This is a genomic window from Halopseudomonas xiamenensis (assembly GCF_014219065.1).
In the GTDB taxonomy this organism is placed as follows: domain Bacteria; phylum Pseudomonadota; class Gammaproteobacteria; order Pseudomonadales; family Pseudomonadaceae; genus Halopseudomonas; species Halopseudomonas xiamenensis.
On the sequence record NZ_JACLGO010000019.1, the window covers coordinates 1 to 56,484 of the forward strand.

The following is a 56,484-nucleotide window of genomic DNA, read 5'->3' on the forward strand; positions in this document are numbered from 1 at the left end:
CTTCCTATTGGTTTTTTCGCTAACTACCAATTCTGCCCAATGAGGCATCGGGAGGGGAGGAGTCCCTTTCATTGAGCGCAGCGCGGCAATCCATGGGTGCCAGCGACTCCGAGACTGTGGATTGCCGCGTCGCTTCGCTCCTCGCAATGACGATGAAGGATAAGAGTATTGCCCACAAACGAAAACACCCCGAAAATCCATGATCTTCGGGGTGTTTTCATTTGGACCTGCGTGCTGATCAGTTCAGGGTCAGGATCCACTCGGCCAGTTGGGTGGCCTCTTCATCGGTCACTTGGTTCGGCGGCATGGGGATCGGGCCCCAGACACCGCTGGAGCCGTTCTTGATGTGGCTGGCCAGCAGTTCGACGGCACCCTCTTCACCCGCATGCTTGGCCGCCACTTCCTTCAGCGACGGGCCAACCAGCTTGGCATCCACGGAATGGCAGGCGATGCATGGCTTGCTCTTGAACAGGGCTTCGTCGGCGGATACCGCGTGAGCTGCTGTCAGGGCGGCTGCGGCAACCAAAGGCAACAAATAGAATTTCATGATGTATCCTCGAAAGGCTAAACGGAAAGCAGCTCCTGCTTTTGTGCAATGCTCGTTGCGGCAGGTATGGGTACAAAATGGCCTACTAATGGCCTTATTTCAAGTGACAAATCGCCACACAGGATATGTATGGAGATTCAGTATCGATATTTGTGTGTAGAGTGATACATAAATAGAATACGTCCAGCGTGGCTGCTCCAGATGAATCCGAGCGGCCTCAGACCACCATCCTGTGAGCATTGGAGATTATATGGAAATCGCTTCCTACAAGAATAATTGGAGCTATCCCACCAACGTACGGGTAGGCGCTGGTCGTCTGCGCGAGCTGGCGCAGTGTTGCCAGCAACTGGGCATGCAGGCGCCGCTGTTGATCACTGATCCGGGACTGGCGGCATTGCCGGTGGTCGAGCAGGCGCTGCAGGTATGCCGGGACGGCGGGCTGCAGGTCGGGCTGTTCAGCGCGGTGAAAGGCAACCCCACTGGCAGCAACGTCAGCGATGGTGTCGCTGCGCTGGAGGCCGGCAAGCATGACGGCGTGATCGCCTTCGGCGGCGGCTCGGCCATCGATGCGGCCAAGGCGGTGGCGCTGGTTGCCCGGCAGAGCTGTTCGCTGTGGGAGGCGCGCAACCCGGCCACTGTGGATGCCAGCCTGATGCTGCCGGTAGTGGCCGTGCCCACCACCGCTGGTACCGGTTCCGAGGTGGGTAATGCGTCGGTCATCACCGACGAGGACAATCACACCAAGCGCATCATCTTCCACCCGCGCATGCTGCCGGCCATCGTCATCCTCGACCCCGAGTTGACCGTCGGCCTGCCGCCCAAGCTGACCGCGGCTACCGGCATGGATGCGTTGGCGCACAATCTCGAAGCCTTCCTGGCGCCCACCTTCCACCCGATGGCCGAAGGCATCGCCCTGGAAGGCATGCGCCTGGTCAAGGAATACCTGCCCCGCGCCGTACGCAACGGCCAGGACATGGATGCCCGACTGCAGATGCTGGTGGCCTCCAGCATGGGTGCAACGGCCTTCCAGCGCGGCCTGGGGGCGATTCACGCGCTGTCGCACAGTGTCGGTGCGCTGTATGACTCGCACCATGGGTTGCTCAATGCCATCGTCATGCCCTACGTGATGCAGGCCAACCGGCCGGTGATCGAAGCGGAAATGGCCCGGGCTGCCCGCTACCTGGGGCTGCCGCACAGCGACTTCAACGGCATGCTGGACTGGGTGCTGGACCTGCGCGCCGAACTGGAGCTGCCACACACCCTGGCGGAGATAGGCGTGGATGATACCCAGGCGGTGCTGATCGGCGAAATGTCCGCCAAGGACATCACTGCCCGCACCAACGCCCGTCCGCTGGATGCCGCCGATTACCAGCAACTGTTCCTCAATGCTCTGACCGGCAAGCTCTGAGCCTGGCGCTGCGGTGGTCCATGTGGGTCATCGCAAACCGCACCGGATCCCGACATCACCTGAACCCGTGCTGGGTTTTTGCTATCACTCTGGGCTAAGCTTGTGCGGTAACCCACAGAGAGAGATTTCATGGCGAGTGTGTCCGTGCTGGTCGTCGATGACGCACCCTTTATCCGCGATTTGATCAAGAAAGCCCTGCGCAGCTACTTTCCCGGTCTGCAGATCGAGGAGGCGGTCAATGGCAGCAAGGCGCGGCAACTGCTCAGCCGCACCAGCTTCGACCTGGTGCTGTGCGACTGGGAAATGCCCGAACTCAGTGGTCTGGAGCTGCTGCAATGGTTCCGTACCCAGCCCGGGCAGGAAAAGACCCCGTTCATCATGGTGACCAGCCGCGGGGATCGCGACAATGTGGTGCAGGCGATCCAGGCGGGGGTCAGTGACTATGTCGGCAAGCCGTTCAGCAATGAACAGCTGATTTCCAAGGTCAGCAAGGCCCTGCAGCGCTCCGGCAAGCTGCAGCAGCTGCGCAGCCGCAGCCAGCAGGCCAGCACCGGGCATGCGCTGGAGTCGGTCAATACCTTGCTGGGCGGGCGCAAGACTCCTGCCCCGACCGCCCCGGCAGCAGCCCCGCGTGCGGTACCGGCTCCGGCTCCGGCTCAGGACGAAGGGCGTACCAGCACCTCCCGCTCCAGTGCGCGGGCGCAATTGCGGGTCGCCGGGCAGCAGTTCGCCTGCGTGATCCGCAGCCTCAGCCTGCGCGATGCCCGGCTGGTGGTGCGCCGTAGCGAGCGCATGCCCAGCGTGTTCGAGAGCGCCGTGCTGGATCTGGAGCAGGCGGACGAGCAGGAGGTGGCGCGCATCAACGGCTATGTGCATACCGTGGCGGCGCTGGAGGAGCGGATGGATTGCGAGTGGCTGCTGGTGACGCTGAAGTTCGTCGACCAGGACCCGGCCAAGCTGGAGCGCCTGTCGCTGCTGATCGCCGCCGGGGACAACTGAGCGGCAGCAGCGCCGCCCGCCGTCAGATCAACCGCTCGGCGGGGAACACGCAGCTGAAGGTACTGCCCTGACCCAGGGTGCTGCTGATCTGCAACTCGCCCTGATGGCGCATCAATACGTGCTTGACGATGGCCAGGCCCAGGCCGGTACCGCCGGTGGTGCTGTTGCGGCTGGAGTCGACTCGGTAGAAGCGCTCGGTGAGCCGGTGCAGGTGCTCCTGGGCAATGCCCGGGCCGTTGTCCGACACGCTCAGGCGTGCCCCGCGGTCATCCTGCGACCAGCTGATGTGAATCTTGCCGCCATCCTGGGTGTACTTCACCGCGTTGTACACCAGGTTGGAGATGGCGCTGCGCAGCTCGGTTTCCAGGCCCATGATACGGGCCTGGGTGGTGCATTCCAGGGTGATGTCGTGTTGCCGGTCGCCGGACAGCGCCAGGGCGTCCTTGCGGATGCCGGGCAGCATCAGGTCGATACTCACTGGTTTCTCCTCGGCGCGCGCCTCGGAGGTTTCCAGGCGTGACAGCATCAGCAGATCGTTGAGCAGGCTCTGCATGCGCCGGGCCTGTTGCTGCATCTGGTGCAGCGGGCGCAACCAGCGCGGGTTGCTGCCATCGTCGCTGTCGATCATGGTTTCCAGGTAGCCGACCACCACGGTCAGCGGCGTACGCAGCTCATGGGAGACGTTGGCGACGAAGTCCTTGCGCATCTGCTCCAGGTTATGCAGTCGGGTGACGTCGCGCACCAGCATCAGGCGTTCGCCATTGCCATAGCGGGTGATGTTGTACTGCAGCCAGATGCTCAGATTCAGCGGCGAGGGGATATCCAGCGGTTCGCGATAGTTGCCCAGGTCGAAATACTCGACGAAGCGCGGGTCGCGCAGCAGATTGTGCACATGCTGACCGCTGTCATCCGGCGCGCGCAGGCCGAGCAGGCGCTCGGCGGAGTGGTTCCACCACTCCAGGTGGCCGTCCTTGTCGAGTACCACCACCGCATCGCTGAGGGCGGCGGTGGAGGCCTGGATGCGTTCGATGACCGATTGCAGGCGGGCCCGGGCGCGCTTGTCGCGGCGCTGCATGTGGTAGATGCCATCGAAGATCTCGCCCCACAGGCCGCGGGTTTCCGGTGGCGGATCGCCGGGGCGGGTCTGCAGCCAGTGCTGGAAGCGCTGCATCTGGAACAGCGTCCAGCCAAGATAGCCGCCCAGCCCGACGACCAGTGCCCAGGCCGGCTGACCCAGCGCCAGGCCTGCCAGCAGGCAGGCCAGCAGCAGCCAGAACAGCCTGCCGATGATTACCCGGAACCAGTTTACTTCCACCTGTATTGTCCTAGTCTGTTCGTCAATCCGGGGCGGTCGTGGGAGCTGAGGTTATCGCGCTCAGCCTTTGGTGGAGAAACGGTAGCCGGTACCGCGCACGGTCTGCACCAGACCTTCGTAGTTCGAGCCCAGGGCCTTGCGTAGGCGCCGGATGTGCACATCCACGGTACGCTCCTCGACATAGACGTTGCCACCCCACACCTGGTCCAGCAGCTGACCACGAGTATAGGCGCGCTCCTGGTGGGTCATGAAGAACTGCAGCAGACGGTATTCGGTCGGGCCGATTTCCGCCGGCTTGCCATCGATGGTGACGCGGTGGCTGACCGGGTCCAGGTGCAGGCCGTCGACCTCGATCGGCGCCTCGTCGTCCACCGGTCCGGCACGGCGCAGTACTGCCTTGAGCCGTGCTACCAGCTCGCGGGGGGAAAACGGCTTGGTGATGTAGTCATCGGCACCGACTTCCAGCCCCTGGATCTTGTTGTCCTCTTCGCCCTTGGCGGTGAGCATGATGATCGGGATATCGCTGGTCAGGTCATCGCGCTTGAGACGGCGCGCCAGCTCGATGCCGGTGGTGCCCGGCAACATCCAGTCCAGCAGGATCAGGTCCGGCTTGGCATCGATGATGCTGGCGTGGGCCTGCTGGGTGTTTTCTGCTTCAAGGCAGTGGTATCCGGCCATCTCCAGCGCAACGGCAATCATTTCCCGAATCGGGGCTTCGTCGTCTACGATCAGTATGGTCTTGTCTGCCATGGTGCTCCGTCCAGTTGCAGTGTCTGACATGCAACGATTAGATAACACTTTTATTGCAGTTGTATGACTGCTTCCCCCTAGCCGAAGCGGTAGTCCAGCACCAAGCCGGCAAACACCAGCAACCCGCTCCAGTGATTGGACAGGAAGGCCGCCAGGCAGGCCTGGGGTTCGCGTGCGCGGATCAGCCAATGCTGCCAGGCGAAGCTCAGCAGCATGGCCAGCAGCCCGAGATGGTAGAAGACCCCGAGTTCGAAGCGGCTGCCGACCAGCACCAGGCACAGCAATACCAGCCCTTGCAGCAGGCCGATGATCAGCCGGTCGGCCTCACCGAACAGGATGGCGGTGGATTTGACGCCGATGACCAGGTCGTCGGGGCGGTCGCACATGGCATATTCGGTGTCATAGGCCACGGTCCACAGCAGGTTGGCGATGTACAGCAGCCACAGCGCCGCCGGCAGCTCGCCGGTCTGCGCGGCGAAGGCCATGGGGATGGCCATGGAATAGGCCGCGCCGAGTACCACCTGCGGATAGAAGGTGAAGCGCTTGCAGAAGGGATAGACGGTGGCCAGGACCACGGCGACCAGGGCCAGCTTGAAGGTCAGCAGGTTGGTGAACAGCAGCAGCGAGGCGCTGAGCGCCACCAGGATGACGAACGCCACCAGTGCCTCCCGCGCCGTGACTCTGCCGGTGGCCAGGGGGCGGTTGCGGGTGCGGCTGACATGGCCATCGACCTTGCGGTCGGCGAAGTCGTTGATCACGCAACCGGCCGAGCGCATCAGCAGCACCCCGGCGGCGAACACCGCCAGCAGCAGCGGGCTCGGCCAGCCGCCGGCCGCCAGCCACAGGGCGCAGAGCGTTGGCCAGAGCAGCAGGTAGGTGCCAATGGGACGATCCAGGCGCATCAGCTGGATGAAATCGATGGCGCGTGGATGCAGGCGGGACAGGGGGGTTATCAACAGGCCAGACACGACAGTCTCCGATGCAGGTGGGTGGGTCAGGCGGCCACAGGCCAGCCGGGGAGGAACACTTCGCAGACCAGCAATTGCAGGCGTTCGCTGGCGAACAGCGAGCGCCGCGCCCAGCAACCCTCGGCGCGCTGTTCGGCGGGCATCCAGGCAGCCGGGTAGCGGCTGATCTCGATGGGCTCGCGATGAATGCGCGGGTCACTGAACAGCAGCTCGCCGAGGCTGCGACTGCCAAGATTCTCCAGGTGCACGCCGGCGGCATTGAAGGCCTGCAGGTCGGCGACCGTGCGGGCGAACACCCGCGGGGCACCAGCGCTGTGCAGCAGCACTTCGCGAATCCACACCGGATGCCCACTGGCCAGCCCTAGCGCGGCCGCCTCGTCAGGCCGCGCCGGCTGCTGACTTTCACCCAACACCTGCACCCGAAAGTCGTCGCGCCCGGCGGCGATCAGGCGGCGGGTCAACGAACCCTCGCCGCTCAGCCAGTCGAGCAGTGCGCCGCCAGGGGGATCAGGATGGGTGGTGGGGGAGTGCCAATCGGGAATGCTCATGGGGATTCTTTGCTTGCCTCGGTATCGCGAAATGCAGAGGGTAGCATGATTGGCCGCGCCCCTGTTGTTGGCCGCCACCCGCGCTTTGCGGTAGTCTCGGGCGCTGGGATTTCGGTTCGGCTGCGGGCAACTCAAGGGCGACGGATGAGAAAGTGGCAGTGCATTGTGTGTGGCTTCATCTATGACGAAGCCGAGGGTTGGCCGGATGACGGCATCGCGCCGGGCACCCGTTGGGAAGACGTACCGGAGGACTGGCAATGCCCCGACTGTGGCGTCGGCAAAGAGGACTTCGAAATGATCGCCATGGATTGAGGCGACGACGGATCCGTCGCATTGCTCATGGGTGAGGCAGGCTGGCCAAATGATTGCTCGGTCTGGCAGTTGCCGCCAGTTCCGGTAGCGGTCAGGCCGGCAGTGCTGGTCAGAGGCCAGCCAGACGATGAGACACTCTTGGCTTTTTTCGCCAAATAGGCGATAACCTGCTCTGTCAGCCCCTATTTTGGCTGGCGCTGGCGTTCGAGTCGTGCCATGCTGAGCGGGCTTTGACAGACCCTGAGGCCAGGCAAGGCGGGCTGTCGCGACACATCGTTGCAGATGGCAGCGAAAAACAAAAACAACACATAGTGAGGCTTTATATGCGTAAACCGGAACTCGCAGCGGCAATTGCCGACAAGGCTGACCTGAGCAAGGACCAGGCAAACCGCGCGCTCAACGCGATTCTCGATGAAATCACCCAGGCCCTGAGCCGCAAGGATACCGTTACCCTGGTGGGCTTCGGTACCTTCCTGCAGCGTCATCGTGGTGCCCGGACCGGCAAGAACCCGCAGACTGGTGAGCCGGTCAAGATCAAGGCCAGCAACACCGTCGCCTTCAAGCCCGGCAAGGGGCTGAAAGACTCTGTCAATTGAACCACCCGCCGGGGGCCAACCGGCCCCCGGTTGTCACTTCCCGTCCGTCACTTGAAGCCGAGCTGATACTCGTTCACCAGCTTGCGTAGCGCGTCCCGCGCATCCAGCACCTTGTCCACCGCCTGCTCCGCCGCTTCCCGGCTCAGACCCAATCGTTGCAGCAGTGCATCGGGTATCGCCAACAGCGGCCCGTCCCCCAGTTCCCGTTCACGTAGCAGGGCCAGGCTGAGATACACCAGGTTGGCATACAGGTGGTGTTCGCTCTGATAGTCGGGGTCGTGCTGGTGGCGGATGGCGGTGGAGATTTCCGCCGGCATGTCCCAGTAGCGCATCAGCCAGCTGCCGATCTGGTCGCGATTGACCCCGAGCAGATGCTGGTCCAGCAACCAGGCCGGCACATGCGGATTGGCCTCCATATGCCGGCAGATCAGTTTGAAATAGGGCGGGAAGATATACGCCAGCAGCAGGTAGCCGAAGTTGTGCAGCAGGCCGGCCAGGTAGTTCAGGCCCAGTTCGGGGCGTCGCTCGCGCGGCATGATCTTGGCCAGGCCCTCGATCGCGGCGGCGGTGTAGATCGCCTGTTCCCAGTACGGTGTGGTGCGCTCGGGAGCATCCTTGGGCAGGGTGAAGGTCTTGCCCAGCGACAGGCCGACCGACAGGTTGATCACCAGGTCGAAACCCAGCACGCGGGTGATGGCATCCTCCACCGAGCGGATCTTGCCGGGTGCGGCGTAGAACGAGGAGGCTGCCCAGCTGACCACCTGGGCGGCCAGGCTGGGATCGGTTTCCACCACGTCGGTGAGCTGCTCGACGGTGGCATCGGGATTGACCCGCAGTTTCATTATCCGCTGGGCAGTGCTGGGCAGCGGTGGAATCTCGATGGTTTCCTCCAGGCGCTGGCGCATGCGCAGGGCAGTGAAGTTCTTCACCGCCAGGCTGATGTCCTGCTGATCCTGTTCCGGGTCTTCGGAGTGGCATTCGATACCGGCCAGCGGCACCGCAAAGCTGGCGGCGGTGGCGGAGGCTGCCAGCCGGGCAATGGCGTCGCTGTCCAGCTCCAGGCACCAGCCGGGCAGGCCGCTGGGCATCCACACCCGTGGCTGGGCCAGCAGTTGCTGTTCGATGAAGCAGGGCGCATTCACCAGCATCGGCAGGCCGGGCAGGTAGGTCAACTGATGGCGGGCGAGGATATCCTGCAGCTGCTGGTCGCGCACCGGCTGCAGCTGGCGCTCGGTGAGTTTGGCCAGGGCACCCAGGTCCAGCAGATGGTCAGTGGGAATCAACGTCAGCAGCATGCCGCTGTCATCGCACAACAGGCACACCTGCACCTGCTGGGCGGCGGGGCCGGCCTGATGCTGCGGGCGCAGTTGATAGGCGATGGCCTGACGCTGCAGCTGCTTTTCCAGCAGATCGGGCAGGCTGGCGCTGGCTGATGGCGTGGCTGCTGGGGTGGTCATCAGGTGATTCCTTGTCCGGAGAGTCAGAAATATGGCGTGTGCAGCGATCTTAGCAGTTTTTGCGTGCCGCGCCTGTTCATACCTGGGCGAACTGCTGCCCCTCGGCCAGCCAGCGATCGATGATCGCGCCGACCCGTTCCGGGTGCTGCCGGGCCAGGCTCACGGCAGCCTCCTGTACCTGCGGCAGCAGGTCGGCATCACGCACCAGGTCGGCCACGCGAAACTGCACCAGGCCGGTCTGGCGGGTGCCCAGCACCTCGCCCGGACCGCGCAGCTCCAGGTCCTTTTCGGCGATGACAAAGCCGTCCGCGCTTTCCCGCATGATGCCCAGACGCTCCCGACCGAGCGCCGACAGCGGCGCGTGATACAGCAGCACGCAGTGGCTGGCGGTGCTGCCGCGACCGACCCGTCCGCGCAACTGGTGCAATTGCGCCAGGCCCAGGCGTTCGGGGTTCTCGATGATCATCAGGCTGGCGTTGGGCACATCCACGCCGACCTCGATCACCGTGGTGGCGACCAGCAGGTGCAGATCGCCATCCTTGAACGCCTGCATGATTTCGGCCTTCTCGGTGGCCTTCATGCGCCCGTGGATCAGGCCGATGGACAGTTCCGGCAGGTGCTCGCAGAGGTTCTGCCAGGTGACTTCCGCGGCTTGGGCCTGCAGTTGCTCGGACTCCTCGATCAGGGTACAGACCCAGTACGCCTGGCGCCCCTCGGCGCAGCCGGCGCGCACCCGTTCGATGACCTGGTCGCGACGGCTGTCGGAGACCAGCACGGTATTGATCGGCGTGCGCCCCGGCGGCAGCTCATCGAGAATCGAGGTATCCAGGTCGGCATAGGCGCTCATCGCCAGGGTACGCGGGATTGGCGTGGCGGTCATGATCAACTGGTGCGGCGAGAAGCGCCCGGCGGCGCCCTTGTCGCGCAGTGCCAGGCGCTGCTGCACGCCGAAGCGGTGTTGCTCGTCGATGATCGCCAGGCCCAGGTTGTGAAACTGTACTTCCTCCTGGAACAGCGCATGGGTGCCGACCACCATGGCCGCGTCGCCGGTGGTGATCATTTGCAGCTGGTTGGCGCGGGCCTTGCCCTTGAGCTTGCCGGCCATCCAGGCCACGGAAATGCCCAGCGGCGTGAACCAGCGCTGGAAGTTGTTGAAATGCTGTTCGGCGAGGATCTCGGTGGGTGCCATCAGTGCCACCTGCCAGCCGGCCTCCAGTGCCTGCAGCGCGGCCAGCGCCGCGACCACGGTCTTGCCGGCACCGACGTCACCCTGCACCAGGCGCAGCATTGGCTGTGGCTGCTGCAGGTCGGCGCGGATCTCCCCGGCTACGCGCTGCTGGGCGCCGGTCAGAGCAAAGCCCAGCTGGCCAACGAAGGCCCGAGCCAGTTCGCCGCTGGCCTGCATCACCGGCGCGCGGTGCTGGCGCACCTCGGCGCGCAGGCGCAGCATGGTCAACTGATGGGCCAGCAGTTCCTCGAAGGCCAGCCGGTGCTGGGCCCAGTGCCGACCGTCGTCCAGTGCCTGCAGATCGACATCCGGTGGCGGGCGATGCAGGATGCGGATGGCCTCGCGCAGCGGCGGCAGCTGGTACTGTTCGGTCAGTTCGGGCGCCAGCAGGTCAGGCAGGCTGTTACCCTGCTCCAGCCAGGCCAGGGCTGCTTCGCTGAGGCTGCGCAAGCGCTGTTGTGACAGCCCCTCGGTGGCCGGGTAGATGGGGGTCAGGGTGGTGGCTACCGGCAGCGGCTGTGCGCTGTCGAGGTTCTGCATCTCCGGGTGGTAGATTTCCAGCCCCGAGGCGCCGGGGCGTACTTCGCCGTAGCAGCGCCAGTGGCTGCCGCGCTGCAGGTTGGCCTTGAGCCCGGCGGAGAAGTAGTAGAAGCGCAGGCTGAGGGTGCCGCTACCGTCCTGGATGCGGCACAGCAGGCTGCGGCGTCGCCCCATCACCACATCTGCGCCCAGCACCACGCCTTCGATGACCGCATCCATGCCCGGACGCAGAGCGCCGATCGGCGTCACCCGGGTGCGGTCCTGGTAGCGCAGCGGCAAGTGGAACAGCACATCCTGCACGCTGGTCAGGCCGAGGCGGCCAAGTTTGTCCGCCAGCGCCGGACCGACGCCCTTGAATACCGTCAGCGGAGTGCGTTCAAGCTGCATGTGGTTGACCGCCCTAGCGCTTGTCGGCGGGCGTGCTGACCGAGCACAGGCGGATCGAGTCGCTGAGGATCTCCACCGCCCGCGGCCGCGGGAAACTGGCGCGCCAGGCGATGGCCACGGTGCGGAACGGCACCGGCGACTTGAATTGCTTGGTCAGCAGCAGGTCGGAGCTGTAGTAGCGGTCATCGGCGGCCGACATCGGCAGCACCGTCATGCCCATGCCCGAGGCGACCATGTGGCGGATGGTTTCCAGCGAGCTGGATTCGATGGTGGTGTGCTTGCTCGGCTCGTCGGCGCGGCGCGTGGTCGGGCAGGCTTCCAGTACCTGGTCGCGGAAGCAGTGGCCTTCGCCGAGCAGCAGCAGGCGATCGTCGTCCAGGTCGTCCAGGGTCACGTGGTCGCGCTTGGCCCAGGGATGGTCCGCCGGGATCAGCAGACTGAACGGCTCGTCATACAGCGGCTTGGTCAGGATGTCTGGCTCGTTGAACGGCAGTGCGACTATGATCGCGTCGAGTTCACCGTTGCGCAGCTTGTCACGCAGCACGTGCGTGTAGTTCTCCTCGATGTACAGCGGCATCTCCGGTGCCACCCGGTGCAACTGCGGGATCAGGTGCGGGAACAGGTAGGGGCCGATGGTGTAGATCGCGCCGACCTTGAGCGGTGCCGACAGCTGGTTCTTGCCGGCGCTGGCCAGCTCGCGGATGGCCATGGCTTCTTCCAGCACGCGCTGGGCCTGGGCGACGATCTTCTCGCCGACCGGGGTAACCCGCACGGCACTCTTGGTGCGCTCGAAGAGCATGATGCCCAGCTCTTCCTCGAGCTTCTTCACGCCGACACTCAGCGTCGGCTGGGAAACGTGGCAGCGCTCGGCGGCATGGCCGAAGTGCTGTTCCTGGGCCAGGGTGACGATGTAACGGAGTTCGGTCAGGGTCATGTCGTATACTGCTCGCGAGATTTTCCCCAAGCATAGCGGTGTCCGATAGAGGAAAACAATCAGGATGAAACATCTGGTTATTGCGGGTTGTGGTGATCTGGGTATTGCCCTGGGGCTGCGGATGCTGGAGCAGGGCTGGCGGGTTTCTGGTCTGCGGCGTGATCCGTCGGGCCTGCCAGAGGCGTTCGGGCGCATCGCGGCTGATCTGACCAGTGCGCAGAAGCCGCAGGACTGGCCGGCCAGGGTGGATTATCTAGTGTATTGCCCGGCGGCGGGGCGGCGTGACGCTGAACTGTACCGCGCGCTCTATGTCCAGGGCTTGCAGCATGTGCTGGGCTGGCTCAAGGACAGTCGGCAACAGCCGCGCCACCTGCTGCAGGTCTCCAGCACGGCGGTATACGGCCAGAGCGACGGCGAGTGGGTGACCGAAAACAGCGCGGCGCTGGCCGCCACGCCCACCGCGCCGCTGCTGGTCGAGGCCGAGGATGTGGCGCTGCGCAGCGGCATGCCCGCTTCGGTGGTACGTCTGGCGGGCATCTACGGGCCGGGCCGCACCCGGCTGATCGAACAGGTGCGCAGTGGCCTGCATGTGCCACAGCTGCCCGAGCAATACACCAACCGTATCCACCGTGATGACGCCGCCGGGCTGCTCGAGCACCTGCTGCTGCAGGCCGACCAGGGCGAGCTGCTGGCGCCCTGTTACCTGGGCGTGGACGATGAGCCGGCGCCGCTGCATGAGGTGGCGCAGTGGCTGGCGCAGCAGTTGGGAGTGGAGCTGTTGGCAGAAGGGGCAACGGCTAACCGGGTGGGCAGCAAGCGGTGCAGTAATGAATTGGCTCGGGAGTCGGGCTGGGTGCCGCAGTATCCGAGTTATCGGGAGGGTTACGCGAGCATGCTCGCGTAACCAGCGCCATCCTGGCGGGTAGCACCGTCATTGCGAGCGAAGCGCGGCAATCCAGAGCTCACCCGCAGCACCGAGTCCATGGGTTGCCACGTCGCTGCGCTCCTCGCAATGACGGGCGTGGTCAGCGGTCTCGGCAGCGGCCCGCAATGCGGGCCACGCTCTGAAGACTCAGCCGACGACCAGGATACCGTCCATTTCCACTGGCACGCCCTTGGGCAGTGCGGCGACGCCGATGGCGGCGCGGGCCGGGTAGGGCTGTTCGAAGTAACGGCCCATGATCTCGTTGACCGTGGCGAAGTTGCTCAGGTCGGTCAGGAAGATGTTCAGCTTGACGATATCCTGCAGCTTACCGCCAGCGGCTTCGGCCACCAGTGCCAGGTTGTCGAACACACGGCAGACCTGCGCCTCGAAGCCCTCGACCACTTCCATAGTCTGCGGGTCCAGCGGGATCTGGCCGGACAGGTACACGGTATTACCGACCTTGATCGCCTGGGAGTAGGTGCCGATCGCGGCGGGAGCGTGTTCGCTGGTGATGACTTGCTTGTTCATGAATGTCTCCATTGGTTCAGTTCTTCAGGCGTGTGATTCGCATCACCCCTTGCAGGGCGCGGATACGCTTGATCAGTTGTGACAGGTGCAGACGACCGCGCACCCGCAATACCAGTTGCACCACGCTGACCCGACCATCGCGCTCGTCGACGCTGATCTTGTCGATGCTGGCGTCGGCGACCGTGATGCTGGTGGCCAGTTGGGCGATGATGCCGCGTTGGTGTTCCAATTCGACACGCAATTCCACGGTGAATTCGCCACTGACATTCTTATCCCAGGTCAGTTGCAGAATCTTGTCACTGTTGCCGCGATGCTCGGCGAGGTTGTTGCAGGTCTCCTGGTGGATGACCATGCCCTTGCCGGTGGTGATGAAGCCGACGATGGGGTCGCCCGGAATCGGGTTGCAGCAGCGCGCGAAGCTGACCACCAGGCCTTCGGTGCCACGGATCGCCAGGGGTTTTTCCTCGCTGCTGGGTTGCTGCACCACCGCATCGCTCCTGACCGCTTCCGCCTCGGCCGGCATGTCACTGGCCAGCAGGCGCCGGGCGGTGACGTAGGCCATGCGGTTGCCCAGGCCGATATCGGCCAGCAGGTCTTCCAGGGTGGCCATGCCGCAGTCGCTGAGAATGCGCTGGATGCGCTGCTCGGGAATCTGCTCCAGGCTGGTGTCGAAGCTGACCAGCACCTTGTCCAGCAAGCGCTCGCCCAGGGCGATGGACTCGGAATGACGCTGGTGCTTGAGCAGGTGGCGGATGTTGCTGCGCGCCTTGCCGGTGATCACGAAACTCAGCCAGGCCGGGTTCGGCCGGGCGCCGGGGGCGGTGATGATCTCCACCGTCTGGCCGCTTTCCAGCGGCTCGGACAGCGGCGCCAGGCGTCGGTTGATGCGGCAGGCGATGCAGCTGTTGCCCACGTCGGTATGTACCGCGTAGGCGAAATCCACCGGCGTGGAACCCTTGGGCAGTTCCATGATGCGGCCCTTCGGGGTGAAGATGTAGACCTCATCGGGGAACAGGTCGATCTTGACGTTCTCGATGAACTCCAGTGAGTTGCCGGCGCGCTGCTGCAGTTCGAGCACGCCCTTGAGCCACTGGCGGGTGCGCGCATGGTTGCCGTTGATCACCTCGTCCTTGGACTTGTATACCCAGTGCGCGGCGATCCCGTTGTTGGCCATGTCTTCCATTTCCTCGGTGCGGATCTGGATCTCGATCGGCACCCCGTGCATGCCGAACAGCGTGGTATGCAGGGATTGGTAGCCGTTGGCCTTGGGAATCGCGATGTAGTCCTTGAACCGGCCCGGGAAGGGCTTGTACAGGCTGTGTACCGCGCCGAGCACGCGATAGCAGGTATCGGCCTTGTCGACGATGATGCGGAACGCGTAGACGTCCATGATCTCGTTGAACGCTTTGCGCTTCTCGCGCATCTTCTGGTAGATGCCGTACAGGTGTTTCTCGCGGCCCAGCACCTTGCCCTGCAGGCCCTCGCGTTCGAGGCAGGCCTGCAGCGATTCGAGGATCCTGTTCAGCAGTTCCTTGCGGTTGCCGCGGGCGTCGCGCACGGCCTGGGCGATCATCCGCGAGCGCATCGGGTACATGGCGCTGAAGCCCAGGTCCTCGAACTCGGTGCTCAGGCTGTGCATGCCCAGGCGGTTGGCGATCGGGGCGTAGATTTCCAGGGTTTCGCGGGCGATACGACGACGCTTTTCCGGCTTGAGCGCGCCCAGGGTGCGCATGTTGTGCAGCCGGTCGGCCAGCTTGACCAGGATCACGCGGATATCCCGGGCCATGGCCAGGGCCATCTTCTGGAAGTTCTCGGCCTGGGCCTCGGCCTTGGTTTCGAAGGTCATCTGGGTCAGCTTGCTGACCCCGTCGACCAGGTCCGCCACGGTGTCGCCGAACTGGGTGGCCAGGGCTTCCTTGGGGATGCCGGTATCCTCGATCACGTCGTGCAGCATGGCGGCCATCAGGCTCTGATGGTCCATGTGCATGTCGGCGAGAATGCCCGCTACCGCCAGCGGGTGGGTGACGTAGGGCTCGCCGCTGCGGCGGGTCTGGCCGTCATGCGCCTGCTCCGCGTAGAAGTAGGCGCGCCGCACCAGATTGACCTGGTCGGGTTCGAGATAACTGTCGAGCCGGTCGGCAAATACTTCTATACCGGACATGCAACCCTCCTGCACCCTGCCGGGTGAGCCATCTGAACGAGGTTGCATGACCATCGCAATGGCGTTACTCCGGCAGTTCGGTTTCCAGCGAGTACAGCGGCTCCTGCTGATCACGCAGGGCTTCTTCGGCCATGATTTCGTTGGTAATCAGGCCTTCGGCGATTTCGCGCAGGGCAACGACGGTCGGTTTGTCGTTCTCCCATGCAACCTTGGGTTCCTTGCCGCCAGTGGCGATCTGGCGCGAGCGCTTGGTCGCCAGCATGACCAGCTCAAAGCGGTTGTCTACGTTTTCCAGGCAGTCTTCAACAGTGACGCGGGCCATGGTGTTACTCCGAAACGGCAGATGAAAATGAAATCGGGGAGCGCTTGATCCAACGCGGGACCGCACAGTTTACTGGTTTAGCGGTCAGTCTGACAACAGCGCAGTCAGCAGGGGCTGGTGCAGGACCTGTTGGTGGCCGAGGGTCAGGCGACCGCAGCGCAATATCGATTTCATGTCATCCAGCGCGGTATGGAAGTCGTCGTTGATGACAATATAGTCATATTCCACGTAATGACTCATTTCGTCCACCGCCTGTGCCATGCGCCCGGCGATCACCTCGTCGGCATCCTGGCCGCGATTGCTCAGGCGCTCCTGCAGTGCCTTGCGACTGGGCGGCAGGATGAAGATCGAGCGTGCCTGGGGCAGCGCGCGGCGTACCTGCTGGGCACCCTGCCAGTCGATCTCCAGGATCAGGTCGTGGCCGGCCGCCAGGGTCTGCTCCACGGTGCTCTGGGACGTGCCGTACAGGTTGCCGAAGACTTCCGCATGTTCGAGAAAGTCACCCTCGCCGACCTGCTGCAGGAACTGTTCGCGCTGGGTGAAGTGGTAGTTGACCCCATCCACCTCGCCGGGGCGCATTGGCCGGGTGGTGTGCGAGACCGACACCCGCAGGGTATCGATCTGCTCGATCAGTGCCTTGACCAGGCTGGTCTTGCCCGCACCGGAGGGGGCGGAAACGATGTACAGGGTGCCGGTGGCTTGGGTCATGAAGGGTTCCAGGTAAAGGTCGAACGTGGGCGCAGTATAAAACCAATAGCCGGCGCCGTCATGGCGCCGTGGTCCGGGCCTCGCGCTCGGGCGAGGCATCCTCGAAGTGATTGACCTGGCGCAGGGTACGGAACGCCGCGGCCCAGCCGGCCACCACGCCGAGGGTGCAGAGCGCGCCGATCAGCGCCGCGGGCACCGCACCGAACCAGGCGGCGCTGGTACCGGCGCGGAAATTGCCCAGCTCATTGGACGAGCCGATGAACAGCATGTTCACCGCATTGACCCGACCGCGCATGGCGTCCGGGGTGGAGAACTGGATCAGCGCCGAACGGATGTACACACTGACCATGTCCGCCGCTCCGGCCACCAGCAGCGCGGCGAAGGACAGCCAGAACAGCGTCGACAGCGCGAATACCAGATTGGCCACACCGAACAGGGCCACGGCGATGAACATGGTGCTGCCGACATTGCGGTTGAACGGTCTGGCGCTCAGGTACAGGCCGACGCAGATCTCGCCGATGGCCATGGCGCTGCGCAGGATGCCCAGGCCTTCGGGCCCGACATGCAGGACATCGCTGGCATAGATCGGCAACAGTGCGACCACGCCGCCGAGCAGCACGGCGAACAGGTCCAGGGAAATGGTACCGAGGATGATCGGTCGTGTGCGAATGAAGTGCAGCCCGGCGGTGAAGCGCTTCCAGCCGGAGGTCTCGGTGATCTGCATGGCCTCGGCATACAGCACCGGCACCCGGCTGAGCAGCGCCAGCCCGCCGGCGAAGCACACCAGGCACACGGCATAGGTCAGCTCGCCGCCGCCGATGGCATACAGCACGCCGCCCAGCACCGGGCCGAGGATGGTCGCGGTACGCATGATGGTGCTGTTGGCGGCAATCGCCTGGGCCAACTGGTCGCGCGGCACTATCTGCGGCAACAGGCTCTGCAGCGCCGGGCCGATGAATGCGCGGGAGCAGCCATACAGCACCAGCGCGCCGTAGAACCAGGCCGGGTCATGCTCGCCGCGCGCGGTCAGCCACAGCAGGATGCCGCTGCACAGCGCCGCACCTATCCAGGACAGGCCGAGAATCAGCTTGCGGCTGTAGCGGTCGATCAGATCGCCGGCCGGCATCAGCAGGAACAGCATCGGCAGGAACTGCGCCAGCCCGACCCAGGCCAGCGACAGCGGGTCGCCGGTGATCTCGTAGATCTGCCAGGCCACCACGATGGCCTGGATCTGCATGGCGAACACCGCCAGCAGGCGGGCGATGACAAAGGGCATGAAGCCCGGCTGACGATAGACGTTCAGGCGGCTGGTGGACAGGGACAAGGCGACATCTTCGATGCGGGATGGACAAGCCGGGCATGATAGCAGTCCTGGGGCCGGGCGTCAGCGTGGGGCTGATGGCTGTGATCGCGTAGCGCAGGTGCACTACACTCCCAGGTGCGGATTTCAACCGCAGGTCATTTCAGATGGCGTGCTGGCCGCCGTCACTCAATATTCTGCACCTGCTCCCGCATCTGCTCGATATACACCTTGAGATCCACCGCCGCCTGGGTGCTGCGCACGTCGATGGCCTTGGAGCCGAGGGTGTTGGCTTCGCGGTTGAATTCCTGCATCAGGAAGTCCAGGCGCCGGCCGATGGCGGCCTGGCTGGCGAGGACGTGGCGGGTTTCGCTGATGTGGGTGGTGAGGCGGTCGAGTTCTTCGGCGACGTCGATCTTCTGTGCCAGCATCACCAGTTCCTGTTCCAGACGGGTACTGTCCAGTTCCAGTTTTGCTTCGTTGAAGCGGTCGATGAGTTTCTGCCTGTGGGCGTCCAGCAGGGTCGGCATCATCTCGCGCAGGGTGGCGACCCGTTCGGCCATGTTGTCCAGCCGTTCCTCGATCAGCGCGCGCAGCTCGGCACCTTCCCGGGCGCGGCTTTCCTTGAGCTGCTGCAATGCCTGATTGAACAGTTGGTCGGCCTGTTTGACCAGGTCCGTCTGCTCCTGCTCGGCACCGGTCAGCACGCCGGGCCAGGCCAGCAGTTCCAGTGGGTTGATCGGGGCCGGGTTGGGCAGCTGGCTGTTGAGCTGCCCGGCGGCGGCGATCAGTTGCTCGACCAGTGGTTGGTTCAGGCTCAGGCCCTGGCTGGTATCGGTGCTGGGGTTGAAGCGCAGGGTGCATTCGACCTTGCCCCGGGCCAGCTGTTTGCGCAGGCGTTCACGCAGCGGGCCTTCCAGTTCGCGGAAGGCTTCGGGCAGGCGCAGGGTGGCTTCCAGGTAACGATGGTTGACCGAACGCAGTTCCCACGCCAGGTTGCCCTGGTCGATGCTGAGTTCGCTGCGGGCGAAAGCCGTCATGCTGTAAACCATCGATAAACTCCCGTTCTCTGAATGTGTCTTTTTATCAGGCGGGCATTGTACTCCGTCCACCGATGCGGGGGTACAGTGGCTGTTGTTAGCCATGGTGGGCCCGTATAATCGCGGCTCACACATGCAGTGCAAGGATCTTGAAAATGAAACGACCCAGCGGCCGCGCAGCAGCCCAGATGCGTCAGGTAACCCTGACCCGCCATTACACCCGGCATGCCGAAGGTTCGGTGCTGGTCGAGTTTGGCGATACCAAGGTCATCTGTACCGCCAGTGTCGAGGCCGGGGTACCGCGTTTTCTGCGGGGCAGCGGGCAGGGCTGGATCACCGCCGAATACGGCATGCTGCCCCGCGCCACCGGCGAGCGCATGCAGCGTGAGGCGAGCAAGGGCAAGCAGGGCGGTCGCACCCTGGAGATCCAGCGCCTGATCGGTCGTTCGCTGCGCGCGGCGGTGGATCTGAAAAGCCTGGGTGAGAACACCATCTATATCGATTGCGATGTGATCCAGGCCGACGGTGGTACGCGCACGGCGTCCATCACGGGTGCCTGTGTGGCCCTGGTGGATGCACTGCGGGCGATGAAAAAGCGCGGTGCCATCAAGAAAATGCCGGCCGTGCAGATGATCGCGGCGATCTCGGTCGGCATCTACCAGGGCGTGCCGGTGCTGGATCTGGATTATCCGGAGGATTCTGCCGCCGGCACCGATCTGAACGTGGTGATGACCGATCAGGGTGGCTTCATCGAGGTGCAGGGTACCGCCGAGGCGGCGCCCTTCACGCCCGAGGAGCTGACGGCGATGCTGGAACTGGCGCGCAGCGGTATCACCGACCTGTTCGCGCAGCAATTGGCTGCGCTGGAAGACTGAGTTGCCGTTGTTCGGCTATTCTCAACAGGACCAATAACGCGAGGAGTGCAGGCAATGGTGGATATTGATCAATCCCGCATCGAGGTGACAGAGCCTGATCGTGAAGCGCGGATGTGGGCGATGATCGCGCATCTCGCCGGTTTTCTCGGGTATTTCCTGCCGGTGATCGGCAGCCTCATTGGCCCGCTGATCATCTGGCAATTGAAAAGAGACCTGCATCCCTACGTCGATGAGCAGGGCAAGGAAGCGCTGAACTTCCAGATCACCGTGCTGATCGCGGCGCTGGTCTGCGTACTGCTGATGCTGGTCGCGGTCGGCTTCCTGCTGATCGGGGTGGTCATCGTCGGTGCGGTGGTGCTGATGATCATCGCCGCTATCAAGGCCAACGAGGGTGCGCCCTACCGCTACCCGTTCTGCCTGCGCCTGATCAAGTGACTCCCGGGCTGGCTACCCTCGGGTAGCCAGCCGCCCGGTTCCCCTGTTTGCCCTCCGGTACTGCCGCAATGCAGGGCAGTGTCGTGCCCGTTATCGAATAAAGCCTTCTACGTGGATTGACGTCAGCGTGGGGAGCGGCTACCTTCTCCATAGTAAATGCTAATCATTCTTATTTGAAAAGTGAGTTGCCGGTTGGCGATTCACCCAGGCGAGAGGGGGCACAGCATGTTCGGGTTCGATGATCTGTCAGACGAAACGTCGCTTGGTCTGCGGTTGGCCGCAGTGTGTCGACAGCATGCCGAGCTGGTTGCCCTGGGCTGTGACGGTGAACAGTGGAGCTATGAACAGCTGGCCGGGCGCGCGGCGCATATTGCCCGGCAACTGGCCGAGCGTGGCTTGCGCCCCGGAGACCGGGTGGGACTGTACCTGGAGCGCTCGCCGGAGCTGCTGGCGGCGGTGCTGGCCTGCATCCGTACCGGGCTCTGCTTCGTCCCGCTGGAGCCTGAGCGCTCGCTGTCACGCCTGAACCGGGCCGCGCGGCAGGTGCGGGTGCGCCTGGTGCTGGCAAGCATGCCGTTGCATCGCGCCTTTGCCATGCCGGTCCACGTCCTGCGGCCGGGATGGTGCGCGCCGCAGGGCTGGCCTGAACAGGACGATGAGCTGCCGGCCTGCCTGCTGCTGCAGCGTGACGATGGCACCCAGACCCAGGGCAGGGTGATTGTGCGCCGCGCCCTGGCGTTGTTTCTGCAGCAGACCTGCGAGCGCATCGAGGCCTGCTGCGGCAGCCGCTGGTTGTTCACGGCGGCGCTGGACGAGCCGACCGCCCTGCTCGACATGCTCGGCCCGCTGTGGGTCGGCGGCTACCTGGAGGTCGCCCCGGCGCGCTTGCAGCATGAGCCGCAGGCCCTGGCGGCGCTGCTGCGCCGGCGCCCGGATATCAATACCCTGCAGGGTGATGGGCCGTTCTGGCGCCGGCTGCTCGGTGCCGGCTGGTGTGGCCACCGTGGCATGCTGGCGCTGTGCGGCGACGCGCAGCTGGATGCGGCGCTGGAGGAACAGCGCCGACGTTGCGGTTTCCGTATCGAGTTGACGGACCCGCAGGCCGGCCTGCGCTGCCTGAACCCCGTGACAACCCGCAGTTACTGGTTGGCCTCGGCCACTTCCGCCTGGTCGCTGCCGAGGATCAGTGCTTCTATATCCTCGATGACCTGCTCCGCTGCCAGCGGGCCGAAGGCGGATGTCCATACCGAGCCGTCCACCGCCTGGTAGCGGCCGCTCTTGATCGCGCCGAGCTGCTGGTACATGGGCGTTTTCTCGGCCTGGCGCAGGGCGTCGACCGCCTCGCCAGCTGGGGCCAGGGTGCCGATCACCAGCCAGTCCCCATCCAGCACGTCCAGTGATTCCAGGCTCAGCGGCATGGAGTGGGTCGGGCCGGGTTGCTGCTGTTGCGGCGGGCGCACCAGACCGAGGTCCCCGGCAATGGTGCTGGCGAAGGAGTCACGCAGCATGAAGGCCGGGCCCTTGGGGTTCCAGCGCACGATGCTGATGCTCTCGCCCTGGTGCTCCCTGAGTCGCTCGCGGCCCTGGGCGGCCCGCTCCTCATAGCGCTCCAGCAGTTGCCGGCCTTCGGCTTCACGGTTGAGGATATTGGCTACGCGCTGGGTGGAATCGCGCCAGGGCTCGCCCTGGGTGTAGGACACCGCGGTCGGCGCTATCTCATTGAGAATGGCCAGTTGCTCGGGCGTGATCGGGCCGGTGAGGATCAGGTCCGGCTCAAGCTCCAGCAGGGTTTCCAGGTTGGGGTTGGCGAGCAGTCCGAGCGAGCGGGTCTGCTCGGTGAGGCGCTGCGCCAGGTAGCGTGGCGGGGCAGCCTGGCCGCGCCCGTCGGTGGTACCCACCGGGGTGATGCCCAGCGCCAGGGTCACGTCCAGGTCCACCTCACCGAGGGTAACGATACGCTGTGGCTGGTCCGGGACCATGACGCGGTTGCCCATGGCGTCTTCGACCTGGCGGGTATCGGCCAGGACGCCGACACTGACGAGTCCGGCCAGCAGGAATAGCGCATGGCGCCAGGTTTTTGCTTTGATCATCGGAGCATCCTGTGAATGTGAATTGGGAAGCAGTGCCATGGTACTGCATGATGATATTGCGAACCATTATCATCATGAGTCATTTTGTCTCACCTCGTCTCGTCCGGCGTCAGCTCGCCCCGGAGGCAGTGACTGTTGGCAAGGGGCGTCGTCGCGGCACGATAACGGGTGCGCCGTCACCCGGGGCGGCGAGAATGTCCACGCTGGTGCTGTACAGCCGGTCCACCAGGTCCTTGGTAATCACTTCCCGCGCCGGGCCCATGGCAGCGATACGGCCGGCATCCAGGGCGATCAGCTCGTCGCAGTAGCGCGCCGCCATACCCAGATCGTGAATGACCAGCAATACCGTCCGATTCTTGCCGGTGATCTGGCGGATGGACTCCATCACTTCGGTCTGCAAGCCGATATCCAGCGCGCTGGTGGGCTCGTCGAGCAGGATCAGATCGGTATTCTGCGCCAGGATCATGCCCAGCCAGGCGCGTTGTGCCTGGCCGCCGGACAGCGAGGAGGCGATGCGCTGCCAGATCGGCCCGAGTTGCATCAGTTCGCGCGCCCGTTCCACCTGGCGGGCATCCTCGTCACTCCACTGGCTGAACCAGCCCTGGTGCGGATGGCGGCCATACTGCACCAGTTGTTCGACGCGGATGCCATCGGCCATTACCGGACGTTGCGGCAGGAACGCCAACTGCCGGGCCAGGGCCTTGGTGGTGAAGCTGCCCAGTGGCTGGCCATGGATATCCACTTCGCCCTGCTGCAGCGGCAACTGGCCGGCCAGCAGCTTGAGCAGGGTGGATTTGCCGCTGCCATTGGGGCCGACGATGCCTACCAGCTTGCCCTTGGGCAGGGTGAAGGAGATATCGTGCAGGACGCCTTTCTCGTGATAGCCAAATTGCAGATTGCGCGCATGCAGTACTGTCATCAGTCGGACCACTGTCTGTCTTTGATCAGAAGGAAGAGCAGCAGGAAGCCGCCCAGGATGCGGGTCATGATCCCGGTGGGAATCTCGTTGGGCTGGGCCAGTACCCGCACCAGGATATCGCTGCCCAGCAGCAGTACCGCGCCGCACAGCGCCGCCAGCCAGATCGGCGCCAGGTTGTCCCGTGCCAGCCAGGAGGCGAGGATCGGCGCGGCCATGGCGATGAACACCACCGGCCCGCCGATGGCGGTGCCCAGCGAGGCGATCAGGATCGCCAGGCCGAGTATGCCAAGCTGCACCGGGGTCACGTTGACGCCCAGGCTGCGCGCCGTGGCATCGCCGAAGCGCAGCAGCGCCAGCGGTCGGTTGATCATTGCCATCAGCGGACACAGCAACAGCAGGATCAGCACTATGGGGTTGATCGCCTGGTAGCTGGCATGGGCGAAGTGGCCCATGGTCCAGAAATAGATGCTGGTCAGGTGGCTCAGTGGCTGGGTGGACATGGCGAACTCGCCCAGCGCATTGAACAGCTCGGAGATGGCGATGCCGATGACGATGAACAGGTAGCCCTGCTCGCCCGGTCGCCGGCACAGCACGAACAGCGCCGCGGCCGCCAACCCCGCGCCCAGCGGCGAGGCCCACCACGGCCAGGCACCCAGTGTCAGGTAGATGGCGAACACGATGACCGCCAGCGAGGCGCCCTCGTTGACCCCGACCATGTCCGGGGTCGCCAGCCGGTTGCGCACCAGGGTCTGGATCAGGCAGCCGGCCATGCCCATGGCCAGGCCCGCCACTATCACCCCGGCGACCCGTGGCAGGCGGATCTTGTACAGCATGATCTCCTGCAGCTTGCTGCCGTTGCCGGTCAGGGTGGCGATGACCTCCCGTACGCCCATGTTGCCCGAGCCGAGGCTCACTGACAGCACGAACATCAGCAGCAGCAGGCAGAGCATCAGCAGTGTCATCAGCCAGGTGCGCCGGTGCAGCAGCAGGGTGGCGCTGCCCAGTTGCAGGCGCCAGACGCCGGTGGGGGTGGTGGTATGCATGGTCATTTCACCGACAGCAGGGAGCGGAAGCCGCCACGCAGCACGATGGCCACCAGCGCCGGCGCGCCGATCACCGCCAGTAGCGTGCCGACCGGCATCTCGTAGGGCTGGATCGCCCAGCGTGCGAGGATGTCCGCCGCGAGCAGGAACAGCACGCCGAACAGCGCCGAGAACAGCATCTGGGTGGTCAATGCCACCGGCTCGACCAGGCGCGCGCAGTAGGCGGCCAGGAAACCGATGAAGCCGATCGGACCGGCGATCGAGATGGCGCAGGCGGTGAACAGGGTAGAGGCCACCAGTACGCCGATGCGTACCCGGGTGGTGTGGATACCCAGCGCCTTGGCCTGGGCGTCGCCCATCTGCATCAGCGTCAGTTGCCGGCACAGCATGACCGCCAGCGCCAGGGCGATCAGCACCACCGGGGTGACCACGCCGACCGCATCCAGCTCCGAGGCCGACAGCGAACCCAGGTTCCAGAAGCGGAACTGCTCCAGCGCGGTCTGGTTGGCCAGCAGCAGATAATTGGAGATGCCACCGAATACCGCGCTGAGTGCCACCCCGGCGAGAATCAGTTTCAGCGGGCTGGCCTGGCCCAGCATCAGGCCGATACCCAGTACCACCAGGTTGCCGAGCAGGGCGCCGGCACTGGACCAGACCAGGTAGCCGTGGGTCGATTCGACCCCGAAGAAGATCAGCCCCAGTACCAGCCCCATCACCGCGCCGGCGTTGACGCCGAGCAGCCCCGGTTCGGCCAGCGGGTTGCGGGTGGCGCTCTGCAGCAGGGTGGCGGCCACCGCCAGGCTGGCGCCGACCACCAGTGCTGCCAGGGTGCGCGGCAGGCGCAGGGTGTTGATCACCATGGCCAGCTTGTCATCGGCCAGCCGCGCCGGGTCGCCCTGCAGGTAGCCGAGCACTTCCGTTGCCCCGTAGACGCCCGCGCCCGTGGTCATGGACAGCATGAGCAGGCCCAGCAGCAGGGCCGTACCGCCGGCCAGGACGGCCCACTGATAGCTGGGCAGGTTGATTGCGGATTTTGCCATTGCTCTGTAAACGAATCCTCAACCGCACCGGCGACGCCGGTACGGGTTGCATCACTGATTGTCAGGAAGTCAGCCGGCTGCCGGCCCGTCGGCGCAGGGCAACAGGCGGCATCGGCTCACTGGGCTTGTACAGATCGCAGTGCCGGTGGAGTGCGCCGCAATAGTTGCAGAGCGGGCCACCGGTGATGGAATTGTTATGATAATGGGAAGCGATATCAGCTGCCATCATACGCCTCCATGCGGCCCTTGTCGCCCCTGTGTGACCAGACCATTCACATGACACCGTCATCCTTCGCGCAGGTGAAGGATCTCTTGAACACGCCACCGGCATGCTCGTCCAGGCCCGTCATCCTTCGCGTAGGCGAAGGATCCACCGGCTACTCCGAGTTCACCTGAACCAAGGATCCTCGGCCGGTGCCGAGGATGACGGAGTAGAGAGCGATAAAATGCCATTGGGGCGGGCCAGGGTGTGGCAGTCCGGAGTTAACCGGCGTCGTAGGGCATGGCAATCCACGACCTCAACACAGACGCAGTGGCAGGCTGGCGTAGCCGCTGGCAGGATAGGTCGCCAAGGTGGCGGGCTGTTCGGCAATCAGGCTGAGTTCGCGGCTGTGCTGCAACAGGCTGCGCATGACGATCACCAGCTCCATGCGCGCCAGCGGCGCTCCGGGGCAGACATGGATGCCGGCACCGTACAGCAGGTTCTGCGCAGGATCACGCTCCAGCGAGAAACGATCCGGGGCGGGGAACACCTCGGGATCGCGGTTGGCGGCGATCCAGTTCAGGGTCAGGCGCTGCCCGGCCGGGATCTGGCGATCGCCAAGGTGCACCGGGCAGGTGGTGAGCCGGCGGTTGTCGACCAGCGGGCCATGAATACGCAGTATCTCGTCATTGGCCTGCCACAGCAGGTCGGGGTCGTCCCGCAGTTGCCGCTGCACCTCGGGGTGGGCGGCCAGGAACTGCGCGAGGATACCCACCGAGGCGGCGATGGTGCCGATCTCGCCCACCGTCCAGTTACGCAGGATGCTGGCGATTTCCTGATCATTCAGCATTCGCCCATGAATCTGCTCATGCATCAGGGCGCTGGTCACATCGTCCTCGGCGGTGGCATTGGCACGCCGCCGGTCGGCCAGCAGCCCGGCGATCAACGCCTCGAACTCGGCGGCCAGAGCGCCGAGGGCGTTGCGGTCGCGCTGCAGGGTGGCGCGGTTGTTGCGCCTGGCCCAGTCCAGCAGGCTGTCCTGCAGGGTCAGTGGCCAGCCCATGAAGGCGCACTGGATACGCAGGGCAAACGGCTGGGCGAAAGCGGCCATCAGCTCGATCCGCTCCTGTTGCAGGGCACTGAGTGCAAGATCCTCGGCGATTTCACGACATATCGGCTCGAACGCCGCCATGCGCTCGGCATTGAAGTAGGGCTCGATGATGGCGCGGTAGTCGGTATGCTGGGGCGGGTCCATGCCGTTGGGCACCGACACGTGTCGCGATACCTGGCTGCTGAAGCGCTTATGGTCATGCAGCACGCGGCTGACATCGGCATGCCGGAACAGGCTCCAGTGAGCGTAGTCGCTCCAGGCCACGGGGCATTGTTCGCGCATACGGTCATAGGCGGCGCGCTGGTCACGCAGTACGGCATCGGATTGGGGAGTCCAATCCTGTTTCTGGGAGTCGGACATAGGCACTTCCACGGGAATGCCGCGCTGGCACGCGGCAGGCTATTCATATAGGAAAGGGTGTTATCAAGTGCCGTTCAATTTAGCACGGGAGCGGGTGATCAATATTTGATCGCTATCAAGAATGCACAGAAATAGGGTGCATTGCATTGCGCGGGGAAACATGGCTTTGTCGGCACGGATAGTGGGAGCCGCGCCTCGCGGCGATGGGGACTTGCCGATCACTCTGCCGGCTGGCAGGCCGCTTCGCGCCGAGGCGGCGCTCCCACGAGGGAGAGCCTCACCGTCAGATGCTCAGCACCCAGTCGTAGTCGATGATGACCGGCGCATGCTCGGAGAAGCGCACCTTGCGCGGGATGCTGGCATGTTTGACGAAGCGCCGCAGGCCGGGGGTGAGGATCTGGTAATCGAAGCGCAGGCCGAGGTTCAGGTCCTGGGCCTGTTCGCTGTCCGGCCACCAGCTGTACAGGTCGGACTCGCGGGTGACCTCGCGCAGGGCGTCGACATAGCCCAGGCTGCCGAAGATTTCGTCCATCCAGGCCCGCTCCGGTGCCATGAAGCCTGGCTGGTGCTGGCAGTCGCGCCAGTTCTTCACGTCCAGCTTCAGGTGCGCGGTGTGCAGCGAGCCACAGTAGATGAACTCGCGGCGCTTGCGACGCTGTTTGTTCAGGTAGGTGGTGAAGTCGTTCATGAACTTGAACTTGTGGTTCAGGCTGACATCCCCGTCACGGCCCGACGGCAACAGCAGGCAGCCGATGCTGACCTTGTCGAAATCCGCCTGGATATAGCGACCGTAACGGTCGGCCAGCTCGAAGCCCAGGCCCATGATGATCGCCTTGGGGGCGGTCTTGGTATAGATGGCTACGCCGCCCTGGCTGGGCACTTCTGCCTCGAAGCAGTATTGCCAGTAGCCATCCAGCCAATAGGGGTCCTGTTCCAGCTCGGGAGCGGTGACACGAATGTCCTGCAGGCAGATGACGTCCGCATCCTGCGTGCGCAGCCAGTCGAACAGACCCCGGGCCGCAGCGGCCTCGACACCGTTGACATTCAGACTGATGATTCGCATACATGGCTCCCTCAAAAACGTGCGTGTATGATACCCGAGCTGAAGCGATTTTTGTTAACGACGAGGGTAATAGATGCACGAATATCAGTGGGAATTCATTCGTTTTGCGCTGGATCGCAACGTCTTGCGCTTTGGCGAATTTACCCTCAAGTCGGGTCGCACCAGTCCCTACTTCTTCAATGCCGGTCTGTTCAACACCGGCAGTGCGCTGGCACGGCTGGGGCGCTATTACGCCCAGGCGCTGATTCACAATGGCCCGAAGGAGATCGACATGATCTTCGGTCCGGCCTACAAGGGCATCCCGCTGGCGGCGGCCACCGCTGTTTCGCTGGCTGACAGCTTTGATGTCGATCTGCCATACTGTTTCAATCGCAAGGAAGCCAAGGATCATGGCGAAGGGGGTTCGCTGGTCGGCGCACCGTTGCAGGGCCGGGTGGTGATCGTCGATGACGTGATCACCGCCGGCACCGCGATCCGCGAGGTGATGCAGATCATCCAGGCGGCCGGGGCCGAGCCGGCGGCGGTGATGGTTGCGCTGGACCGGCAGGAGCGCGGCCAGGGTGAGTTGTCGGCGATCCAGGAAGTCGAGCGCGACTTCGGTATCCCGGTGATCAGCATCGTCTCGCTGACGCAGATCCTGGCTTTCCTCGAGGATGATGAACAACTGCGCAAATACCTGCCTGCGGTGCAGGCGTATCGCGAGCAATACGGCATCTGATCGGGAGGCCGTCAACAGTCAGGACAGGGTGGTCCCGTTATGCGGAAAAGGATCGGTTATCAGGCATTGGCGGTACTGATCGGTGGTGCGGCCGTCGCGGCTGATGCCGCCGAGCTGTATCGCTATATCAATGACAAGGGTGTCACTGTGCTGGATCGCAGCGTGCCACCCCAGTATGTCAGCCGCGGCTATGAAGTGCTGGATAGCGATGGCCGGGTCAAGCAGGTGGTGCCGGCGGCACCGACCCGCGAGGAACGTGAGGCGGCACGGGCCGCCGAACTGGAGCAACGGCGCCGCAACAGCGCTGATGAAACCCTGCTGCGGCTGTATTCCAGCCTGGCCGACCTGGACCGTGCCCACGGCCGACAGATCCAGCAGATCGAGAACCTGATCGCCACCGCCGACGCCGACCTGCTGACCCTGCAGTCCCAGCGTGACGACCTGCAGAGTCGCGCCGCCGCGCAGGAACGCGCCGGACGCGAAGTGGACCGGCAATTGCTGCAGCAGCTGCGGGAGATCGAGGCCGAGCAGGGCCGCCTGCAACGCCGGATAGCCAGTAACCGCGAGGAAATCGACACGGTCAACGGCGCCTTCGCCGAGCGCCGCCAACGCCTGTCGCAGCTGCTGGCTGACTGAGCCGGCAGTTTCCCCATCTTCTGATTCCCCCTCAACCTGGCCCTATGTTTTGGTGGATTTCTGCTTGCCTTAAATATTAGATTTACCTAAATTAGGTTTGTCTTAATATTGGTGGTAGCAACTGGTAAGTATTGAGTGCCTATTATGCTGAGGGATGGAATATGCAAATGAATATTGGAAGTCTTGACCGTTTACTGCGTGTCGTTGCCGGTTTGGTGCTGATCGGGCTGAGCCTGTTCGGGGTAATCGGCTGGTGGGGCTGGCTGGGACTGATTCTGGTAGTGACCGGCGTGGTGCGTTTCTGCCCTGCCTACTGGTTGCTCAAGATCAATACCGGCAAGCGTCGTTGAGGTGGGGATATGGGCCTGAAAACCATTGAAGTACAAGGGCAGTTGGACGAGGGCTTCGCCATCAGGGTCGAGTGCGGGTCCCATCAACTGGTCATGGACCAGCCGAGATCCGCCTTCGGCCAGGATAGCGGACCCACGCCGCTGGAAATGATCCTGGCGGCACTGGCCGGTTGCTTCGGCACCATCGGCCGGTTTCTTGCGCATCAGCGCAAGATCGAGCTGCGCAGCATGCGCTTTGCCATCCAGGCCGACTATGACCCCAATGGCCTGCTTGGGCGTGACGCGAGTGTCCGGCCCGGCTTCCAGGCGCTGCGCCTGCAGGTGGAGATCGACGCGGACCTGAGCCGGGAGCAGAAACAGGCGTTTCTGCGTGAAGTGGAGCGGCGTTGCCCGCTGGCGGACAACCTGCTGCACGACACCCATTTGCAGAGTGAGTTGGCTGGCAGTTGAGGCAGGTGCGGGCGGGCGTCGCCCGCCGTCGCGCCGGGGCGGCGCTCCTACAAGCATGCCATCTGCAGCACTCGAACCCGCTTGCATGGAACCATAGAATCTCCCACAGTGAGCGGCGATATCGCCGTCATTGCGAGCCCGCAGGGCGCGGCAATCCATGGACTTGGAGCCGCTGTTTGTGGGAGCCGCGCCCTCGCGGCGAATAGCCATCAGCTACGACTGGCGTCCTCCGGAGCAGTGGCTTCGTAGCGCAGGATGGCATCGCGGAAGGCCGCGCCTATGGGCTGGGGGCGACGGGTTGCCATATCCGCATGGACGTAGACAATCTCCCCCCTGACCAGCAACTCCTGGCCCCGGTAGATGCCGAGCAGAAACTGCAGGCTGCTGTTACCCAGTCTGGCAATCCGTACATGGATGTCCAGCACATCGTCGAACATGGCCGGGGCCTGGTAATCCAGCACGGTACGCACGGCGAAGAAGTCGCTGCCGATGAGGTCGGGGTTGTCGCTGGCCTGGCGCAGGGCGCGGAAGTATTCGGTGATGCCCACGTCCGCATAGTTCAGGTAATGCCCGTTGAACACGATGCTCTGCGGGTCAACCTCGGCCCAGCGCACGCGCAATGGGGTGCTGAAACGGAAGTCGCTTTGCTGCATGGCACTCATCCCTGCTGCTGGTTGGTGATCAGGGTACCGACGCCAGTGTCGGTGAAGATCTCCAGCAGTACCGCATTGGGCACCCGGCCATCCACGATGATGGCACTGCCGACACCGCCCTGCACCGCATCCAGTGCGCAGCGAATCTTCGGCAGCATGCCGCCGTAGATGGTGCCGTCGGCGATCAGCGCATCGACCTGGGCGGTGGTCAGGCCGGTCAGCACCTTGCCCTGCTTGTCCATCAGGCCGGCGATGTTGGTCAGCAGCAGCAGTTTCTCCGCGCCCAGCGCTTCGGCCACCTTGCCGGCCACCAGGTCGGCGTTGATGTTGTAGGAGGCGCCGTCCTTGCCTACGCCGATGGGGGCGATCACCGGGATGTAGTCATCGGAGATCAGCCGGTTGATCAGGTTGACGTTGACCTCGGAGACTTCGCCGACATGGCCGATATCGATGATCTCGGGCTTGTCCATGCCCGGGGTGCGGCGGCTGACCTTGAGCTTGCGCGCACGGATCAGGTTGGCGTCCTTGCCGGTCAGCCCGAGGGCCTGGCCGCCGTGCTGGTTGATCAGGTTGACAATGTTCTTGTTGACCTGGCCGCCGAGCACCATCTCCACCACGTCCATGGTGGCGCTGTCGGTGACGCGCATGCCCTCGATGAATTCGCTGGTGATGTTCAGGCGCTTGAGCAGGTCGCCGATCTGCGGGCCACCGCCATGCACCACCACCGGGTTGATGCCGACGGTCTTCATCAGCACGATGTCCTTGGCGAAGCTGGCCTGCAGCTCCTCGCTCTCCATGGCGTTGCCGCCATACTTGATGACGATGGTCTTGCCGGTGAAGCGCTGGATGTACGGCAGCGCCTCGGTCAGGATGCGGGATACCTGGGTGGCGGCGTCACGACTCAACATGATGGTTCTTCTCTCCTGGTCAGAATCTCTGCCAACCTGCTGCCGGGGTGCCGGTCGTCACAGGCTGTTTAGTTCAAGGTCAGGGGCCACGGCGGCCAGCTGACTGCGAAACAATTGACGTATACGTTCCAGCCCGGGGGCACTGTCGGCCTCGAAGCGCAACACCAGCACCGGTGTGGTGTTGGAGGCGCGTACCAGGCCCCAGCCGTCGGGGTAGTCGACGCGAATGCCGTCGATGGTGGTAATGCGGGCCTGCTCGCCCCAGTCGGCGCTGCGCTGCAGCGACTCGATCAGCTCGAACTTGCGCTGCTCGCCCACCGTCAGGTTGATCTCCGGCGTGTTCATGCCGGTCACATAGCGTCCGAACAGGGCGTTGATGCCATCGCGGTCCACGGCCAGCATGGAAATCAGCTCCAGCAGCCTGGCAGCGGCATACAGCCCATCGTCGAAGCCGTACCAGCGTTCCTGGAAGAACACATGGCCGCTCATCTCGCCACCGAGCAGCGCCTGGGTCTCGCGCATCTTGGCCTTGATCATCGAATGGCCGGACTTCCACATCACCGGGCGTCCACCCAGGCGGCTGATCAGTTGTGGCAGCTGGCGAGTGCATTTCACGTCGAATACGATGTCGGCACCGGGGTTGCGGGTCACTATGTCCTCGGCGAACAGCATCAGCAGGCGGTCGGCACAGATGCTCTCGCCATTGGGCGTGACCACGCCGAGACGGTCGGCATCGCCATCGAAGGCGATGCCCAGGTCGGCGCCATGCTGCTTGACGATCAGGATCAGGTCCTGCAGGTTCTCCAGCTTACCGGGGTCCGGGTGATGATTGGGGAAGGTGCCATCGACCTCGCAATACAGCGGGATCACATCACAGCCGAGCCGGTCGATCAGGGTTTGGGCGATTACCCCGCCGACGCCATTGCCGCAGTCCACCACTACTTTGAGCGGGCGAGCCAGCAGCACATCATCGACGATGCGCTGGCAATAGTCGTCGAGTATCTGCAGGGGTGCGCAACTGCCGTTGCCCAGGTGCAGGGCATTGTCCCGCAGGCGCTGGTGCAGAGCGGTGATGCGCTCGCCGGCCAGGGTCTGGCCGGCGATGACGATCTTCAGGCCATTGTAGTCCGGCGGGTTGTGGCTACCGGTGAGCATCACCCCCGAGCTGGCCTCGGTGACATGGGTGGCGTAGTACAGCACCGGGGTCGGCACCATGCCCAGGTCCATCACCTGGCAGCCGCTGTCGCACAGGCCGCGTACCAGTTGCTCCTGCAGTTCGGGGCCGGACAGGCGCCCGTCGCGGGCCACCGCTACCTGCGGCTGGCCGGCATCCAGCGATTCGCTGCCGATGGCCCGGCCCAGCCAGTAGACATGCTCGGCGGTAAGGGTGCGACCGACCACGCCACGGATGTCGTAGGCGCGGAAGATTTCCGCGGGCAGCTCGGGGATGCCGCTGCCCGGCTCCTCGTCCAGCTCATCGAGGATATCGATATCCAGCACGTCATCCAGCGGCGGCAGCGCTTCTTCCATGGTCACCGGCGTGGTCGGTGCGACTGCCGGGGCCGTAGCCGGCCGGCTCACTGGCGCCTGGCTGGCGCGCGTGGCCAGCGCCATGATGTCCTGCGCCACCGGCTCCAGTGGACCCAGTTGCAGGCCGGCAGCCTTGTGCCCGCGGGTCAGCTGCTGCAGGGTGTCGGAATCGGCGGCCAGCGCCCGGCTCCAGCTGCGCTGCAGCACGAGCAGGCTGGCCAGTGCGCCGGCCAGGGCCAGCAATATGGCACCGGCAAGCAGCAAGGGGTTGGGCGCACCGGCGGCCATGGCCGCGCCGCCGCGGAACTCGATGCGCCAGGCCGGATTGTCGGTATTCAGCTGCAGCACCGGGGCCTGGCCGCTGCCCGCCTGGTACAGGGTCTGCGCTGGCGCGCCGGGGAACTGCTGGACCAGCCGGACCTGGCCGGCGTCGGCTGGCAGCGTTGGCAGCAATGCAGTCAGGCGCTGCATGTCGAACACCGCCAGCAGGGTGCCGCCGATCGGCGCTGTGGGCGAGGCGCGCAGCGGTTGCACGGCATACAGCCGCCAGCTGTCGCCTACCCGGTGCGCCTCGACCGGCACCGGAAGCCCGCGCTCGGCCCGGCGGATCATGTCCAGCGCGGCAAAGCTCAAGGGTGCCTGCGGATCATCGGTCACCCGTGCCGCGCCCGGCAGGTAGGTATGGATCGCCAGGTTGTCGGCGAACTGATAGTGCAGCAGGCGTTCCAGGGTCGCACTGCCGCCCTGTTGCAGAGTGACCTGCAGCTGAGGGTTGGCGGCGACCCGGGCCAGATCGGCATCGATACGCGCCAGGCTGCGATTGAGCGCACTCTGCTGCTGGGCGGCATAGGCGTTGCCCAGCTCCTGGCGGTAGTTCTCCGCGGCCGGGGCGAACAGCAGCAGCCACAGCAGGGCCAGCGCGGCGGCCAAGCCGGCGAGCATCAGCAGCAATGGGCCAAGGGTGGCGGGCAGGCCCTGAGGTTGTCGGCGCAGTCTGGGTATGGTCAGTTTCATCTCTGGTGTTTGCCTCCGTGCATGAGCCAGTGGTCGATCAGTGACTGCCGGTGTGTCCGAAACCACCGGCGCCGCGCTGGCTGTCGTCGAACTGCTCGACGATCTCCAGCGACGCCTGCACCACCGGCACCAGTACCATCTGCGCGATGCGTTCGCCCGGCTCGATGCTGAACGACTGATGGCCGCGATTCCAGCAGGAGACCATCAGCTCGCCCTGGTAGTCCGAGTCGATCAGCCCGACCAGGTTGCCCAGCACGATGCCATGCTTGTGACCCAGCCCGGAGCGCGGCAGGATCATCGCCGCCAGGCCCGGGTCGGCAATATGGATCGCCAGCCCGGTGGGCAGCAGGGTGGTCTGGCCCGGCTCCAGGGTCAGCGGGGCATCGAGCATGGCGCGCAGATCCAGCCCGGCGGAGCCTTCGGTGGCGTAGGCGGGCAGCGGCCATTGCTGGCCGAGGCGGGGGTCAAGGATCCGGGCTTGCAGAGCGTGCATGAATATGTCCTCAGGCTGGGGTGTTCAGATGGTTGGCGATGAAGGCGATGATCTGCCGGGCCAGCTTGTGCTTGCTGGCGCGCGGCAGCGACTGCGGGGTCAGGCTGCGGTCGATCAGGGTCACGGCATTGTCGTCGGAATTGAAGCCGATGCCGGGCTGGCTGACATCGTTGGCGATGATCAGGTCCAGGTTCTTGCGGGTCAGCTTGTCGCTGGCATAACCGAGCACGTCATCGGTCTCGGCGGCGAAACCAACGCACCAGGGCCGCTGCGCATGGCTGGCCAGGGTGGCGAGAATGTCCGGGTTGCGCACCAGTTGCAGGGTCATGCCCGAGTCGTTGCTGGTGTCCTTCTTCAGCTTACCGGCTGCGCAGGCGGCCGGGCGATAGTCGGCCACTGCGGCCGAGGCGATGAACAGGTCCGCCGGCAATGCCGCCTCGCAGGCGGCCAGCATCTCGGCGGCGCTGATCACATCGACGCGCTCGACCCGCGGCGGGGTCGGCAGGTTGACCGGACCGGCCACCAGGGTGACCCGGGCACCGGCCTCGGCGGCGGCCTCGGCCAGGGCAAAACCCATCTTGCCGGAGCTGTGGTTGGAGATGTAACGCACCGGGTCGATCGCCTCGCGGGTCGGCCCGGCATTGATCAAGACATGGCGGCCGCTGAGCAGGCCGAGTTCGAAGCAGTCGGCGCAACGTGCGGCGAGGTCGAGCGGCTCGAGCATGCGCCCTGGGCCGATATCACCGCAGGCCTGCTCGCCAGCGGCCGGGCCGAATACCCGGATCTCGCGCTGCAACAGCGTCTGCAGGTTGGCCTGGGTCGCCGGGTCGCGCCACATGGCCTGGTTCATCGCCGGCGCCAGGGCGACCGGCGCATCGGTGGCCAGCACCAGGGTGGTCAGCAGGTCATCGCCACGGCCATTGGCCAGGCGCGCCATCAGGTCGGCGGTAGCCGGGGCGATCAATACCAGGTCGGCCCAGCGTGCCAGTTCGATATGGCCCATGGCGGCCTCGGCGGCCGGGTCCAGCAGGTCGCCGTGCACCGGGTTGCCGGACAGCGCCTGCAGGGTCAGGGGGGTGATGAACTCGTAGGCGGCGCGGGTCATCACCACCCGCACCTCGGCCCCGGCATCCTTCAACCGGCGCACCAGCTCGGCGCTCTTATAGGCAGCGATACCGCCGCTGACTCCCAGGACCACCTGCTTGTTGAACAACCGCTGCATCGTCGACTCCGGCCCACGGCGCCGCTGCCTATCAGCGCGCCCGGAAAATGGCGTTAACGATAGCATATGCCGACCCCGTCACGCCCCTCCCATCGGCTGCTCGACCCCGGTCGCGGGGCAGACCTATACTCCCCGCGTTGCCGCACGCAAGGGAAGTACGTGCCACCGCCAAGCAAGGAGCACCTGCCATGCCCATCACCGACTGGCCGGCGGCTGAACGGCCCCGGGAGAAACTGCTGCTGCAGGGCGCTGCGGCCCTGTCCGACGCCGAGCTGCTGGCGATCTTCCTGCGTACCGGTCTGCCGGGCTGCAGCGCGGTCGATCTGGCCCGACAACTGTTGAGTGGCTTCGGCAGCCTGCGCGCCCTGCTGCAGGCGGGCCAGCAGGACTTCTGCCGACACCCGGGCCTGGGGCCGGCCAAGTTCGCGCAATTGCAGGCGGTAATGGAAATGGCCCGCCGGCACCTGTTCGAGGAACTCAAGCGCGGCGATGCGCTGACCTCGCCGGGGGCGGTACGCGATTATCTGCGCAGCCAGCTGATGGCGCTGCCGCACGAGGTCTTCGCCTGCCTGTACCTGGACAACCAGCACCGGGTGATCGCCTTCGAGGAGCTGTTCCGCGGTACCCTGGACAGCGCCAGCGTCTATCCGCGCGAGGTCATCAAGCGGGCGCTGGCGCACAATGCCGCCGCGCTGATCCTGACCCATAACCATCCGTCGGGTGTGGCCGAACCCAGCCAGGCCGATCTGCTGCTGACCCGGCGCCTGAAGGAATCGCTGGCGCTGGTGGATATACGGGTGTTGGACCATCTGGTGGTAGGTGACGGTGATCCGGTTTCCTTCGCCGAACGCGGGCTTTTATAGGGCTTGCACGTGAAAAATCGTTGCCTGGGGGGGCGCATTTTGGTATAAAGCTCCGCTCTTCTCGGGGCTGCACCTGTAATCAGCACCTTACAGTGATGCGCGAAGGCTTGCCCCGGCTGGACAACAGATTCTTTTTATGACTTCCAACCAGTTCGGGTTGGGCAAGTGGTTGGAGAGGGTTAACCATGTCTCGAGTATGTCAAGTGACCGGCAAAGGCCCGGTGACTGGGAACAACGTTTCCCACGCTAACAACAAAACCAAGCGTCGTTTTCTGCCTAACCTGCAGCACCACCGCTTCTGGGTAGAATCCGAAAAGCGTTTTGTCCGTCTGCGCACTACCGCCAAGGGCATGCGTATCATTGACAAGCGTGGTATCGATGCCGTTCTGGCCGACATCCGCGCCCGCGGCGAAAAAATCTAAGGAGCAGTGTCATGCGTGAATTGATTCGTCTGATCTCCTCTGCCGGTACTGGTCATTTCTACACTACCGACAAGAACAAGCGTACTACTCCGGACAAGATCGAAATCAAGAAATTCGATCCGGTTGTTCGCAAGCACGTGATCTACAAGGAAGGCAAGATCAAGTAAGATCTGCCTGACTGACAAAAAACCCGCTGCGGCGGGTTTTTTGTTGCCTACTATCCAGGGTGCGGCGTCAGCCTTCCTGCCCCTGACTCATCAGCGCTCCCCACCCACCGCAAAGTTGGGCATGCTGTTCACCGGTTGGGAAAACTCGAAGGGAATCGACACGGTGTTCAGGCCGGTGTTCTTCTGCACCACGAAGTGCAGATGCGGCCCGGTGCTGTTGCCAGTATTGCCGGACAGCGCCAGCAGTTCGCCGGTGCGTACCCGCTGACCTTCGCGCACATTGACCGAGCCCTGTTTCAGGTGCAGGTAGACGCCCATGGTGCCGTCATCGTGCAGAACCCGAACGAAGTTGCCGGCGGGGTTGGTGCCGCGACCGCTCTGCCGGTTCTCGGTCTTGACCACCAGGCCGCCACGGGCGGCGACGATCGGGGTACCGACCGGCATGGCGATATCCACTGCGTAGCGGCCTTTCGGCCCGGTGTGACTGTAGCGCCCACCCGGCCCCTGGGTCATGCGGAACGGGCCACCCCGCCAGGGTAGCGGATAGGCCAGGGGACTGTGTTCGGCGCGCGGGTCGCCGAGTGCATAGCGCAGCTTGTGCTGGTAGCGTGGCGTGCCCTTGCCGTCCGGCGCCAGGGTCAGCAGGCGAATCTGCCCGCGCGGTGGCAATACCCAGCGTACTGGCTTGGTCGGTGCGCCGAGCACGTGTTCGGCAGAGGTGATTTCCAGCTCGACTTCGACCGGGGCATACAGGTCGTTGTTCACCACCAGGGTATCGCCACCGGCATGCTTGCGGGTGGTGACATAGACCTGGCGGTCGTTGTTCTCGACCATGTTGTCGCTGAACACGAAGACCTTGGCGCCCTGGACGCGCTGGTCGGTGTAGGTGACCACCCCGTTGGCATCGGTGTATTTGTAGATCGTCGAGCCCAGCAGGGCCGGGCTGGCCAGCAGCAGGGCAATCCCCATGAGGTAGGTACGCATCCGTTGCAACCATTGAAGTCATGACAGAGCGCCAAGGATAAACCCTGGCGCCCGGTAAAGCGACCCGTGCAGGAGGCTTTGACGCCTCCGTTCGTCACTGGCTGGGGGTTACCCGCCAGATGGTGTTGGCCAGGTCATCGGCGACGATCAGTGCGCCGCGCGGGTCCACTGTCACGCCGACCGGTCGACCGCGGGTCTTGCCATCCTCGCCACGGAAACCGTAGAGGAAATCGATCGGTTCGCCGGTGGGGCGGCCATTGCTGAACGGCACGAACACCACCTTGTAGCCGACCGGCTCCTTGCGGTTCCAGCTGCCATGCTCGCCGACGAACACGCCATCGGCGAAGTCCGGTCCCATCGCCGGCGTGGAGAAGTCCAGACCCAGTGCAGCGACATGGGAACCCAGGCTGTAGTCGGGGGTGATCGACGCTGCTACCTTGTCAGGGTCCTGGGGTTTGACCCGCGGGTCGACGTTCTGCCCCCAGTAGGCATAGGGCCAGCCGTAGAAGCCACCCTCGCGTACCGAGGTCAGGTAGTCGGGTACCAGGTCCGGTCCCAGTTCGTCGCGCTCATTGACCACCGCCCACAACTGTCCGGTGCCCGGCTGGACGGCCAGCGCCGTGGGGTTGCGCAGGCCGGTGGCATAGGGCTTGTAGGCGCCGGTCAAGGGGTCTATCTGCCACACCAGTGCCCGATCGACCTCGGCTTCCATGCCGCGCTCGGTGATATTGCTGTTGGAGCCGATACCGACATACAGGTAGCGGCCGTCGGCGCTGGCGGTCATCGCCTTGGTCCAGTGGTGGTTGATCGCCGATGGCAGGTCGGTGATCTTGTCCGGCGGACCGCTGGCCCGGGTCTGGCCTTCTTCGTAATCGAAGCGCACCAGCGCATCCTGGTTGGCGACATACAGGTTGTTGTCGATCAGGGCCAGGCCGTAGGGCGCGTTGAGATCCTCGGCGAACACGGTCTGTTCCTCGTAGACGCCATCGCCATCACTGTCGCGCAGCAGCGTCAGGCGGTTGCCGCTCTCCACCGAGGTGTTGCCCTTGGCCTTGATATGACCGGCGATCACGTCCTTGGGCTTGAGCTTGGCGGCATTGCCGCCCCGGCCTTCGGCCACCAGGATGTCGCCATTGGGCAATACCAGGGTCTGGCGGGGAATCTTCAGGTCGGTAGCGATGGCGGTGACTGTGTAGTTCGGCGGCGTCAACGGCACCTGGTCGCCCCACTCGGCGGGCTTGGCGATGGTCATGCTCGGCAGCAGGCCGCGCTGCATGTCCGGCAGGTCGGGATTGGCGCCGTAGAGTTGCTTGGGCTCGGAGTCACCGCAGGCGGCCAGCGCAATGGAGACGGCGACGATCGACAGGCTGTGGATAATCTTCATTCCCGACCTCCTACATGCACGCTGCAGAAACCGATCCAGGTGGCGGCGCAGGCCAGGATCATCACGATCACCGACAGGATCAGGGCGGCGGGCATGATTGCCCAGGCGTCCTTGGCATGCACCAGGGCATTGAGAAAGCCGAGGATCCAGGTGGCCAGTAGCAGAACCAGATACAGCAGAGGACGTCCATGCCGCCGTTCGCTACGGGCCAGGCCGGCGATGGCGAACAGCCCCGCCAGACCGCAGAACACCAGCGCTCCGGCCAGCAGCCAGGAAGCGAAGTTGCTCCACTGTATCTGGTAGCTGGAGGCATAGGCGATGTCGCTGAGCAGAGCGCCGAGAAACAGCGGGATGGTGCCGGCGAGCAATACCGCATGCAGCGGATGCAGCGCGGCTGGATAGGTTCTCACTACGGTGGTCGTCACAGGAAAGTCCTCATTGCTGGTCAGGCGAGAGGCTGTGCCCGAAGCGCTACGCCGAGGGCGTATTCCGCTTCATGCAAGGGAGCACAACGGCGTGGTTCCACCGCAGTATAGTTGAGGGCCGCCAGCTGACCAGCGAAGCGGCAGGGGCGGTCAGCCGCGCTGCCGCCCGTTTGCAGGCCGGCTGGTATTCAGGATGCCAGTGCCGGCTGCAGCGTATAGGTACGCAGATGGGCGGCAAAATCCTGCAGCACGCGGATGCGGGTAGCCTCGGCCTGGGTGCACCAGTCCTTCAATGCATTGACCATGTCGTGGCCATTGCTGCTGGTACGGCTCCAGATCTGTTGCAGCGCCAAGCGCTTCTCATAGATGATGCGCAGCGACTGGCTCTGCTCCAGAATGGTCTGGATACGCGCCTCCTGCTGCGGCGCCAGCAGGCTGGTTTCCTGGCCCAGCAGGCGCTTGGCACGGCGGAACAGATGGCGCACGGAGTCGTCCACCCGCTGCATCTCCTGGCGTACCAGTGGCCGGATGACGGTCTTGCGATACTGCGCCATGATCTGGAAGCGGTTGTTCAGGATCGCCCGGGCGGTATCCAGGTCCAGGGTCTGCTTGCCTTCGATGCGATGCGGCACTGGCGCGACCCGGCGCACCTTGGCCAGGCGCAGCAGGCTGAACAGGCGAATCCACATCCAGCCCATGTCGAACTCCCACTTCTTCACCGATAGCTTGGCCGAGTTCGGGTAGGTGTGGTGGTTGTTGTGCAGCTCCTCACCACCGATCAGGATGCCCCAGGGCACGATATTGGTTGCCGCATCCTTGCACTCGAAGTTGCGGTAACCCACCGCATGGCCCAGGCCATTCACCACGCCGGCAGCCCACAGCGGAATCCAGATCATCTGTATTGCCCATACGGTCAGCCCCAGCACACCGAACAGGGCCAGGTCGATCAACAGCATGAGTACGATGCCGGTATTGCGATAGCGCCCATACAGGTTGCGTTCGATCCAGTCATCGGGACAGTTCTTGCCGTAGATGCGCAGCGTTTCCTCGTTCTTCGCCTCCGCCATGTACAGCTCCGCGCCCTTGCGCAGTATGGTAGACAGACCCTTCTGCACCGGGCTGTGGGGGTCTTCCGGGGTCTCGCACTTGGCGTGGTGCTTGCGATGGATGGCTGTCCATTCCCGCGTGTTCATGCTGGTCGTCAGCCACAGCCAGAAACGGAAGAAATGCTTCAGTGCCGGATGCAGCTCCAGCGAGCGGTGTGCCGAATAACGATGCAGATACACCGTCACGCTGACGATGGTGATATGCGTCAGCACCAGGATGATGGCCAGCAACTGCCAGCCGGAAGGATCGAGTAGACCGTTGTACCACATGAACCGGAACCTCTCTGAAGACAGCGGGAACAGCAGGACCGCGCTGCCTGAGTATGAATGACTTGCTGCAAACTGACATGACCGCAGGTCGATTGGAAGATGAGCTGGGGGGAGGAATTGCTACGGAATGTGTTGCTGGCGGGTGAACAGCCGCTGGAGCAGACTGGGCGGCGGCGCGCTGAAGGCCTCCAGCAAACCCCGGGCGTCGATGCGTTGCTGCTGGTCGAAGGCCAGTGCCTGGCGTAGGGCTGGCCAGCAGTGCAGGGGTAGGTGGCGGGGGCGCTCCAGGGACTTGTCCTGCTGCATGTTCTTCGCCTGGCGTGCGGTCATGCGGCTGAACGGGTGGTGTCCGCTGCTCAATTCGTAGAGTACGCAGGCCACGGCGTAGACATCCGCTGCGGCGGCCAGCGGCTGGCCTTCGAGCAGTTCCAGGGCGGCATAACGCGGTGTCCAGGCGGCGATGCGGGCGCGGCTGAGGCGGGGCAGTCCGGGCAGCAGGTCGCCGATGGCCTGGCCCAGGCCGAAGTCGAACAGGCGCAGGCCATCCTCGGCAATCATCACATTGCTTGGCTTGAGATCACCGTGCAGCACGCCGCGCGCATGGGCGTAGGCCAGTGCCTGCAGCAGCGCCACGGCGATCTCCTGCAACTGCGCCCAGGGCATGCCATCGGGATTGGCGCTGATCAGCTCGTCCAGGGTCGGCCCCTTGAGTAGCTCCATGGTGATATAGGCGCGCTGGCAACGGCTATCGGTATGGAAGCCATGCAGCTGCACCACATGGGCATGGTGCAGGCGGCTGGTGAGGGCGAATTCGCTGTACAGCAGGGCATTGGCGTCCGGGTATTCGGCGAAGCTGTCATTCAGGGTTTTCAGCGCTATCCAGGGCTGCGGGTCGCCGAACTGCTCGCGCAGCAGATCACGCGCGCGGTACACCGCACCCATGCCACCCACGCCAAGCAGGCGTTCGATGCGGTAGCGCTTGCTCAGCAGCTCCGGCGCTGGCCCGGGAGGGATGGCCCGGGTCCTGTCGCCGGCTGTTGCTGCGGTCTTGGCTGGAGCGGGCATGGCTATCTCCCGGGCGCTCATCGGCGAATCACCACGGCGCTGAGGTTGTCGCTGGCCGGCCCCTGCAGCGCCAGCTCGAACAGGCGTTCGAGGGCAAGCTGCGGCGATGGCAGGTTGAGCGCGCTGCCCAGGCTGGCGCTGCTCAGGTTCTGGTACAGGCCATCGCTGCACAGCAACAGGGTATCGCCGGGGTATACGGTGAACTCGACCACATCCAGCACCAGCTCCTCACTGGCACCGACCGCCCGGGTCAGGGCATGGGCTGAAGGATGACTGGCGGCCTGCTCGGCACTCAGCTGCTGATCCTGCATCAGTTGCTGGAGCAGTGAATGGTCGCGCGACATCTGGTAGAGATTGCCGCTGCGCCACAGGTAGCAGCGGCTGTCACCGGCCCAGATACAGGCGGCGCGATCACCCTCGGCCAGCAGTGCGACCACAGTGCTGCCCATGACCGGCTCGGGCTGGCCGCTGACCAGTGTCAGCTCCTGGCTCAGCCGCCGGTTCAGTGCATGCAGCGACTTGCGCAGCTGCCGCAGTCGCAGATTGAGGTCGCTGCCGCCGGGCAGGTCGGCCAGTTGCTCGACTATCAGGCGGCTGGCCAGGGCGCCGTTCTGGTGTCCTCCCATGCCGTCGGCGACCACCCACAGGCCGCGTTGGGGCAGGGCCAGAAAGGCATCCTCGTTGCGCGCCCGGACCTTGCCGGTATCGGTACGGGCGCTGCTGCGCCAGGCACTGAGCAGGTCCATCACAGTCTCGCGGGCAGGTTGAAGCCGCGCAGCAGGCTCAGGTCGAACGGGTTCGGCGAGCGCTGGCTATGCAGCAGATACTGGGCGCGCATGCCGCCCAGGTCGGCCTTGAGCAGCAATACGTCGCGGTCGGAATGGTGGCCGACCTCGAGTTCGTCGAGCAGGCGGAACAGCGACCAGGTGCCGCGATTCTGATCCAGTGCCGCGCGCTTGCCACCCAGGTCCTCGAGAATCAGGCTGGCGCGCCCGGCGTCGTTGTCCGCTGGCCAGCGGAACGCGGTCTGGATGATCGGACCATGGCGATACTCCATGTTCTGATAACCGATACGCAGGCTGGCGCGTCCCAGGTTGGAGTCGAGGAAGAAGGGCTCCAGGCGGAACTGCACCTGTGGCTCGTTGGGATTCTCGGCGAAGAAACCGCGGCGAATGCGTTCGGCGCGGCCCATCTGCGCCAGCAGCTCGCGCGACACCGGCAGCCCGTGGCCATCGACCAGGCGCACCCGGTAGCCATCGGCGCTGGCGCTGACAAAGGGCTGCAGATAGCGCTCGAAGAACTGCGCGGCGATGCCCTGGGCCTTGAAGAACTCGCGGAAGTCGCCCAAGGTCACTTCGCTTTCGCTGTCCTTGCTGAACGGGTAGCGCTGGCCGACGGAGCCCCGCCAGTTGGCCAGAAGCTCGCTGCGGTAGCGCTGGTTTATATGCTGGTAGGCTTCCTGGAGCACCAGCATCCAGCTGTCACCGGCCAGCGTGGTCAGCCATTGGCCGGCTGGTTGGGGCAGCCGGGCGGCGCTGGTACGCAGCTGGCTCATGGCGTCGGCCTGGCCGCCAATGCGGGCGCGGGCCATGTCGAAGGCGGCCTGCCCCGGCACGCTGGCGTGCGCCAGGCCGTTGATTTGCGTATGCAGCGCATCCAGTGCCTGCAATGCCTGCAGCAGTTCGGCCCCCGGGTTGCCATTCTCGTCCAGCAACTGATGCAGCGCCTCGAAGCGTCGTTCCATGCTGCGCATGGCCCGGTTCAGGGTCGCGCTGTCATTGCTCAGGCGCGTGTTGCCGCGCAGTTCTTCCAGCAGTTTGATGATCGGCGAGTTGGCCGAGGCCAGGGCCGCCAATTGTCGGGTCGCCTGGCTGCTGTCGGCCAGCGGGTCCAGTGCCAGGCGGCTGAGCAGTTCGCTCCAGTGGCTGGCATAATCTTCGAAATACAGCTGTTCCATCTCCTGCATCAGGCGGTGGCGATCCTGGGTGCTCAGTTCGTCGCTGTCACCCAGCACCCAGTTGTCGCGCAGCATGTGCTGTACCAGGTCGTTGCCGCGGGCCAGGAACATCTGCTGGTAGCCGCTGCGGGTGTAGAACCCGGGCAGGGTGTTCTGGTTACTGGTGAGCAGCGCCGCGTGGGGGCCGAGATGGTTGATCACGCGGTACTCCGGCAGGCTGGCGGCCTGCTCGGTCAACAGGCGGTACAGCACGCTGGACAGCGACTCGCTGCGCAGCTGCCGACGGGCCTCGGCGACCAGCCGCTGGTCCAGTGCATAACGCCGGAAGGGCTGCTCCAGCAGATGGGCAAAATGCTTGTTCAGGCGTGTCTGCACTGCGGTATTACCGGCATGGCGCAGCGACCAGTCGGCCGCCATCGACTCCTGCAGCCAGGCATTGTCGCGGCGTTCGGGCATGTTCAACATCAGGTAGGCGCGCAGACTGTTGAACAGTTGTTCGCGGTCGTGCCGGCTGGAGTCGATCTGCGCTTCCAGGCGCAGGGCCACGCTTTTCAGCAGCAACTGCTCGAGCTGCCGGCGATAGGCCCGCTGCAATTCGGGATTGACCGCATCGCCCTGGGACAACCCGGCGCGCTCGCGCCAGCGTAGCCGGTCGCGCCCAGGGTAGACCTGGGTCGCGGCGTAGCTGTTGTCGAGTACCTTGAGCATGGCGCTGACCTGGCTGTGGTTGCGCAGTTGGCGCTGATCCTGCTGCAATTGCTGCGACAGTGTGCGCAACTGTTCGAGCCTGGCATGGTTGGCCGAGAAGCTGCTGGTCCAGGCCAGGCAGGCCACCAGCAGACAGGCGCCGGCTGCGGCGAACAGCCAGCGCTGGCGCCAGTTGATGCGCCGCACCTCGCGCTGATCGAGCCCGGCCAGTTCCGCTTCGGGGAAGATCACCCGGCTGAGCAACTGGCGGATGAAGCGCGCCCGCCCACTGCGTGCGGCCGGGACCGGCGTGTTGCCCGCGCCGAGGTTGCGACCGATGCTGGTGGTCAGCGGGTCCAGCCCGCCCTGCATGCTGGGGGCGCTGGTCAGGTAGAAGCCGCGCAATTGGCTGGCGCGCTGGTAGCGGTTGCCGGCGAAGGCCAGTTCGATGAACAGGCTCAGCGGCTCACCGAGCCGGCCCAACTGGTGCGGAAAGTCGAGGATGCGGCCGCGCCGGGCGATGTCGCGCTCCTGGTGCATGCGCATGATGACCTGGCTGTTGAGGCGATGCAGCAGCTCCTCGAACTCCTGGCGCACGACCTGCAGATCGGTGCCATCCTGCGCCTTGCGGAAGCTGACCCCGAGCACCTGGTCATTCTCGTCGCTGGCCAGCTGGTCGAAATAGTCATCGAAGCCGTGCAGTTGATCGGCCTTGCTCAACACCAGGTAGACCGGCACCTCCATGCCGAGCTGCTGATTGATCTCCAGCAGCCGCTGGCGCAGCTGACGGGCCTGGTTCTCCAGTTCCAGTTGGTTGTCACTGAGCAGCAGATCGACCGGCAAGGTGATCAGCACGCCATTGAGCGGGCGCTGGCGGCGGCTGCGCAACAGGCCCAGCAGCGTGTTCCAGCCGAGGCTGTCGACATGGGGGTCGGGCTGGTTCAGGTAGCGCCCGCTGCTGTCCAGCAGCACCGCATGCTCGGCAAAATACCAGTCGGCATAGCGGGTGGTGGATATCTCGTCATTGACCCGCTGCTGCTCGCGGTTGTTGAGCGGAAACTCCAGGCCGGAGAACTCCAGCAGACTGGTCTTGCCACTGCCCTGTGGGCCCAGCAGCAGATACCAGGGCAGTTCGCGGCGCCAGCGCTCGCTGCGGCCCTTGTACAGGCTGGAGCGGCTGAGGGTGCGCATGGCCTGCTTGAAGCGGTTGTGCAGTTCCAGCTGTTCCTCGACGATGAGGTGCTCGCGGCGCAGGCGCTCCTGTGCCTCGCTGTCGCTTTCCTCGGCCTTGGCCTGGCGGGTCTTCTTCCAGTTGCTGAACACCAGGCTCAGCCCCCAGCCGAGGAAGATCACGCTGATGGTCAGCAGGCGTGCGCTGGCCGAGCCCCAGGGCTTGCGATCATTGATCGCCAGTGCCGGACCCAGGGTCCAGACCAGCACTGCCAGCGACAGTACCAGCACCAGACTCCATGCCCAGCTGCGGCGGAACAGGTTCAGGGTTTTGAACAGAATGGCTTTGGCATTCATGGCATATCGTCCGTGACAAGGGGTTGGCCCGATGCCGGGCTGTGCTCGAAGCCCTGCATGACATTGATGCGCTGCTCATGCAGCACCCAGCTGAAGCCGCCATACATGACGCCCAGGCACAGCAGGGTGAACAGCGCCACCAGCCACCAGGGGGCCGCCCGCACGAAGTGGCCGCGCTCTCCCTGCAGGCCCTGCCAGTGCGGCGAGATTTCGCTGGGCACATCGCCACGCAGCTGGCGGATCTGTCGGTACAGGCTGTCGCGAATCACTTCCAGCTCCAGGGTGCCGCGGGACATCACCCGGTATTTACCCTCGAAGCCGAGCGACAGGCACAGGTACAGCAGCTCCAGCAGATGCAGGTGCTTGACCGGGTTGCGCGACAGCCGTTCCAGCAGCTGGAAGAACTTCTCGCCGCCGAAGGTTTCGTTATGGAAGCTGCTCAGCAGGCTCATCTGCGACCAGGCGCTCTCGTTGCCCCAGGGGGTGGTCACCACCGCTTCGTCGATCGCCGTGCACAGTACATAGCGGGCGGCCATGACCTCGCTGCTGTCGCCGCTGTCCTGCAGCGCATGATGCTCGAACAGGCGAATCTCGGCGCTCAGCCGTTCCTTGAGGCTGTGCAGGTCCTCGGCCTGGAAGCTGTTCTTCAACCGCACCACCTCCGACAGCAGGGTCGCGGCCAGGGAGATCAGCGGGTTGAGGCTGAGGTTGAAGCTTTGCGTGTCGCGCCGCCGGGCAGCGTAGACCATGCGTTGCTCGATTTTCTCCAGCCGTGGCGCGGCGGCGAAGTCAGTCAGCGGGGCCTTGGCCGGCGGCTCGCCGTTGCGGTTGAGAATGACGGTGCGGTCGTCCTGGCGGTAATCCATGTCCTTGATCATGTGTGTCAGTTCCTGATGGCCCAGAAGGTGAGTTCAAGCTCCGGGAAATCCCCCGAGACATGGAAGGCGAAACCGCCGGAGCGTTCCAGCTGGGCCAGCTCCTCGGAGTTGAGTTCCAGGGCGAAGTAGGTCTTGGCGGCATGGAATGGAATCTGCCGTGGCGCCACCGGCAGCGGTTTGACGCGCACCCCGGGCAGATGCAGGTTGACCAGCTGGCGGATGCGCTCCACCGGTCCGACCTTCAGGTGGGCCGGCAGGCGCTGGCGCAGTTCTTCCGAATCGCACTGGGCGCTGGCCGCCAGCACGAAGGAGGCGTTGCCGAGCAGCTTGTGGTCATGCAGCGGCGACACCTGGATACCGTACTGGCGCTGTTGCAGGGCGAGCTCCACGGCATGCTGTTCCAGCACCATGGACAGTGCCTGGCGCAGGGCGTCCATCAGCCTGCGGAAGCTGCCACCCTGGTCGCTGTGCTGGTAGCGGCTGTCCAGGCGCGGCCGGCGCGTGTCCCCGGAAAAGGTCGACAGTTCGCCGAACAGCGCCAGCAGCTCGCGATACAGCTGTTCCGGATGCAGGTGCTCTTGCACCAGGTAGTGTCGCAGCAGAGGCTCGTGACGGTTGATCAGCTGCAGCATCATGAAGTCACCGAACTCGGCGCCGCTGACCTTGCCGCCGGCGCGGATGCGTTCGGCAAGGATGTCGCCGCGGTGCGTGAGCATGCTGATGACTTCCTTCAGGCACGACTGCAGGAACGGGCTGGATTGCAGGTGCAGGAAACTTGGTACGAATTCGCTGTCCAGGCTGACCACCCCGTCGGGCGTGGTATCCAGTACGTGGCACAGCTGCATCCTGACGAACGACTGGGCATCGGCCTGCTCGCCGAGCAGCAGGCGGAAATCCGCCAGGGCGCAGCTGACCATGCCACGGCTGTCGTCGCCGGCGTTCGAGTCGTTGATTTCCACATCGTGCGCGGTGTAGCGCGCCAGTACATCCTTATGTTGCGGGCGCCGGGTTTCCACATGGTTGCCGGTGACCAGCGGCAGCGCCAGCCAGACCGGGCTGTTGCTGGTATTGGCTGGAATATCCAGGGACAACGGGGCGCGTTCGGAACCCAGCTCGAACAGGCTGCCGTCGGGCAGAATGCCGCTGGCCTGGCTGAGCACCAGCTTGCCCATGGCCAGGAACTGCTGGTCGATATCCAGCTTGAAGAACCCCCAAGCGGCGCTATGCAGCCGCTGGGTACGGGTCTTCAACTGATGGTCATAGTAACGATCGCTCTGCTGGAAATGCTGCGGGCGCAGCAGCATGCCCTCATGCCAGACCACTTTTCTGGTCGTCATGGTTCAGTCCCTCGACTGTCGGGCATGGCTGTCGCGCTGTATGCCCAGTTCGTCGAGCTGCAGGCTGACCTGGTTGAGTTGGCCCGCGCGTAGCGGCACCACCACGCGCCAGTCTGCTTCGGGCAGATTGCGATAGGCGGCCAGCACCGCCAGGTAGTGGCCGGTAGCGGTGGTCAGGTTCAGTTCCTGCTGCTCGCCGGGGCGCAGTTCCAGTTCTTCATGGGCAACCAGATCCAGTGCCAGGGTTTCCTGGGGCTGCTGATACAGCGAGAAGAACTCCGCATGTTCGAAGGCCACCGGGTTCTTCAGTTCATAGAGCCGCAGCACGATCGGCGACGGCCGCCCGTGCAGGTCCGGGTTGAGTTTGTCGCTGCCGGTCAACTGCAGGTCTATGCGGGTGGTGGGCGAGCTCTGCATCAGGCTGCAGCCGCCCAGTGACAGCGTGAGCAGTATCGAAACCAGGGCAATGCGCAGCATGATGATCATCCTTGGATATCCATGTTGAGGGTGGCGATAAGACGTATCTGTTCTTCATAGGCATTGGCGAAATCGCGGGCGAACAGCCGCTTGCTCCATTCATCCTCGCTCTGGATGGACTGGTAGAAGCGGACATAGGCCTTCCAGCGGGCGCCGTTGGTATTGAGCAGTCCCTTGTTCTCGCGCTCGAAACGCAGGTTCAGCTGCTCCGGCGACAGATGCTCGAGCATGCCCTTGACGGCGCTGCGGCTGGCCGCGCTGAGGGCCACCTGATGCGCCTGCAGATCACGGTACGCGCGTGCCACCGCATGCCTGGCCGGCATCTGTCCGGGCTCTTGGCTGCGCAGCATCAGTTGCATCGCTTCGCTGGTGTCGGCGGCATGCTTGAGCGGATTGTTACCCGAGGTCTGCACCGTGGTCTGTGCCAGCCGCAGCTCGCTCTTCAGCTCACTGCGGGTCCTGAGGCTCTGCTGCAGGTTGCCGATGCACTGCTTGAGCAGACTGGCCGCGGTGATCGCCAGAGCCTCGCGTTGCTCATCCGGCAGACCATCGAGACTGACGCCGAGGGCCTGTTCATAGCTGTTCCAGAAGCTGCCGGGCAGGCTCTGCCGCGGAGCGGGAGATGCCTCGACCGGTGCTGGCGAGGGCGCCACCAGCTCTGGAACAGGTAGGCTTTGCATATCGATGCGCGCATAGTCGTGGGTCTGATCCTGCGGCTCGGCCGCTGGCGCCAGCAACGACAACTCGTCACCCTGATAATGACGCTGCTCCTGCTGGTCCAGCGCATTGAGCGGGTCCAGATCGAGGAAGGCGTCATCGGGGATGATGCTGCCGGTCGGCTGGCTGTGCTGCAGGCCTGTCTCGAATTGCGCCGGGTTCTGGATCAGCCGCGCGCGAATCTCGAAATCACCGAAGCAGAACACCTTGCCATGTTCGATGCGTACCGGTTCACCCTTGGCCATCGGCATGTCGCTGTCCTTGAAGCGAATACCGTTGCTGCTGGTATCGGTAAGGTAGAACGCACCATTGTCGTAGCTCACCTGTGCATGCCTGCCGGACACCACCCGGTTGCGGTCGGGCAGCACCCAGTCGCAACTCTCCGAACGCCCGATGATGCCTCCGGCATGGCGGAAGGTTTTGCTACCGACCATGCCGGGAACCTGTTGTGGTGCGCTGATCATGTCGAAAACCAGTTCCATGGAAAATCGCTCCTGTATCCGTCAGTTGCCCCGCATTGCCGGCGGCTCGCCCAGCGGGCGGTAGTCTTTCTTGTTGCTGCTGCAACCGGTGCTGATGGCCGTTACCAGTATCAGCAGTAGTGCGCAGTAGAGTTTCCTGTTCATGTGCCAATTCCTTTTTGGGTCTTTCACTGCTGCTCGCCCTTCAGGCGCAGGGTCTGGGCCAGTGCTTCCCAGCGGGGCAGCACGGTCTCCATGGGTGGTGTGTGCTCGGTCAGATCGTCTGTCCCTTGCTGGAAGGTGAGCATATGCACGGCCAGCAAAGGGTTGAGCACGCCACCGCGTTCGGCAAAGCCGAACCAGGCTCGCTCCTGCTCGCCGGAATCCGGTTTGGGTTCGAGGGTCCAGCCGAGCAGCTGGGTCTTGTGCGTGCCGAGCCAGGAGGGCTGGACATATTCACGCCATGTCCATTTCTCGCGGTCATAGCCCGGGCGGAAATCGGTGTCGTACAGGCCGGAGGTGGATTTTGTGTGCCATGGGTCACTGGCCGAGGCGGTCAGCAGGGTAAAGACCACGTTGGGGCTCTGGGTGAAGCGCAGGCTGTTCTTGATCGAGTAGGGCGCCTTGCCGTCATCGGCTATAAAGCCGTAGGGAATGCAGATGCCGTTGCCCTCGGGTACTTCGTATAACTCGCGGGGTTGGAAGCGGGACATGAGGTCCACAAAGGCGTCGGTTCCATTGTCACCAGCACGGCGCATGACGAAATAGTAGACTCGCTGGTTGCGGTACAGATAGGCATGGGTCGGGTCACCCTGGCCGCCGATAAAGAAGGCATCGGGAATGCCCAGATCGTGTACGGTATAGAGGGCAAGGGGAACCTGGGCTTCGAGTTCCGCGATTTCACGTTCCAGCTGTTGGATGACTTCCGGGCCGTAACCTTGCCCTGGCAGCTTGCTTAACCGGAACTGCTTGATATCAATATTTTCGAGAATCCGCTTCTGGTTCAGCCGCCCCGTTCCCAACTGGTAATTGGCTGCTGCCTCAAACTCGGAGCGTTCCACAATATCGCTGACCTTGATGATTGCGCCGTAGGGGCCATAAACGACCGAGTCGCCCTTGGCTCCTACCTTTGCCGTGAAATTATGGCCACCTCCGGTGGATATACGAAAAACACGGCTCGCGTCATAGGTTGCCCATTCCATGCCCTCCGGAACCTCAAAGACATGGCGACCCAGGCATTCCTGACGTTGGTCGGCCATAAGATGGCTGGACAGCAAGCCGAGGATGGTCGCTATTATCAGATTAAGGCGCTTCATGACCGGTGGTGATCCTTTGCTGGGGCGTTGTCGACATGCGCGAGTGTGGTGCTGGCCTCATGACCATGCGGCTGTCGTTTGTGGTCAGCCATGATGGTGGTATTGATGCCCGAGTCATTGTTTTCCCCGCGAGTCCACTCGATGGGTAACTGGCAGATAAAGCCTTCGATACCGATGGGGGCCGGATAGCGATATGTGCTGCGCCAGAACTGTTCTTCAAACGGCATTGGGGCGGCGAGCTCACCGCCCAGACGCATATCATCCAGATCGTGGTATATCCAAGTGGGCCACACCGAAGCAGGGAAGCCGCTCGGATATCTTTTCCGAGCTGAGGCGGGCACCGGTTGTGTCTGGCTGACACTTTGCGGAATAAAATTGAAAGCTGTTGTATAAGCATCAGAGTTGGCCATCGCTTGTTTCTGAATCGCTTTCCAACTGCTTTCCGCTGCCGGTCGAGTCAGGCAAGCACCCAATGTCGCCGCCGGCTGCACCCTGGACGGTCTGGTCTGACTCAAACCAAAATGCTTCTTCCACAAGGCTACCCGCAATTCATGCACGGCCTTGCCTACCTGCTGTGGGCATTGGCCATCCAGCGCTATGCTGACAGGCGTGCTGTCACGCACGATAACGGCCAGTTCCGAATCGCGTGGCCCGAGCAGGCTGCGGTCATTGATATTGGCGCTGCCGAGAATGGCGACCCGGTCATCGGCGATCAGCAACTTGCTGTGCACGTAGACCTGCTCGGTCACTACCCGTCCAGCGAGTTCATCCCAGGTACGCAGGTTGAGTAGAGTCAGGTAGCGGCTCCAGTCCTGCTGTTCATAGACCGGCCGGTCATCCGGGCCGCGGCGCTGGAGTATTTCCCGGGCCTGCTCGCGACTGGCGCCGCGCTCCATATAGGCGCGCATGGCCATGCGCCGCTGGATGCGCTTGACCAGGCTCTGCTCACCAAATACCAGGCTCTGCATGGTCAGGTGGATCTGATGCATGATGTTGGGTACGTTCAGGGCTCCCTCGGGATGTGCAGGCAGCACCATGTACACATGAAAGGGACGGCCTTCGTCGATGGCCCGGCCGATACGTTCGGCCAGTGCTGCGCCAATATTGTTGATGATGCCGTTCTGCTCCCTGCCGAGGTGGTGCGTCAGCCAGCCCTGTACATTGAGTGTGGTGATGCTGCGCAGCTCTTCGAGAAACGTCTGTTGCACCGGGCTGGGGTTACGTGCGATGGCGTCGATTTCGGCCCAGTCGAGTAGCCAGATATTCTGTTGCTCCAGGGCCTGGCGCAGGTTCACCCGTTCGACCAGTTCCCTTGGTAGATGATCCGCCGTGCGCAGGCGGCTCATCGGGCCGGATAGCGGAACGTCTTCGTATAACTCACCTTCTGTTCCAAAGCTGCTCTGGAAGAACTGGTTCTCGATATAGATGAAGTGCTGGGCACTGGAAATGGCCTGAAGCATCGCACTCTTGCAGTTGGCTTGCACGCCGATACTGCTGAAATTGGGAAGTGCGTCCAGGTTTACGCCTGCGGTAGTCCGTCCAGCCTGTTCCTGCCGCAGCATATTGCCTGCCGCACTGCGTAATGTCTGAACGCTCACCCCTCCTGGCTTCACCGCAGGGTAGCTCGGCAATTCCTCGCTATTGCGTATCCACACGGGTTCGGGATGCGCCAGTTCCAGTGTGATATCGAAATCGAGATAGTTGTCCAGCCGGGCCGCTTCCAGTATCCGGTTGACCCAGGTCATCAGCGCTTCCAGCATGCGTTTGATCACCAGGGTATCGCCGGGTGGTGGCGTATTGGCGAGATAAGCCTGTTGGCCGTTCCAGCGATCCACGAAATTGCGCGAGAGGTCGTACACGGATGGCCCCTCGACGCGGCAATGCACGTCGTGCCAGGGCATGCGCGGCTGGTCTGCGGCCAAGGTTGTATTGTCCGGGGACGCCAGCGGCTGTGGGTGTTTCAGCAGGTAGGGGTAGGGGCCTTCGTTGTCCTGCGTCTGGCGTTGCAGCAGACCGAACAGATACCAGAGGATGGAACTGGACAGTTCGCTGGCCGGCGCTGCCCAGTTGGCTGGGACATTATCGAAGCGGATATCCATGAGTTTGCCGAACACCTGGCCCAACGCGGACTTGCTCATCCACTCGGCAATCAGATGCATGCTGCGCAGCTGCAGAGCGCGATGCAGTTGTTTGGCGTTCTGCAGCTGGTCCAGCCAATGGCGCAAGCGTTGTTCCAACTCGGGGTCCAGGTTGAACGAGGCCAGATCGACCTGAATCAGCTCCGCCGTAGCGCGTACCATACGCTCCAGCATGGCCATCCTGAGTTCGACCAGGCTGCGTCTGCCCTGCTCGAATGCCTGCCCGACTGACTCCAGCCGTTGTATTGCGGATTGCAGAAACTCCGGGGTGGGGCTACTGAAGAAGTTGGTCAGATAGTTGAAGCTGTTCAGCAGTTTGGCACGACTGGGCATGGGCAGAAGTTGGTTGATTCCATCGGTCAGTGCAGCCTGTCCGGGCATCCTCATCGGAGAAGTGGGGAAGCGGACAGGTTTTGATAGATCAAATAACGCAGCGAGAAGCAGGCCGTTCTTGCTGGTATGCTTCTGCAGTGACATCCAGCCGAGCGCTGGAATGCTCGGGTTATAGGCATCGTTGCCCTGTCGGGTGCTGGCATCCAGGCTGAAATTGTTATCGTCATAACGACCGTAGGCCAGATCGATACCTCCGACATAGCCGATACGATTGTCGATCACCACGCTCTTCTGGTGATGCGAGAAGGTGGCGCCCAGACCGGACATGTCGCTTTGCTGGATGGCAGGAGTACAGAAGGCGCGGGGGCCGTTTGCCAGTCCGGCATTCAGCTGAAAGATCGCCAGCATGGTTTCGAAGTCGTAGGTGCCTACGGCGGCGCTAGGGCTGAGCCAGGGCATCACATGGACTTTCAGGTTGGGGTTGGCGGTCAGGGCCTGATGCAGGTGCTGCCAGAGAGTCTGTTTGCCATCCAGCAGGACATCATGGTTTATCTGCCATCCGGTAATGAAGATGCTGTTCTTTGCGCCAAGAATGGCTGCGGCAACATCCCTGAAGTAATCCTTGCCGGTGGTAAAGAACTGCACCTGGTTGCCATTGCGCTTGGGCGCGAACATGGACTCCTCGGTAATGAAGAAGTCCGGAGCGGAATAGGCTGCACAAGGCGTCCCATCCTCGCGGTTGATCTGATCGATCTGTTTTTCATACAGGCCGTTGTATGCTGCGGTGCTGGTCATGGCCGGTCACTCTCTCGATTGCAGGTGGGCATAGATATCCCCGTCGCAGGGGCTGTCCTGTGTGCACCGTTCGTGCAGAAGGGTGCCGGCTTGATGACTGTGGCTGGCGGGCTGATAGCCGAGGGCGGCCACAGCGACGTCGGTCTTATCCCGGTCTGCCCGTTCCCGGTGCAGGCTCAAGGCAATACGCTGCCCGGGATAACCGAGCCAGACGTTCCCGGCAGCCGAATGCACGGCCTGGGAGAGCAACTCTTCCTGTTCGCTGGTAAGTGCTATCCGCCCCTGGTCATCCGTTATCCCTTCAAGCAATGGTTCTTCTTCGCCCCGTTGGATCAGCCAGGGAGTGAAAGCCAATGGGAAGCCGTCATCGCCAGGCACATCGCGCAGTTGCATGTTGAAACGGTAGATAGGTGGCCCGGTTTCCAGCGGGTTGTCAGGAGTATTGGCTAGTGCCTTCTCGAGTGGCTGGCCATGCTGCTCGAAGGCCGCGAGGTGGACAGGCGCTGGCAATAGAATGCCCAGCCCGGAGCCACGCCCAGCCGCGCCTCCGGCATTGATCCTGATGCTTGGGCCGTTCAGGGTGATACCGCTGGGGTCGAGCTTGATGAAGCTGCCGCCAACCTTGGCGGTGAGTTCCATACCGGCTTCGATCACCACTTTATTGCCGGCGTAGTAGTGGATTTCCTCACTGGCCTCGATGAACTGACCCTGACCCAGCTTGATATGCTGGTTGTTGCCGACGGTCAGGTGGTCATCGGCCTTGATCTCGGTTTTTCTATCGCCATGGGTTCGGTGGTGCTCCTCGGCCAGGTTTTCCGTATAGCGGTTGGCTTCGATGCGCTCATGCCGTTCATGGCCGACGTGGATACGCTGGTCGTGCTGGATGCGCTGGTCCCAGTCGCGCTGGGCGTGGATGAAGATCTGCTCCTCGCCGGCCTTGTCCTCGATGCGCAGTTCGTTGAAGCCCTCTCCGCCGGGGCTGCTCTGGCTCTTGAACAGGCTGCGGGTCTTGTGTTCCGGCAGCGCATAGGGCACCTGATGAGCGCTGTTGTACAGGCAGCCCGAGACCAGTGGCTGGTCCGGGTCACCT

At 63.9% G+C, this 56,484-nt stretch carries 54 protein-coding genes and 1 pseudogene (1 of these 55 only partly in view); 15 read left to right on the plus strand and 40 right to left on the minus strand.

Annotation, left to right across the window (positions count from 1 at the left end):
- Positions 1–238 precede the first annotated feature (238 nt).
- Entirely contained in the window at positions 239–547 is a 309-nt protein-coding gene (locus H6X51_RS12980) for a c-type cytochrome (protein ID WP_185267915.1), read from the minus strand.
- 250 nt (positions 548–797) lie between these two features.
- On the opposite strand from H6X51_RS12980, the gene H6X51_RS12985 reads away from it, so the two are divergent.
- On the plus strand, positions 798–1,955 hold the full coding sequence (locus H6X51_RS12985; protein WP_185267916.1) for an iron-containing alcohol dehydrogenase: 1,158 nt from the start codon (positions 798–800) through the stop codon (positions 1,953–1,955).
- Between the two features lie 129 nt (positions 1,956–2,084).
- Positions 2,085–2,954, plus strand: a complete 870-nt coding sequence (locus H6X51_RS12990; protein ID WP_185267917.1) for a response regulator — start codon at positions 2,085–2,087, stop codon at positions 2,952–2,954.
- A 22-nt stretch (positions 2,955–2,976) separates the two neighbouring features.
- Here the strand turns inward: H6X51_RS12990 and phoR are convergent, their stop codons facing one another.
- From phoR to H6X51_RS13010, 4 genes are all read right to left on the minus strand, one after another.
- Positions 2,977–4,269, minus strand: coding sequence for a phosphate regulon sensor histidine kinase PhoR (gene phoR / locus H6X51_RS12995; RefSeq protein ID WP_185267918.1), 1,293 nt, complete (start codon positions 4,267–4,269; stop codon positions 2,977–2,979).
- A gap of 60 nt (positions 4,270–4,329) precedes the next feature.
- Positions 4,330–5,019 carry a phosphate regulon transcriptional regulator PhoB gene (gene phoB, locus H6X51_RS13000; RefSeq protein WP_185267919.1) on the minus strand — a complete coding sequence of 230 codons (690 nt, stop codon included), beginning with the start codon at positions 5,017–5,019 and terminating at the stop codon, positions 4,330–4,332.
- A gap of 77 nt (positions 5,020–5,096) precedes the next feature.
- Positions 5,097–5,987, minus strand: coding sequence for a 4-hydroxybenzoate octaprenyltransferase (gene ubiA / locus H6X51_RS13005; protein WP_185267920.1), 891 nt, complete (start codon positions 5,985–5,987; stop codon positions 5,097–5,099).
- Positions 5,988–6,013: 26 nt separating this feature from the next.
- Entirely contained in the window at positions 6,014–6,535 is a 522-nt protein-coding gene (locus H6X51_RS13010; RefSeq protein WP_185267921.1) for a chorismate--pyruvate lyase family protein, read from the minus strand.
- 144 nt (positions 6,536–6,679) lie between these two features.
- Here H6X51_RS13010 and rubA point away from each other — a divergent pair, with 144 nt between their 5' ends.
- On the plus strand, positions 6,680–6,847 hold the full coding sequence (gene rubA / locus H6X51_RS13015) for a rubredoxin RubA (RefSeq protein WP_185267922.1): 168 nt from the start codon (positions 6,680–6,682) through the stop codon (positions 6,845–6,847).
- A 323-nt stretch (positions 6,848–7,170) separates the two neighbouring features.
- On the plus strand, positions 7,171–7,443 hold the full coding sequence (locus H6X51_RS13020) for an HU family DNA-binding protein (protein WP_185267923.1): 273 nt from the start codon (positions 7,171–7,173) through the stop codon (positions 7,441–7,443).
- A gap of 47 nt (positions 7,444–7,490) precedes the next feature.
- On the opposite strand, the gene H6X51_RS13025 is transcribed toward H6X51_RS13020, so the two are convergent.
- The 3 genes from H6X51_RS13025 to H6X51_RS13035 form a co-directional block, all read right to left on the minus strand.
- Complete coding sequence (locus H6X51_RS13025) at positions 7,491–8,900, minus strand: aminoacyl-tRNA deacylase and HDOD domain-containing protein (protein WP_185267924.1); 1,410 nt, start codon at positions 8,898–8,900, stop codon at positions 7,491–7,493.
- A gap of 76 nt (positions 8,901–8,976) precedes the next feature.
- A complete protein-coding gene (gene recG, locus H6X51_RS13030; RefSeq protein ID WP_185267925.1) occupies positions 8,977–11,055 on the minus strand; it encodes an ATP-dependent DNA helicase RecG in 2,079 nt (692 codons plus the stop codon).
- 13 nt (positions 11,056–11,068) lie between these two features.
- Complete coding sequence (locus H6X51_RS13035) at positions 11,069–11,989, minus strand: hydrogen peroxide-inducible genes activator (protein WP_185267926.1); 921 nt, start codon at positions 11,987–11,989, stop codon at positions 11,069–11,071.
- A 64-nt stretch (positions 11,990–12,053) separates the two neighbouring features.
- Between H6X51_RS13035 and H6X51_RS13040 the strand changes: the two genes are divergently transcribed.
- A complete protein-coding gene (locus tag H6X51_RS13040; RefSeq protein WP_185267927.1) occupies positions 12,054–12,893 on the plus strand; it encodes an SDR family oxidoreductase in 840 nt (279 codons plus the stop codon).
- Between the two features lie 168 nt (positions 12,894–13,061).
- Here the strand turns inward: H6X51_RS13040 and H6X51_RS13045 are convergent, their stop codons facing one another.
- The 6 genes from H6X51_RS13045 to H6X51_RS13070 form a co-directional block, all read right to left on the minus strand.
- Positions 13,062–13,442, minus strand: a complete 381-nt coding sequence (locus tag H6X51_RS13045) for a RidA family protein (protein WP_185267928.1) — start codon at positions 13,440–13,442, stop codon at positions 13,062–13,064.
- A gap of 16 nt (positions 13,443–13,458) precedes the next feature.
- Entirely contained in the window at positions 13,459–15,603 is a 2,145-nt protein-coding gene (gene spoT, locus H6X51_RS13050) for a bifunctional GTP diphosphokinase/guanosine-3',5'-bis pyrophosphate 3'-pyrophosphohydrolase (protein ID WP_185267929.1), read from the minus strand.
- A gap of 64 nt (positions 15,604–15,667) precedes the next feature.
- On the minus strand, positions 15,668–15,925 hold the full coding sequence (gene rpoZ, locus H6X51_RS13055; protein ID WP_185267930.1) for a DNA-directed RNA polymerase subunit omega: 258 nt from the start codon (positions 15,923–15,925) through the stop codon (positions 15,668–15,670).
- An 84-nt stretch (positions 15,926–16,009) separates the two neighbouring features.
- Positions 16,010–16,633 (minus strand): guanylate kinase, encoded by a 624-nt coding sequence (gene gmk, locus H6X51_RS13060; RefSeq protein WP_185267931.1) that lies wholly within the window; start codon positions 16,631–16,633, stop codon positions 16,010–16,012.
- A 58-nt stretch (positions 16,634–16,691) separates the two neighbouring features.
- Positions 16,692–17,957, minus strand: coding sequence for an MFS transporter (locus H6X51_RS13065; protein WP_407925971.1), 1,266 nt, complete (start codon positions 17,955–17,957; stop codon positions 16,692–16,694).
- 161 nt (positions 17,958–18,118) lie between these two features.
- Positions 18,119–18,985 carry a YicC/YloC family endoribonuclease gene (locus tag H6X51_RS13070; protein WP_185267932.1) on the minus strand — a complete coding sequence of 289 codons (867 nt, stop codon included), beginning with the start codon at positions 18,983–18,985 and terminating at the stop codon, positions 18,119–18,121.
- 143 nt (positions 18,986–19,128) lie between these two features.
- On the opposite strand from H6X51_RS13070, the gene rph reads away from it, so the two are divergent.
- The 3 genes and pseudogenes from rph to H6X51_RS20110 form a co-directional block, all read left to right on the plus strand.
- Positions 19,129–19,848 (plus strand): ribonuclease PH, encoded by a 720-nt coding sequence (rph, locus tag H6X51_RS13075; protein WP_185267933.1) that lies wholly within the window; start codon positions 19,129–19,131, stop codon positions 19,846–19,848.
- 54 nt (positions 19,849–19,902) lie between these two features.
- Entirely contained in the window at positions 19,903–20,283 is a 381-nt protein-coding gene (locus H6X51_RS13080; RefSeq protein ID WP_185267934.1) for a DUF4870 domain-containing protein, read from the plus strand.
- A 225-nt stretch (positions 20,284–20,508) separates the two neighbouring features.
- Positions 20,509–20,838, plus strand: a pseudogene (locus H6X51_RS20110) (AMP-binding protein); the annotation flags it as partial.
- A 584-nt stretch (positions 20,839–21,422) separates the two neighbouring features.
- Here H6X51_RS20110 and H6X51_RS13085 read toward each other — a convergent pair.
- The 6 genes from H6X51_RS13085 to H6X51_RS13110 all read right to left on the minus strand — a co-directional run bounded on the left by H6X51_RS13085 (position 21,423) and on the right by H6X51_RS13110 (position 28,111).
- Positions 21,423–22,373: an ABC transporter substrate-binding protein gene (locus H6X51_RS13085; protein ID WP_185267935.1), complete on the minus strand. Its 951-nt coding sequence runs from the start codon at positions 22,371–22,373 to the stop codon at positions 21,423–21,425.
- A 109-nt stretch (positions 22,374–22,482) separates the two neighbouring features.
- The gene (locus H6X51_RS13090) at positions 22,483–23,292 is read right to left on the minus strand and encodes an ABC transporter ATP-binding protein (RefSeq protein ID WP_185267936.1); all 810 of its coding nucleotides are present in this window, start codon (positions 23,290–23,292) and stop codon (positions 22,483–22,485) included.
- Positions 23,292–24,335 carry a FecCD family ABC transporter permease gene (locus H6X51_RS13095; protein WP_185267937.1) on the minus strand — a complete coding sequence of 348 codons (1,044 nt, stop codon included), beginning with the start codon at positions 24,333–24,335 and terminating at the stop codon, positions 23,292–23,294. The genes H6X51_RS13090 and H6X51_RS13095 overlap by 1 nt, the downstream gene beginning before the upstream one ends.
- A 2-nt stretch (positions 24,336–24,337) precedes the next feature.
- Positions 24,338–25,375 carry a FecCD family ABC transporter permease gene (locus H6X51_RS13100; protein WP_185267938.1) on the minus strand — a complete coding sequence of 346 codons (1,038 nt, stop codon included), beginning with the start codon at positions 25,373–25,375 and terminating at the stop codon, positions 24,338–24,340.
- A 518-nt stretch (positions 25,376–25,893) separates the two neighbouring features.
- Positions 25,894–27,048: a cytochrome P450 gene (locus tag H6X51_RS13105; protein WP_185267939.1), complete on the minus strand. Its 1,155-nt coding sequence runs from the start codon at positions 27,046–27,048 to the stop codon at positions 25,894–25,896.
- A gap of 283 nt (positions 27,049–27,331) precedes the next feature.
- Positions 27,332–28,111 (minus strand): exodeoxyribonuclease III, encoded by a 780-nt coding sequence (locus H6X51_RS13110; RefSeq protein WP_185267940.1) that lies wholly within the window; start codon positions 28,109–28,111, stop codon positions 27,332–27,334.
- A 73-nt stretch (positions 28,112–28,184) separates the two neighbouring features.
- Between H6X51_RS13110 and pyrE the strand changes: the two genes are divergently transcribed.
- The 4 genes from pyrE (at position 28,185) to H6X51_RS13130 (ending at position 30,265) form a co-directional block, all read left to right on the plus strand.
- Positions 28,185–28,829, plus strand: a complete 645-nt coding sequence (gene pyrE, locus H6X51_RS13115) for an orotate phosphoribosyltransferase (protein ID WP_185267941.1) — start codon at positions 28,185–28,187, stop codon at positions 28,827–28,829.
- 39 nt (positions 28,830–28,868) lie between these two features.
- Positions 28,869–29,465, plus strand: coding sequence for a DUF4124 domain-containing protein (locus H6X51_RS13120; RefSeq protein WP_185267942.1), 597 nt, complete (start codon positions 28,869–28,871; stop codon positions 29,463–29,465).
- A 161-nt stretch (positions 29,466–29,626) separates the two neighbouring features.
- Positions 29,627–29,815, plus strand: coding sequence for a YgaP family membrane protein (locus H6X51_RS13125; RefSeq protein WP_185267943.1), 189 nt, complete (start codon positions 29,627–29,629; stop codon positions 29,813–29,815).
- 9 nt (positions 29,816–29,824) lie between these two features.
- Positions 29,825–30,265, plus strand: a complete 441-nt coding sequence (locus H6X51_RS13130) for an OsmC family protein (protein WP_185267944.1) — start codon at positions 29,825–29,827, stop codon at positions 30,263–30,265.
- A 209-nt stretch (positions 30,266–30,474) separates the two neighbouring features.
- Here H6X51_RS13130 and H6X51_RS13135 read toward each other — a convergent pair whose 3' ends face one another.
- The 5 genes from H6X51_RS13135 to coaBC are packed head-to-tail and all read right to left on the minus strand — an operon-like array spanning position 30,475 to position 36,085.
- Positions 30,475–30,927, minus strand: coding sequence for an acyl-CoA thioesterase (locus tag H6X51_RS13135; protein WP_221627346.1), 453 nt, complete (start codon positions 30,925–30,927; stop codon positions 30,475–30,477).
- Entirely contained in the window at positions 30,924–31,829 is a 906-nt protein-coding gene (gene argB / locus H6X51_RS13140; protein WP_185267982.1) for an acetylglutamate kinase, read from the minus strand. Before argB ends, H6X51_RS13135 begins: the two co-directional genes overlap by 4 nt.
- 54 nt (positions 31,830–31,883) lie before the next feature.
- Entirely contained in the window at positions 31,884–34,370 is a 2,487-nt protein-coding gene (locus tag H6X51_RS20345) for a phosphomannomutase/phosphoglucomutase (RefSeq protein ID WP_185267946.1), read from the minus strand.
- 37 nt (positions 34,371–34,407) lie between these two features.
- Entirely contained in the window at positions 34,408–34,863 is a 456-nt protein-coding gene (dut, locus tag H6X51_RS13150; protein ID WP_185267947.1) for a dUTP diphosphatase, read from the minus strand.
- Between the two features lie 10 nt (positions 34,864–34,873).
- Positions 34,874–36,085, minus strand: a complete 1,212-nt coding sequence (gene coaBC / locus H6X51_RS13155) for a bifunctional phosphopantothenoylcysteine decarboxylase/phosphopantothenate--cysteine ligase CoaBC (RefSeq protein WP_185267948.1) — start codon at positions 36,083–36,085, stop codon at positions 34,874–34,876.
- Positions 36,086–36,273: 188 nt separating this feature from the next.
- Between coaBC and radC the strand changes: the two genes are divergently transcribed.
- The 3 genes from radC (at position 36,274) to rpmG (ending at position 37,537) form a co-directional block, all read left to right on the plus strand.
- The gene (radC, locus tag H6X51_RS13160) at positions 36,274–36,948 is read left to right on the plus strand and encodes a RadC family protein (protein WP_185267949.1); all 675 of its coding nucleotides are present in this window, start codon (positions 36,274–36,276) and stop codon (positions 36,946–36,948) included.
- Positions 36,949–37,133: 185 nt separating this feature from the next.
- Positions 37,134–37,370 (plus strand): 50S ribosomal protein L28, encoded by a 237-nt coding sequence (gene rpmB, locus H6X51_RS13165; protein WP_185267950.1) that lies wholly within the window; start codon positions 37,134–37,136, stop codon positions 37,368–37,370.
- Positions 37,371–37,381: 11 nt separating this feature from the next.
- Positions 37,382–37,537, plus strand: coding sequence for a 50S ribosomal protein L33 (gene rpmG / locus H6X51_RS13170; protein WP_007894709.1), 156 nt, complete (start codon positions 37,382–37,384; stop codon positions 37,535–37,537).
- Between the two features lie 90 nt (positions 37,538–37,627).
- Here rpmG and H6X51_RS13175 read toward each other — a convergent pair whose 3' ends face one another.
- The 15 genes from H6X51_RS13175 to H6X51_RS13240 form a co-directional block, all read right to left on the minus strand.
- Positions 37,628–38,521 carry a peptidoglycan DD-metalloendopeptidase family protein gene (locus H6X51_RS13175; RefSeq protein ID WP_185267951.1) on the minus strand — a complete coding sequence of 298 codons (894 nt, stop codon included), beginning with the start codon at positions 38,519–38,521 and terminating at the stop codon, positions 37,628–37,630.
- Between the two features lie 94 nt (positions 38,522–38,615).
- Entirely contained in the window at positions 38,616–39,905 is a 1,290-nt protein-coding gene (locus tag H6X51_RS13180; protein WP_185267952.1) for a PQQ-dependent sugar dehydrogenase, read from the minus strand.
- Entirely contained in the window at positions 39,902–40,330 is a 429-nt protein-coding gene (locus tag H6X51_RS13185; RefSeq protein ID WP_185267953.1) for a DUF2231 domain-containing protein, read from the minus strand. Before H6X51_RS13185 ends, H6X51_RS13180 begins: the two co-directional genes overlap by 4 nt.
- Before the next feature lie 188 nt (positions 40,331–40,518).
- Complete coding sequence (gene desA / locus H6X51_RS13190) at positions 40,519–41,706, minus strand: delta-9 fatty acid desaturase DesA (RefSeq protein WP_185267954.1); 1,188 nt, start codon at positions 41,704–41,706, stop codon at positions 40,519–40,521.
- A gap of 120 nt (positions 41,707–41,826) precedes the next feature.
- Positions 41,827–42,792: a serine/threonine-protein kinase gene (locus H6X51_RS13195; protein ID WP_185267955.1), complete on the minus strand. Its 966-nt coding sequence runs from the start codon at positions 42,790–42,792 to the stop codon at positions 41,827–41,829.
- Positions 42,789–43,517 (minus strand): PP2C family protein-serine/threonine phosphatase, encoded by a 729-nt coding sequence (locus H6X51_RS13200; RefSeq protein ID WP_185267956.1) that lies wholly within the window; start codon positions 43,515–43,517, stop codon positions 42,789–42,791. Before H6X51_RS13200 ends, H6X51_RS13195 begins: the two co-directional genes overlap by 4 nt.
- Positions 43,517–46,942: a type VI secretion system membrane subunit TssM gene (gene tssM, locus H6X51_RS13205; protein ID WP_185267957.1), complete on the minus strand. Its 3,426-nt coding sequence runs from the start codon at positions 46,940–46,942 to the stop codon at positions 43,517–43,519. Before tssM ends, H6X51_RS13200 begins: the two co-directional genes overlap by 1 nt.
- On the minus strand, positions 46,939–47,820 hold the full coding sequence (gene icmH, locus H6X51_RS13210) for a type IVB secretion system protein IcmH/DotU (RefSeq protein ID WP_185267958.1): 882 nt from the start codon (positions 47,818–47,820) through the stop codon (positions 46,939–46,941). Before icmH ends, tssM begins: the two co-directional genes overlap by 4 nt.
- A 5-nt stretch (positions 47,821–47,825) precedes the next feature.
- Entirely contained in the window at positions 47,826–49,157 is a 1,332-nt protein-coding gene (tssK, locus tag H6X51_RS13215; RefSeq protein WP_185267959.1) for a type VI secretion system baseplate subunit TssK, read from the minus strand.
- A 3-nt stretch (positions 49,158–49,160) separates the two neighbouring features.
- Entirely contained in the window at positions 49,161–49,637 is a 477-nt protein-coding gene (tssJ, locus tag H6X51_RS13220; protein WP_407925972.1) for a type VI secretion system lipoprotein TssJ, read from the minus strand.
- A 2-nt stretch (positions 49,638–49,639) separates the two neighbouring features.
- On the minus strand, positions 49,640–50,833 hold the full coding sequence (gene tagH / locus H6X51_RS13225; protein WP_185267961.1) for a type VI secretion system-associated FHA domain protein TagH: 1,194 nt from the start codon (positions 50,831–50,833) through the stop codon (positions 49,640–49,642).
- A gap of 21 nt (positions 50,834–50,854) precedes the next feature.
- The gene (locus H6X51_RS20245) at positions 50,855–50,977 is read right to left on the minus strand and encodes a hypothetical protein (RefSeq protein ID WP_268898610.1); all 123 of its coding nucleotides are present in this window, start codon (positions 50,975–50,977) and stop codon (positions 50,855–50,857) included.
- Positions 50,978–51,000: 23 nt separating this feature from the next.
- Entirely contained in the window at positions 51,001–52,128 is a 1,128-nt protein-coding gene (locus H6X51_RS13230; protein WP_235991340.1) for a T6SS immunity protein Tli4 family protein, read from the minus strand.
- Entirely contained in the window at positions 52,125–55,394 is a 3,270-nt protein-coding gene (locus tag H6X51_RS13235; protein WP_185267962.1) for a phospholipase, read from the minus strand. The genes H6X51_RS13230 and H6X51_RS13235 overlap by 4 nt, the downstream gene beginning before the upstream one ends.
- Positions 55,395–55,400: 6 nt before the next feature.
- On the minus strand, positions 55,401–56,484 hold the 3' portion of the coding sequence (locus tag H6X51_RS13240; protein WP_185267963.1) for a type VI secretion system Vgr family protein. The gene runs 1,382 nt beyond the window's last position; the window shows 1,084 of its 2,466 coding nt (coding positions 1,383–2,466); its start codon lies beyond the right edge, outside the window; its stop codon occupies positions 55,401–55,403.

Coding starts and splice junctions, on each gene's coding strand:
- H6X51_RS12985 (WP_185267916.1), top strand. CDS start 798: ATGGAAATCGCTTCCTACAAGAATAATTGGAGCTATCCCACCAACGTA.
- rph (WP_185267933.1), top strand. CDS start 19,129: ATGAAACGACCCAGCGGCCGCGCAGCAGCCCAGATGCGTCAGGTAACC.
- H6X51_RS13025 (WP_185267924.1), bottom strand. CDS start 8,900: ATGACCACCCCAGCAGCCACGCCATCAGCCAGCGCCAGCCTGCCCGAT.
- H6X51_RS12980 (WP_185267915.1), bottom strand. CDS start 547: ATGAAATTCTATTTGTTGCCTTTGGTTGCCGCAGCCGCCCTGACAGCA.
- H6X51_RS13080 (WP_185267934.1), top strand. CDS start 19,903: ATGGTGGATATTGATCAATCCCGCATCGAGGTGACAGAGCCTGATCGT.
- H6X51_RS13180 (WP_185267952.1), bottom strand. CDS start 39,905: ATGAAGATTATCCACAGCCTGTCGATCGTCGCCGTCTCCATTGCGCTG.
- H6X51_RS13070 (WP_185267932.1), bottom strand. CDS start 18,985: ATGGTTTACAGCATGACGGCTTTCGCCCGCAGCGAACTCAGCATCGAC.
- H6X51_RS13100 (WP_185267938.1), bottom strand. CDS start 25,375: ATGGCAAAATCCGCAATCAACCTGCCCAGCTATCAGTGGGCCGTCCTG.
- H6X51_RS13235 (WP_185267962.1), bottom strand. CDS start 55,394: ATGACCAGCACCGCAGCATACAACGGCCTGTATGAAAAACAGATCGAT.
- H6X51_RS20345 (WP_185267946.1), bottom strand. CDS start 34,370: ATGAAACTGACCATACCCAGACTGCGCCGACAACCTCAGGGCCTGCCC.
- H6X51_RS13135 (WP_221627346.1), bottom strand. CDS start 30,927: ATGAGTGCCATGCAGCAAAGCGACTTCCGTTTCAGCACCCCATTGCGC.
- H6X51_RS13020 (WP_185267923.1), top strand. CDS start 7,171: ATGCGTAAACCGGAACTCGCAGCGGCAATTGCCGACAAGGCTGACCTG.
- H6X51_RS13035 (WP_185267926.1), bottom strand. CDS start 11,989: ATGACCCTGACCGAACTCCGTTACATCGTCACCCTGGCCCAGGAACAG.
- H6X51_RS13010 (WP_185267921.1), bottom strand. CDS start 6,535: ATGAGCATTCCCGATTGGCACTCCCCCACCACCCATCCTGATCCCCCT.
- H6X51_RS13105 (WP_185267939.1), bottom strand. CDS start 27,048: ATGTCCGACTCCCAGAAACAGGATTGGACTCCCCAATCCGATGCCGTA.
- recG (WP_185267925.1), bottom strand. CDS start 11,055: ATGCAGCTTGAACGCACTCCGCTGACGGTATTCAAGGGCGTCGGTCCG.
- rubA (WP_185267922.1), top strand. CDS start 6,680: ATGAGAAAGTGGCAGTGCATTGTGTGTGGCTTCATCTATGACGAAGCC.
- H6X51_RS13095 (WP_185267937.1), bottom strand. CDS start 24,335: ATGCATACCACCACCCCCACCGGCGTCTGGCGCCTGCAACTGGGCAGC.
- H6X51_RS13130 (WP_185267944.1), top strand. CDS start 29,825: ATGGGCCTGAAAACCATTGAAGTACAAGGGCAGTTGGACGAGGGCTTC.
- H6X51_RS13175 (WP_185267951.1), bottom strand. CDS start 38,521: ATGCGTACCTACCTCATGGGGATTGCCCTGCTGCTGGCCAGCCCGGCC.
- H6X51_RS13110 (WP_185267940.1), bottom strand. CDS start 28,111: ATGCGAATCATCAGTCTGAATGTCAACGGTGTCGAGGCCGCTGCGGCC.
- H6X51_RS13230 (WP_235991340.1), bottom strand. CDS start 52,128: ATGAAGCGCCTTAATCTGATAATAGCGACCATCCTCGGCTTGCTGTCC.
- H6X51_RS13090 (WP_185267936.1), bottom strand. CDS start 23,292: ATGACAGTACTGCATGCGCGCAATCTGCAATTTGGCTATCACGAGAAA.
- spoT (WP_185267929.1), bottom strand. CDS start 15,603: ATGTCCGGTATAGAAGTATTTGCCGACCGGCTCGACAGTTATCTCGAA.
- desA (WP_185267954.1), bottom strand. CDS start 41,706: ATGTGGTACAACGGTCTACTCGATCCTTCCGGCTGGCAGTTGCTGGCC.
- H6X51_RS13045 (WP_185267928.1), bottom strand. CDS start 13,442: ATGAACAAGCAAGTCATCACCAGCGAACACGCTCCCGCCGCGATCGGC.
- H6X51_RS12990 (WP_185267917.1), top strand. CDS start 2,085: ATGGCGAGTGTGTCCGTGCTGGTCGTCGATGACGCACCCTTTATCCGC.
- tagH (WP_185267961.1), bottom strand. CDS start 50,833: ATGGAACTGGTTTTCGACATGATCAGCGCACCACAACAGGTTCCCGGC.
- tssM (WP_185267957.1), bottom strand. CDS start 46,942: ATGAATGCCAAAGCCATTCTGTTCAAAACCCTGAACCTGTTCCGCCGC.
- rpoZ (WP_185267930.1), bottom strand. CDS start 15,925: ATGGCCCGCGTCACTGTTGAAGACTGCCTGGAAAACGTAGACAACCGC.
- H6X51_RS13040 (WP_185267927.1), top strand. CDS start 12,054: ATGAAACATCTGGTTATTGCGGGTTGTGGTGATCTGGGTATTGCCCTG.
- H6X51_RS20245 (WP_268898610.1), bottom strand. CDS start 50,977: ATGAACAGGAAACTCTACTGCGCACTACTGCTGATACTGGTAACGGCC.
- H6X51_RS13085 (WP_185267935.1), bottom strand. CDS start 22,373: ATGATCAAAGCAAAAACCTGGCGCCATGCGCTATTCCTGCTGGCCGGA.
- coaBC (WP_185267948.1), bottom strand. CDS start 36,085: ATGCAGCGGTTGTTCAACAAGCAGGTGGTCCTGGGAGTCAGCGGCGGT.
- rpmB (WP_185267950.1), top strand. CDS start 37,134: ATGTCTCGAGTATGTCAAGTGACCGGCAAAGGCCCGGTGACTGGGAAC.
- phoB (WP_185267919.1), bottom strand. CDS start 5,019: ATGGCAGACAAGACCATACTGATCGTAGACGACGAAGCCCCGATTCGG.
- H6X51_RS13200 (WP_185267956.1), bottom strand. CDS start 43,517: ATGGACCTGCTCAGTGCCTGGCGCAGCAGCGCCCGTACCGATACCGGC.
- H6X51_RS13120 (WP_185267942.1), top strand. CDS start 28,869: ATGCGGAAAAGGATCGGTTATCAGGCATTGGCGGTACTGATCGGTGGT.
- gmk (WP_185267931.1), bottom strand. CDS start 16,633: ATGACCCAAGCCACCGGCACCCTGTACATCGTTTCCGCCCCCTCCGGT.
- H6X51_RS13195 (WP_185267955.1), bottom strand. CDS start 42,792: ATGAGCGCCCGGGAGATAGCCATGCCCGCTCCAGCCAAGACCGCAGCA.
- H6X51_RS13125 (WP_185267943.1), top strand. CDS start 29,627: ATGCAAATGAATATTGGAAGTCTTGACCGTTTACTGCGTGTCGTTGCC.
- rpmG (WP_007894709.1), top strand. CDS start 37,382: ATGCGTGAATTGATTCGTCTGATCTCCTCTGCCGGTACTGGTCATTTC.
- pyrE (WP_185267941.1), top strand. CDS start 28,185: ATGCACGAATATCAGTGGGAATTCATTCGTTTTGCGCTGGATCGCAAC.
- icmH (WP_185267958.1), bottom strand. CDS start 47,820: ATGATCAAGGACATGGATTACCGCCAGGACGACCGCACCGTCATTCTC.
- dut (WP_185267947.1), bottom strand. CDS start 34,863: ATGCACGCTCTGCAAGCCCGGATCCTTGACCCCCGCCTCGGCCAGCAA.
- radC (WP_185267949.1), top strand. CDS start 36,274: ATGCCCATCACCGACTGGCCGGCGGCTGAACGGCCCCGGGAGAAACTG.
- tssK (WP_185267959.1), bottom strand. CDS start 49,157: ATGACGACCAGAAAAGTGGTCTGGCATGAGGGCATGCTGCTGCGCCCG.